The 57,671-nt window shown below is 40.5% G+C and carries 41 protein-coding genes (2 of these 41 only partly in view); 26 read left to right on the forward strand and 15 right to left on the reverse strand.

The features are described 5' to 3' along the window. From ACULLG_RS05240 to ACULLG_RS05250, 3 genes are all read left to right on the forward strand, one after another. Nucleotides 1–84, forward strand: the final stretch of a protein-coding gene (locus ACULLG_RS05240) for a DUF6958 family protein (RefSeq protein WP_452125712.1). The gene continues 204 nt to the left of window position 1, outside the view; 84 of the gene's 288 nt are visible here — the last part of the coding sequence; its start codon lies beyond the left edge, outside the window; its stop codon occupies nt 82–84. Nucleotides 85–152: 68 nt separating this feature from the next. Continuing rightward, a complete protein-coding gene (locus ACULLG_RS05245) occupies nt 153–752 on the forward strand; it encodes a DUF4202 domain-containing protein (RefSeq protein ID WP_452125713.1) in 600 nt (199 codons plus the stop codon). Then, a complete protein-coding gene (locus tag ACULLG_RS05250; RefSeq protein ID WP_452125714.1) occupies nt 739–1,320 on the forward strand; it encodes a precorrin-2 dehydrogenase/sirohydrochlorin ferrochelatase family protein in 582 nt (193 codons plus the stop codon). Before ACULLG_RS05245 ends, ACULLG_RS05250 begins: the two co-directional genes overlap by 14 nt. 9 nt (nt 1,321–1,329) lie before the next feature. Here the strand turns inward: ACULLG_RS05250 and ACULLG_RS05255 are convergent, their stop codons facing one another. From ACULLG_RS05255 to ACULLG_RS05320, 14 genes are all read right to left on the reverse strand, one after another. Beyond that, nucleotides 1,330–2,082 carry a LytR/AlgR family response regulator transcription factor gene (locus tag ACULLG_RS05255; RefSeq protein WP_452125715.1) on the reverse strand — a complete coding sequence of 251 codons (753 nt, stop codon included), beginning with the start codon at nt 2,080–2,082 and terminating at the stop codon, nt 1,330–1,332. Next, complete coding sequence (locus ACULLG_RS05260) at nt 2,057–2,701, reverse strand: hypothetical protein (RefSeq protein WP_452125716.1); 645 nt, start codon at nt 2,699–2,701, stop codon at nt 2,057–2,059. The genes ACULLG_RS05255 and ACULLG_RS05260 overlap by 26 nt, the downstream gene beginning before the upstream one ends. A 599-nt stretch (nt 2,702–3,300) precedes the next feature. Continuing rightward, entirely contained in the window at nt 3,301–4,239 is a 939-nt protein-coding gene (locus ACULLG_RS05265; RefSeq protein ID WP_452125717.1) for an ROK family protein, read from the reverse strand. Nucleotides 4,240–4,303: 64 nt separating this feature from the next. Continuing rightward, nucleotides 4,304–7,648 carry a VCBS repeat-containing protein gene (locus tag ACULLG_RS05270; protein ID WP_452125718.1) on the reverse strand — a complete coding sequence of 1,115 codons (3,345 nt, stop codon included), beginning with the start codon at nt 7,646–7,648 and terminating at the stop codon, nt 4,304–4,306. A 118-nt stretch (nt 7,649–7,766) separates the two neighbouring features. After that, nucleotides 7,767–9,257: a SusD/RagB family nutrient-binding outer membrane lipoprotein gene (locus tag ACULLG_RS05275; protein ID WP_452125719.1), complete on the reverse strand. Its 1,491-nt coding sequence runs from the start codon at nt 9,255–9,257 to the stop codon at nt 7,767–7,769. A 10-nt stretch (nt 9,258–9,267) separates the two neighbouring features. Then, entirely contained in the window at nt 9,268–12,399 is a 3,132-nt protein-coding gene (locus ACULLG_RS05280) for a SusC/RagA family TonB-linked outer membrane protein (protein ID WP_452125720.1), read from the reverse strand. 229 nt (nt 12,400–12,628) lie between these two features. Continuing rightward, a complete protein-coding gene (locus ACULLG_RS05285; RefSeq protein WP_452125721.1) occupies nt 12,629–14,866 on the reverse strand; it encodes a GH92 family glycosyl hydrolase in 2,238 nt (745 codons plus the stop codon). Beyond that, nucleotides 14,863–16,293 (reverse strand): alpha-L-fucosidase, encoded by a 1,431-nt coding sequence (locus tag ACULLG_RS05290; protein WP_452125722.1) that lies wholly within the window; start codon nt 16,291–16,293, stop codon nt 14,863–14,865. The genes ACULLG_RS05285 and ACULLG_RS05290 overlap by 4 nt, the downstream gene beginning before the upstream one ends. A 13-nt stretch (nt 16,294–16,306) precedes the next feature. Further along, complete coding sequence (locus ACULLG_RS05295) at nt 16,307–18,634, reverse strand: GH92 family glycosyl hydrolase (protein ID WP_452125723.1); 2,328 nt, start codon at nt 18,632–18,634, stop codon at nt 16,307–16,309. Nucleotides 18,635–18,646: 12 nt separating this feature from the next. After that, entirely contained in the window at nt 18,647–20,896 is a 2,250-nt protein-coding gene (locus ACULLG_RS05300; RefSeq protein WP_452125724.1) for a GH92 family glycosyl hydrolase, read from the reverse strand. Nucleotides 20,897–20,968: 72 nt separating this feature from the next. After that, nucleotides 20,969–22,057 (reverse strand): carbohydrate-binding family 9-like protein, encoded by a 1,089-nt coding sequence (locus tag ACULLG_RS05305; protein ID WP_452125725.1) that lies wholly within the window; start codon nt 22,055–22,057, stop codon nt 20,969–20,971. 8 nt (nt 22,058–22,065) lie between these two features. Next, complete coding sequence (locus ACULLG_RS05310; RefSeq protein WP_452125727.1) at nt 22,066–23,055, reverse strand: glycoside hydrolase family 130 protein; 990 nt, start codon at nt 23,053–23,055, stop codon at nt 22,066–22,068. Between the two features lie 24 nt (nt 23,056–23,079). Further along, nucleotides 23,080–24,957: a sodium:solute symporter family protein gene (locus ACULLG_RS05315; protein ID WP_452125729.1), complete on the reverse strand. Its 1,878-nt coding sequence runs from the start codon at nt 24,955–24,957 to the stop codon at nt 23,080–23,082. A gap of 19 nt (nt 24,958–24,976) precedes the next feature. Continuing rightward, nucleotides 24,977–27,223: a GH92 family glycosyl hydrolase gene (locus ACULLG_RS05320; RefSeq protein WP_452125730.1), complete on the reverse strand. Its 2,247-nt coding sequence runs from the start codon at nt 27,221–27,223 to the stop codon at nt 24,977–24,979. Nucleotides 27,224–27,442: 219 nt separating this feature from the next. On the opposite strand from ACULLG_RS05320, the gene ACULLG_RS05325 reads away from it, so the two are divergent. The 7 genes from ACULLG_RS05325 to ACULLG_RS05355 all read left to right on the forward strand — a co-directional run bounded on the left by ACULLG_RS05325 (nt 27,443) and on the right by ACULLG_RS05355 (nt 37,179). Then, nucleotides 27,443–28,528, forward strand: coding sequence for a sensor histidine kinase (locus ACULLG_RS05325; RefSeq protein WP_452125731.1), 1,086 nt, complete (start codon nt 27,443–27,445; stop codon nt 28,526–28,528). Then, a complete protein-coding gene (locus ACULLG_RS05330; protein WP_452125732.1) occupies nt 28,528–29,241 on the forward strand; it encodes a LytR/AlgR family response regulator transcription factor in 714 nt (237 codons plus the stop codon). Before ACULLG_RS05325 ends, ACULLG_RS05330 begins: the two co-directional genes overlap by 1 nt. Nucleotides 29,242–29,375: 134 nt before the next feature. Beyond that, complete coding sequence (locus ACULLG_RS05335; protein WP_452125733.1) at nt 29,376–31,754, forward strand: PSD1 and planctomycete cytochrome C domain-containing protein; 2,379 nt, start codon at nt 29,376–29,378, stop codon at nt 31,752–31,754. 1 nt (nt 31,755) lies between these two features. Beyond that, a complete protein-coding gene (locus ACULLG_RS05340) occupies nt 31,756–33,246 on the forward strand; it encodes a DUF1501 domain-containing protein (protein ID WP_452125734.1) in 1,491 nt (496 codons plus the stop codon). Then, nucleotides 33,243–34,280: a 6-bladed beta-propeller gene (locus tag ACULLG_RS05345; protein WP_452125735.1), complete on the forward strand. Its 1,038-nt coding sequence runs from the start codon at nt 33,243–33,245 to the stop codon at nt 34,278–34,280. Before ACULLG_RS05340 ends, ACULLG_RS05345 begins: the two co-directional genes overlap by 4 nt. Continuing rightward, on the forward strand, nt 34,277–35,119 hold the full coding sequence (locus ACULLG_RS05350; protein ID WP_452125736.1) for a chitobiase/beta-hexosaminidase C-terminal domain-containing protein: 843 nt from the start codon (nt 34,277–34,279) through the stop codon (nt 35,117–35,119). The genes ACULLG_RS05345 and ACULLG_RS05350 overlap by 4 nt, the downstream gene beginning before the upstream one ends. Before the next feature lie 14 nt (nt 35,120–35,133). Then, nucleotides 35,134–37,179, forward strand: coding sequence for a DUF2231 domain-containing protein (locus ACULLG_RS05355; RefSeq protein WP_452125737.1), 2,046 nt, complete (start codon nt 35,134–35,136; stop codon nt 37,177–37,179). Between the two features lie 3 nt (nt 37,180–37,182). Here the strand turns inward: ACULLG_RS05355 and ACULLG_RS05360 are convergent, their stop codons facing one another. Further along, nucleotides 37,183–38,250 carry a substrate-binding domain-containing protein gene (locus ACULLG_RS05360; protein WP_452125738.1) on the reverse strand — a complete coding sequence of 356 codons (1,068 nt, stop codon included), beginning with the start codon at nt 38,248–38,250 and terminating at the stop codon, nt 37,183–37,185. A 132-nt stretch (nt 38,251–38,382) separates the two neighbouring features. On the opposite strand from ACULLG_RS05360, the gene ACULLG_RS05365 reads away from it, so the two are divergent. The 16 genes from ACULLG_RS05365 to ACULLG_RS05440 form a co-directional block, all read left to right on the forward strand. After that, nucleotides 38,383–39,198, forward strand: a complete 816-nt coding sequence (locus tag ACULLG_RS05365) for an SDR family oxidoreductase (protein WP_452125739.1) — start codon at nt 38,383–38,385, stop codon at nt 39,196–39,198. An 11-nt stretch (nt 39,199–39,209) separates the two neighbouring features. Further along, nucleotides 39,210–40,397 carry a mannonate dehydratase gene (uxuA, locus tag ACULLG_RS05370; protein ID WP_452126532.1) on the forward strand — a complete coding sequence of 396 codons (1,188 nt, stop codon included), beginning with the start codon at nt 39,210–39,212 and terminating at the stop codon, nt 40,395–40,397. A gap of 19 nt (nt 40,398–40,416) precedes the next feature. Further along, the gene (locus ACULLG_RS05375; RefSeq protein WP_452125740.1) at nt 40,417–41,286 is read left to right on the forward strand and encodes an inositol oxygenase family protein; all 870 of its coding nucleotides are present in this window, start codon (nt 40,417–40,419) and stop codon (nt 41,284–41,286) included. Between the two features lie 26 nt (nt 41,287–41,312). Further along, on the forward strand, nt 41,313–42,878 hold the full coding sequence (locus ACULLG_RS05380) for a solute:sodium symporter family transporter (RefSeq protein ID WP_452125741.1): 1,566 nt from the start codon (nt 41,313–41,315) through the stop codon (nt 42,876–42,878). A gap of 41 nt (nt 42,879–42,919) precedes the next feature. Beyond that, nucleotides 42,920–44,326: a glucuronate isomerase gene (gene uxaC, locus ACULLG_RS05385; protein ID WP_452125742.1), complete on the forward strand. Its 1,407-nt coding sequence runs from the start codon at nt 42,920–42,922 to the stop codon at nt 44,324–44,326. Between the two features lie 8 nt (nt 44,327–44,334). Then, entirely contained in the window at nt 44,335–45,375 is a 1,041-nt protein-coding gene (locus ACULLG_RS05390; RefSeq protein ID WP_452125743.1) for a PfkB family carbohydrate kinase, read from the forward strand. Between the two features lie 11 nt (nt 45,376–45,386). Then, nucleotides 45,387–46,055 (forward strand): bifunctional 4-hydroxy-2-oxoglutarate aldolase/2-dehydro-3-deoxy-phosphogluconate aldolase, encoded by a 669-nt coding sequence (locus ACULLG_RS05395; RefSeq protein WP_452125744.1) that lies wholly within the window; start codon nt 45,387–45,389, stop codon nt 46,053–46,055. Nucleotides 46,056–46,060: 5 nt separating this feature from the next. Further along, the gene (locus tag ACULLG_RS05400; RefSeq protein ID WP_452125745.1) at nt 46,061–47,041 is read left to right on the forward strand and encodes a TRAP transporter substrate-binding protein; all 981 of its coding nucleotides are present in this window, start codon (nt 46,061–46,063) and stop codon (nt 47,039–47,041) included. Between the two features lie 2 nt (nt 47,042–47,043). Continuing rightward, a complete protein-coding gene (locus ACULLG_RS05405; protein ID WP_452125746.1) occupies nt 47,044–47,508 on the forward strand; it encodes a TRAP transporter small permease in 465 nt (154 codons plus the stop codon). Then, the gene (locus ACULLG_RS05410) at nt 47,508–48,812 is read left to right on the forward strand and encodes a TRAP transporter large permease (RefSeq protein ID WP_452125747.1); all 1,305 of its coding nucleotides are present in this window, start codon (nt 47,508–47,510) and stop codon (nt 48,810–48,812) included. Before ACULLG_RS05405 ends, ACULLG_RS05410 begins: the two co-directional genes overlap by 1 nt. 91 nt (nt 48,813–48,903) lie before the next feature. Further along, nucleotides 48,904–50,223, forward strand: coding sequence for a 3-keto-disaccharide hydrolase (locus ACULLG_RS05415; protein ID WP_452126533.1), 1,320 nt, complete (start codon nt 48,904–48,906; stop codon nt 50,221–50,223). A gap of 10 nt (nt 50,224–50,233) precedes the next feature. After that, nucleotides 50,234–51,565 (forward strand): Gfo/Idh/MocA family protein, encoded by a 1,332-nt coding sequence (locus tag ACULLG_RS05420; RefSeq protein ID WP_452125748.1) that lies wholly within the window; start codon nt 50,234–50,236, stop codon nt 51,563–51,565. A 3-nt stretch (nt 51,566–51,568) separates the two neighbouring features. Next, nucleotides 51,569–52,747 carry a Gfo/Idh/MocA family protein gene (locus ACULLG_RS05425; RefSeq protein ID WP_452125749.1) on the forward strand — a complete coding sequence of 393 codons (1,179 nt, stop codon included), beginning with the start codon at nt 51,569–51,571 and terminating at the stop codon, nt 52,745–52,747. Between the two features lie 192 nt (nt 52,748–52,939). Beyond that, a complete protein-coding gene (locus tag ACULLG_RS05430; protein ID WP_452125750.1) occupies nt 52,940–53,578 on the forward strand; it encodes an RNA polymerase sigma factor in 639 nt (212 codons plus the stop codon). A 250-nt stretch (nt 53,579–53,828) separates the two neighbouring features. Next, the gene (locus tag ACULLG_RS05435) at nt 53,829–54,860 is read left to right on the forward strand and encodes a FecR family protein (RefSeq protein ID WP_452125752.1); all 1,032 of its coding nucleotides are present in this window, start codon (nt 53,829–53,831) and stop codon (nt 54,858–54,860) included. A gap of 247 nt (nt 54,861–55,107) precedes the next feature. Next, nucleotides 55,108–57,671, forward strand: partial view of a SusC/RagA family TonB-linked outer membrane protein gene (locus ACULLG_RS05440; RefSeq protein ID WP_452125753.1) — the 5' portion only. It continues 700 nt past the right edge of the window; the window shows 2,564 of its 3,264 coding nt (coding positions 1–2,564); it begins with the start codon at nt 55,108–55,110; the stop codon falls past the right edge of the window.

Below are 57,671 nucleotides of genomic sequence, written 5' to 3' on the forward strand. Positions count from 1 at the left end.
ACGGTAAAACTAGATTTGGAGGCCCGGGGAACTATCGAAAGAATTCCGAAAACCAGTCCTCATCAATTAAGAATGAAGAAATAGGATGTCATCTTGGCAAGCTGCCTTTGTGTAACTGCGGTATTCTGAATACTTTTAATAAAAAAAAGTCTATGCCGGTATCTCCAAAGCTGTCCAGGGCGCTTCATCTTTTTGATGAAGCCAATAGCAAGGATCCCAATATGGAAGTTTATGGCGGAGAGGAATTTCCAAAAGAATTGTTGTATGCAATGCGTATGACGAAAACTTTGAAGGATTTTGCTCCCAACGCATCCGAAGCATTACAGTTGGCGGCAAGGGCGCAGCATATTTGTCGATGGCAAATCCCTAGGGATGATTATGAAATGAATCGTGTTGGATATTTGAAATGGCGCGAGGATTTAAAGAAATTTCACATGGGCAAAGCATCCGAAGTTCTTGAACAAGTGGGCTATGAGTCCAGTATTATCGATCAGGTGGAGTTTCTTTTACTTAAAAAACGACTAAAGAAAAATGAAGAGACCCAAACTTTGGAAGACGTTGTTTGTTTGGTGTTTCTACAATATTATTTTGAGCCATTTGCCAATAAACATTCAGACGATAAAGTAGTGGACATACTTCAAAAAACCTGGAGGAAAATGTCTCCGAAAGGACAAAATGCCGCGACTAAGCTCTCAGTTTCTAACAAGGCATTGGAGTTAATAAAAAAAGCCATTGAGCATGGAGCGGAATGAGCTATATCCTATTTTTTTAAAAGCATCCAAAATAAATATACTTATTGTTGGAGGAGGTAATGTGGGCCTAGAAAAACTTAGTTTTTTACTAAAGTCCAGTCCAAATGCTCAAATTCAAATGGTAGCACCTGTATTTTTGAAAGATACCCTGGTGCTGGCGAACAAGCACAATGTTGAAATAATAAAAGAAGAGTACCACAAAAAATATTTGAGCAAAAAGCATATGGTTGTAGCATGTACGGATAAAACTGAAGTTAATGAGCAAGTATACCATGATTGCAGAACGCAAAATATTTTGGTGAATGTAGCCGATAATCCACCTTTCTGTGATTTTTATATGGGAGGTATCGTGACAAAAGGAAATGTGAAAATTGCAATTTCCACTAATGGCAAATCACCCACCATTGCTAAAAGACTCCGTCAGTTTTTTGAAGAAGTTATTCCGGAAAATATAGATGACCTAGTTCAGAATTTGAATGAATATCGCAAAACCATCAAAGGAGATTTTGATGAAAAAGTGGAGGCCTTGAATGAGTTTACCAAAAGCTTGGTCGACAAAAAGAAATAAAATTCGATCCTATAACCTTTTCATCGCATCAATAAGATCATCCTTTTTTCTAGGTGAAAGACTAACATGCATATCATTGCTCATAATAATATATCCACCATCAGATTTTATGTATTTTTTTACTTCTCTTAAATTAATCAAATAACTATTGTGCACCCGCATAAATAATTGATCGGACAATAAGTTTTCACACTCTTTAAGATGTTTGCTCACTAAAAGAGAGGTCTTATTTTTAAGAACAAATGAGGTGTAAGATCCATCCGCTTTGCACAGAACAATATCGTCTATTGCAATAAACTCCATTCCTGCCGTTGTGGCCAAACAAATTTTCTCTTGTTTATTTGATTCTCGAGATAGACTTTGCATAAGCGTATCAATTTGCTGACGGTAAACGTTGGTGTCCATGCGTGTTCTCGCTTTTTCAACAGCTTGTTGTAACTCATCCAAATCAATTGGTTTTAGCAGATAGTCCAAAGAACTGAACTTTATTGCTTTTACCGCATATTTTTCAAAAGCTGTGGTAAAGATGACCTCAAAACTGGGCTCTTTAATTTGGTTTAAGACATCAAAACCTACTCCTGATTGCAGTTCAATGTCAAGAAAAACAACATCTGGACTATAGACCGATAGTACTTTTACGGCTTCCTGAACGGAACTTGCCATTGCTATTACCTGTACATCTTTGCAAAATTCCTCCAATAGTGATTTTAAAGTTTCTCTACTGTGTTTTTCATCTTCAACGATTACTACTTTCAATATCATAAGGTTGTTTTTTGGTTGTGAATGAAAAGTAATGGCCTGCACTTTGAAGATATTTTAAGGAAAGTCCACCTTTAATAAAGTGCTCGTTATTGTCCAATAAAACCCTGGCATAGGTAAGGCCAATTTCACCCCATACATTTGTAGCACCCGAAATCACCCCTTCGCTGATGCTAAAATCTTGTGTTTCGTCGAATCCACCTTCTTTTTCCAACAATGAACCATCCACATCATTGACATTAAAAAAGGCACGACCCCGTGTAAAAATGGCCAATGAGGATTTTTTATTGATATTGAACATGACCGAAGGTCCTAGAACATCCACATTCCAACCCATGGAGTTGTTTGCTGATGGAAAGGTGCGCGCTTCATCAAAAACCTTGCTATAATCTGCAAAGGCATCTTTGAGCTTGAAGCCGATATAATCGTTTCCAAAGAAAGCACTAACACCGACCAGATTGATATCCAACTTGAGTCTGGAATCTGCAATATTTGCAGGGTTTGACAAGATGCCATGGACACCATTGTAATTGTCGGTTAAAAATCCTGAGTAGGATTGGGCCCGCAGTTGGCCCAAAGAGCATATAAATAATAGGCTCAATAAAAATCTTCTAAAATACATGGAATTGGGGTTTAAAAGGTTGATATATAATTTTTGTCCAAAACTTTTTTGGGTACTATTATTTGATGACAAAGAGAATTCAATTGAATGATATGTGCTGCGGCCAATGAATGGAAGTGTCTTTTCAATTGACCAATGGGCAAGTTGAATTTATACTCCTGCCAATGCTAAGATGGATTTAACTATATAATTGTAAGTCAAGCAATTAATGTTAAAAAAAAAGAGCCACATTTTTCGGCGGCTCTTTAAGCATAATAGATTAAATAAATGGAGTACGTACTTTTTTTGTTTATCCATTACAACCAAGGAATTAGGGCGCAATTCCTTGGTGCAATGGAAACCTCAACTAAACTAAACACTTTAAGGACCAAATGCCTAAAAAAGTGCATTGCTATATGTAGATTCGCGCTAAACCAGTTTGTAATGATTGATCCTAATATAAAACCAGGATTGTTTAAACGCTATCTGAAACAAACGTACTATGAAACCGGGTTATCTAATGCACCCGTTTTATGAATGACCCATTTCATTTCATGAATGAGTGATTTGGACTAGCCGATGATTTTAGGCAGCGCCGAAAAAAGTGGATTTGGAGATGCCTAAATATTGGGCAAATTGTTTTTGATGGATTCCCAAAAGAAATCTTCAAATAATCGGGTACAACCTATTATTGCACCTTTTTCCATATGTTCGGATATTCGGATTGCAATTGAGAGGCCGTTGGAATTAAAAACCTGTTGGAGTGTATTTCCAAAACAGGGGTAAGCTTTGGAAATATTACCGCCAAGAACTAATGCATCGGCATTGAACTTTTTGAGCCACGGAGAAAGAAAGTCGCCCAAATCACGTCCAAAGGTCTCTAATACCTGTCTGGCACCAGGGTCGCCATCAAAAGCGGAGGCAAGTTCTTTTACACCTTTTACGGTTTTGCCGCTGATCGCTGCATAGGCATTGACACAGCCCCTTGTTGAAAAGTAGTCATCTGCTATACCATCTTTGTGTGGAAGATTCCAAAGAATTCCATTTGGAGGAACCATGTTTCCTGAAGTGATTGGAATGCCACTGGCTATAAAACCAGCGCCTAAACCCGTTCCTAGGGTGACGCACAACTGCTTTTTATGGCCTTCACTTTCCGCCAACCAAGCTTCTCCTACGGCAAAAGATGTAGCATCGTTCAAAAAACGAATGGGCAAAACCCTTTCGTAATCCAAAAAAGAATTCAAACTTTTTTCAATATTGGTGCCATATAGTCCGCCGTATTTAAAACCTTCCGGATATTTTGCAATGCCTTTGGCATAATCAAACGGTCCTGGCATGGCAAAAGCGATTCCGGTTAATGGAAGTCCTTTTGCAGCGGTCAAGGTTTTGTTCAAGCAGTTGGCCCAAGTTTGCAAAATATGGTTCTTGGGTTCCATATTGGCAACATGGCTGGTGGCATATGAGTCGTTCAACAATTTTTTCTGGTGCAAAGCAACAACAGCTGAGGAAATATGGGTTCCGCCAACATCCACACCGACAATATATATTTCTTTTTTCATGTGGTGTGTTGTTGTGGTTGGTTTGATGAGAGCTAAGTTGTGGTTGGTGAATTGTAGCCTGGAATTAAGGGTTTTGATTTATTGAAAATGATTTTAGCGCATCATTATTTTGGGCTACCAAAACCATTTTGCTGTCATTTCGGGTGAAAGGGACCAACTTTTTAGCGTCTCCATTTACAAAAAAGCCGCTGTGACGACTAGTTTGGGGTTTAAAGGATCCTTTTCCATTTCCTAGAAGCAAAAGGCCAGTTCCGGCATCATTACGGGGGGTCTCCACTTCAGAAACAAATAGATTACCGACGCTCAATACATCTAACCAACCATCTCCATTATAATCATCAACCAACATGTCATTAATATTGGTTAACTGAGCAAATCGGGGTAATTCCGAAACTTTGAAATTACCATCACCTAAATTTTCAATATAGGATGAAGCGAAGGTATTCGTTTCATAGTGAAGTGAATTTTCCAGGCTCTTGGTATCGTAGACAGATTCTAGTTCCAAAGAGGCAAAAACATCATATTTCTTTATTTTTTGCTTTAAACCTGGAACCTGCTCAGCCGAACATGAGAAACCACGTAATGGAAAATGCTTGTTATCGTTGTAGTAACCCAAAACAATGTCATTGGATCCGTTTCCGTCAAAATCATTATAATAGACATCAAACGGCTCATTTTCGGAAGTTTTGTACTTGTAGTTTAAGCCAAGATTACCAGCGATGAAATCGTCGTCACCATCATTGTCAAAATCCCCTTTGGCAATACTAAACCACCAGCCCGAAGTATTTGATAAACTTGGAATCTCTTTTTTGACCAATCTCCCATTGTCATTGTCCAAAATTGTGATTATCATCCATTCACCAACTAGAATAAGATCTAAATCACCATCTTTATCATGATCAGACCATTCCGCATCAGTTACCATACCAATATTTAATAATTCTGGTGCTAGTTCTTCGGTTACATTGACCAGTTGACCGTTGTTATTCTTCAGTAAATAGCTTGTTGCCGGTTTTGGATATTGATGAGGAACATGTCTTCCTCCTATAAATAAGTCCGTGTCCCCATCATTGTCATAATCCGCTGCGAGTACTCTGGAGCCACTAGTTCTGTATGCATTCAGCAATGCTCCTTTGTTAAAATTACCTTGGCCATCATTGAAGTATATCCTATCTGAATAATGGAAATCGTTCGCGGGAAACTCATTCCCCCCGCTTAGCACAAACAAATCTTTAAAACCGTCGGAGTTCACATCCACAAAAACTGCATCCACATCTTCGTAAGGGGCTTCACGTAGCCAGAGTTCTTCATTGGTTGTTATAAAATCGCCCGTTTCGGTTTGCTGGTATAAGCTTGCACTGTGTCCGGTTGCTCCTCCAATGTATATGTCTTCCAAACCATCCCCATTAATATCCGCTACTGTCATTGCCGGTCCAAATTGCGACATTTTGTGAGGCAGCAACACTTGCTTGTCATAATCGTCAAAGCTGTTTTCTATATGTTGATGTGAGATAGGGAATATGGATTCTGCATTTGTGAACAGCTTTTTGTGCGGTTCGTTTGTTCTCATGCCGGACAATACCTCGTCCTTCATGTTCAAACTCATAGTGCTGTTGGCTTCAATATTTTTTTTGAAACTGGTCTCTCCGTTTGGCCAGATCACATATAAACTATCAATTTCGGTGGCATTACCTATACCAAAATGTACATAAGATTCACTAGTGGAGTAGATGCCACGGACGTTGGTTGTTTCGATGGTTTGTTTTTCATTTTTTGAAAATATGGTTGCCCTAGCTCCAAAAACAGGTCTATTTTGTCCATTTTCCAAGCGCAACCTAAAATAATTTGAATTGGATTTTTTGTCAGAATTATTTCGATATAAAAAAGCCTCTGCATTGATGTTGTTAACAACTAGATCCAAATCACCGTCATTGTCTAGATCGGCATAAGCGGCGCCATTTGAAAAAGATTCTTCATTCATGCCCCATTCATCCATTACTTTTTCAAAATCCAAATTTTTCTTATTTCTAAAAACATAGTTTTTTAAGGGTTGGGAGGGAAGTGGGGCAAGAGCTTTTTTTAAATCTATTATATCAAAAACAGACTTTATATTTCCACCATCAGGATGTTTTTTAATCCATTCCAGACGACTGTTGTTGATAATTTCGGCCACTTTTTTGTCTGCGTCAGTGTTTCTAATATCTCTGAGCAAACCGTTGGTGATGTATATATCTTTAAACCCATCATTGTCAAAGTCTGCAATTAAGTTGGACCAGCTCCAGTCCGTCGCAGCGGTACCTGTTAATTGTGCAATATCGCTAAAGGTGGTATTGCCGTTATTCAGCTGAAGCGTATTGTACATGTATTGATAATGGCCTCCATTGTTTAGAACTTCCCAAAAGGAATTTCGGTCCATTCCACTCATGTTTGATTTGAGCCTGAAGTTGTCTTCTGCAACCATATCCAATACGGAAATATCCAAGAGGCCGTCATTATTTATATCTGCAACATCGACCCCCATGCTGTAGTAGGAAATATGATTAAGTGCATTATCTATCTTGTTTGTGAAGGTTCCATCTTGATTGTTGATGAAAAGAAAGTCTGGGGCATAAAAATCGTTGGCGACATAAAGATCTGTCCAACCGTCATCATTTAAGTCACTTGCAGAAACCCCATTCGGAAAACCAACGTGGTCCAAACCAGCTTCTTTGGTGACATCATGAAATTTTGTACCATCACCTTTATAAAATTTTAAACCGTACTCTGGTTTTGACAAATCTGCACCTTTAAAATCTGATAGACTTCCAGGATTTGGGGGTTGTATAAGTAAAAAGAGATCCAAAAACCCATCTTTATTATAGTCTAGAAATGTAGCGTGTCGGGTGCGGTCACTATTGGCGACACCATACTCTTGGGCAGATTCTTTAAAAGTGTTGTTTCCGTTGTTGATATACAGCAGGTTGGTACGCCATTCTGGTCTGTCATCATACAGCTCCCGACTAATATAGATATCGTCTAGACCATCATTGTTTACATCTGCAATGGTAACTCCGGTGGACCATCCACCATCGTCCAAGATCCCTGCTTCTTGGGTAATATCCTTGAACTTTAAGTCACCCAAGTTCAAATAGAGTTTGTCAGATACTTGATTTCCTGCAAAATAGAGGTCTTGTAGTCCGTCGTTATTGAAGTCTCCGACACCTACACCTGCTCCTCCATAAAAATTGGCATATCTAAGGATATTGTGTTTTGCTTGATCTTTTAGATCATTCGAAAAGTTGATGTTGGTATGTTTGGATGATAGTAGTGTGAAACGCGACTGTTTATCTTCTTGTGAACAGGCAAACCAAATTGGGGCTGCCGATAGAAGAAGCAAGAAAGATTTAATATACAGTCTTTTTATCATCATTTAAATTGGTTTAAGACAGTAGCAGCAAAAATAAAGGAGAGTTTCCTCTCCTTTACTTGAACTACTAACTCTACTTAAAATTAAAAAAACTCAAATGAATTATTGTTAAAACGGTATATTAATTTACATCCCACCAAACTCGAGTGGTTAACTCGTCTGGACCTTGTCTTGAAATGGCCTCGGCATAGTTGTCGGGATTGTTCGTCTGCTCACTTTCTGAATAAGACATTCTTCTTGGTATGGTTCCATTTGTAACATTACCTGGGTAAACAACCGGAACCAATGCAGGGAAACCGGTTCTTCTCCAGTTGGAGAAACTTTCGTACTCATTCAAGAATGTAGCTGCCCAATATTGGGTGTTTATTTGCTCAAGTGCATTACCTGCATCATAAGGATTGTTGGTCAAATAGGTGTCAATATCGGCTGAATCAATAGCACCACCATCACCATATAGGGACAACATTTCCATTGCGGCTCTTACACCATTATTGTAATGAGTCTCGGCGTCACCTGCCAATCCCCATCTCACATTGGCTTCAGCAAGCATAAACTCAACTTCAGCATAGGTTTGGAAGAACATAGGTGCATCTAAACCGGTGATTACGCTTCTATTGGGTTCGGCAAACGGATCTAGGTCCGCCTCTCCTGTAGCTCCCTCTAACGTGCTATTGTCTAGCCCATTAGGAAGGCCCTTTAAATCGGCAAAAGCCGTGCTTCCATCGCTTCTTCTTGAAGCCAAGACAGGTAACCTTGGGTCGTTGGCATTTTTCATAAAGTCAATAAAAGTTTCACTCATTCTCATGTTACCATCAGCTTGGAAAACCTCGCCGTTACCGTTTCGATTTTCACCAGCTGGACCGTCGGTATGAGGTACATAGAAAATATCATCATTGGATTGCATTACCCCACCATTAATGGCTTGGGTCACCCATTGTTGAGACGCTGTTGGATCTACTTTAATCAAGCGGAAGCCAAGTCGAAGCATCAACGAATTTGCAAGTCTTTGCCATTTCGCTTGATCTCCATTATAAATGATATCCGCACTACCAAAACCTGAAGTACCGGACCCAAGAGCAGCTGCAGCTTCACTAAGTTCATTAAGCATATCAGCATAAATCTCACTTTGAGGGTCATATTTTGGAGTAAGAATTCCTTCCAATACTGCTTTTCCTGCTTCACTGTAAGGTACATCTCCATAAAGATCTGTCAATCTTGAGAATACAAATACTCTCATGATTCGCGTAATGGCCTTCATTTCATCTGGAGCCTCCTCATTGTTCAATTGCGCCAACATGTCTTCCAGCGTCTTAACGGCATTTTCATAATACCTGTCCATTAAAGAAGACGCATATCCTCTGTTCCAAGTATATTTATCGCCGTTCCAATAACCTGCGGTTGCAGAGAAATGCTGCATCATGGTAGACTGATAAATCAAATTGGCACGCCAGTTGTCATAACGCTGACTGGATGCGAACAACTGCGCTGCCGTCAGTTTATTTGCCACGTTCACCTGTACCGGTTTGGTGGGATTAACATTTAGATCTTCAAACCCCTTGTCGCATGCGCCAAGAATGAACACAAACAACAATGTATAGATATATCTTTTCATAATTTTTTTTTTAAAACTTAACGTTAACACTTAAACCATAACTTCTTGTGGAAGGAACACCAAAATACTCCAATCCTTGAGAATTTCCTGTGTTGTAGGCACTTTCGGGATCTACATTGTCAATAGTTCTGCTAAGATAGAACAGATTTTGAGCCAGCAGGTTGACCGTAACGCTTTGTAAAAACGTCTTGTCTAGAAGCTGTGATGGGAATGTGTATCCTAAGCTCAATTGTCTAAACTTGATATAATCGGAATCTTCAACAAATTCTTCAGCTATATCGTTAACCCTTCCCCAGTAGGTTGAAAGGTTCTCTGGGGCAACTGTAGCCGTAAATGAAGTTCCAGTTCCAGTATCCGCATTAAATGTGGAACCATCTATTCCGGTAACGGAAAGACCACTTTCTCTACCTTCCAGGGTTGCCTTATGCAAGCCTGTACCAATTGCGGTTGTGTTGGTTCCTGAGAATAACTGACCTCCAAACTTTCCATCAATCAAGAAATTCAAATTAAAGTTCTTGTATCGAATGGAATTTGTGAAACCAAGTGTCCATGGTGGAACTCCGTCACCCAAAATCTTTCGCTCACCTTGGCGAGCAATAGGTGTTCCATCACTATCTATGTCATAAACAATATTGCCGTCATTGTCCCTCACATAGGAAGTACCAAAAATTACACCGTAACGTTCTCCTGGAATTTGCATAATCCTAACGTTTCTCGTTCTGGGTTCTTCCAGACCTATAGGTGCATCTTCTTCGTTTGTTGCTGTTACCACTCCTTCATTAAATGCAGCGTTTATGGAAGTTGTCCATTCAAAGTTTGTATTTCGAATAGGCGTTGCTGTTAACAATAATTCAACCCCTTTGTTCTCTATTTTTCCAAGGTTGGCAGATGCATTGCCAAAACCTGAGGTCAATGAAGTGGTTACGTTAACGATGTCATTTGTCGTTTCGTTCGTGTAATACGCAAAATCGATTGACAGTCTATTGCCAAAAAGTCTTGCATCAAAACCGGCCTCAACTTCGCTCTTGTTCCATGGGACCAAATTAGCATTGGGAACAGTGCCTCCAGAAATCCTTCCTAAGGGCTGTCCTAAATGTCCTTGGCCAAAAATTTCATAGGTCAAAGCCAATTGATACGCTTGGTCAGCTCCACCGGCAGTTTGTGCATATCCACCACGAAGTTTAAGGAAATCTACAAAAGTTGGTAATTCGAACATGTCCGAAAGAATGAAACTACCGTTGATGGATGAATAGAAGTCATTGTTCGGAGTTGTTTTGTCAGGGAATGATAAGGTTGAGAACCAGTCATTTCTACCTGTAAAGGTCAAATAAGCATAGTCATTAAATGAAAGTTCAATGGAGCCGTATAGGGAACCAATTTCTCTTTCACTAAAACTTCTACTTCTGTTTTGGTTTTCCAAGTTGGCAATATCTTCCAATCCAGGTACAATAAAGTTACCGCCTCCAAGATTTAGTTGCTCAAACGTAATCTTGTTATTGTTTGCACCAAAAAATGCCGAAACAGCAAATTGATCGTTAATATCCTTGTCAATACCTAAGATAAGATCAGAATCTACCTGAGTATAACGTCTTTCTTGTTCTGACATACTTCCCAATGGTTGGTATGCCGTTCCAAAAGGAGTTACCGATGTGGATTTTCTTGTATAGTGGTCAACACCAACTCTTCCGGTAATGTAAAGCCAATCAAGAATGTCATAACGTAATGATGTGGAAGCGATTATCCTATTCCTTGTGTCTTCGTTTCTGAAATTGAACGCTGCAAAATATGGGTTTTGTGAAAAGGTATTGTTTGAATACATTCTTTCAGTCCCATCTTCGTTTACACCTGGGTTCATGAACCTAACGTCCACGTTGGGAGAAAGTAGTCCAACCGTAAAGTTTGCATTACCAGGAGCATCTGACAATCTTGGTCGGTTCATTACATCTTCAAGAATGTACTTTGCATTGACCTGAGCGGTCAATTTCTTATTCAACACGGCTCCGGCATTCAATGAGAATGTTTTCCTGTTCAATCCTGAATTTGGAGTAATGTCATCGTTTGTTAGATCCGATGCAGAAAATCTAAAGTTGGAGTTTTCTGACCCATTTGAGAGTGCAACTGTATTGATGAACGTTGTTCCTGTTCTGTAAAAATGATCTTGGTTATTGCCAACATAAGAATAAGGTCTTTCAACCCCATCCCATTGTACCACTGGAGACCCATCCAATCTGGCTCCCCACGAACTTAAACCTGCATCAAGGGCCTCAGCTTGGTTAGCGGGCTTTCTTCCTTGAATTCCATGTCCGTATTCGGTTTGGAAATCTTGTAGTGAAGTATTTACCTTATCAAAATTTACGGTAGAACTGTACTCCACACCAAAACCTTCTTGCTCACGACCACTTTTAGTTGTAATCAATATAACACCGTTACCACCTCTAGATCCGTAAAGTGCAGTAGCTGATCCACCTTTTAAGACAGAAACAGATTCTATATCGTCTGCGGTGATACTGGATATACCATCACCTCCATCGTTTCCACCCCATAAACTTGCGGCTCCGTTGTTGTCGTTTCCAATTGGGATACCATCTACAACATATAAAGGTTGGTTGTTACCTGTCAACGTACTGTTACCACGAATGATAACCCTACTTGAACCTGCTGCACCGGTGGAGTTCTGCGTAATATTTACACCGGCGATTTTACCCTGGAGGGCATTAATTGCGTTAGGTGTTTTAATCGTAGAAATTTCCTCTCCGCCTACTTCGGTCAGTGAGTAACCAAGCGCCTTGGTTTCTTTTCTGATACCCAAAGCGGTAACTACTACTTCACCTAAAGCCTCAAGGCTTTCCTCTAAGGTGGTATTTACCGTATTTTGTCCGGCAACGGACATTTCTTTGGTAGAATATCCAATTGCGGAAAATACCAAAATTGACGCATCATTGGATACAGAGATGGTGTAATTACCATCAAAATCGGTCGACGTACCATTTGAGGTACCTTTCTCGACAACGTTAATACCTGGAAGTGGTGTTCCGGTACTCGCATCAGTAACCGTTCCTGAAACGGTTTTTCCTTGTGCCGATACGCCTTGGAGGCATAAAAGCGACACAATCATTAAAAAGTAATGAAGTCTTTTGATCATACTGTTAGAGTTAGGTTATTGTTAATAAGCCTTAAGTTAGCTTAAAATGTTTGATTTATAAAAGTTTGAATTCCTTGAGGATATAGGAAATTATTTCGACTAATAACAAAACTGAAAAGCTAAAGGACATGGAAACTATAACGTTTGAAATCACAAGTTATAGTGGAAAATGGTTTCGATTCCCTAGAAAACTAAGGCTTTCAGCATTTCTTATACGTCCAGCAACGGGCTATTTTTTGTTCGTTATGAAGCGCAAACGACCTGCATTCGTCAATTTTTGATGGGAGATGAAAGGGATATTTATTTTTTTCCCATCCAACACCATATTTGATAGCATTTCGTCATCGCCATCTTTGGTTATTTGAATTGATTTATTGGGATAATATTTTGGGTTTAAATGGATGGTAATCTTATCGAAGGTTGGAATGGTAAGCGCATACATTGGGTCAGCCGGACTTACCGGATATATCCCCATCATGGAAAAGACTGCCCATGCACTCATGGTTCCGGTATCATCATTTCCTGGAAGGCCATCTGGGGCATTCTTAAAATAGGTGGAAAGTAATTCGGAAACTGTTTTTTGGGTACGCCATTCTTCTCCTTTCACATAGTTAAAAAGATACGGATAGGCAATGTCGGGTTCGTTGGCCATATCAAACTGTTTCTTGTCAAACACTTCTTGCAATTTGTATGCAAAAGGTTTAGGGCCTCCCATTAACTTGATAAGTCCCTTTATATCGTGTGAAACCATAAAAGTATATTGCCAAGCATTTCCCTCGATAAAACCTAGATTCTTTACAAAGTTTGCTCCAGTTTCTGGATTATAAGGTGTCAACCAACTTCCATCATCGTTTTTGGGACGCAACAAATTGAATTCTTTATCAAAAAGGTTTCTATAAGAAATGGAACGTTTGGAAAACCGTTTATAGCCATCTTTTTTATTCAAAGCTTTGGCCAATTGCGCAATGGCAAAATCCGATATGTTATATTCTTGCGTGGTGGAAACAGAACCGCTGTTGGTTGTTTTGGTGGTCAGATATCCTTTCGTGATATAATCGTTGATTCCAGGGCGCAATGGGTTTCCTTCCAACTGGTCGGCACTTTTGATCATGGCCCCGTACGCTTTTTCCACATCAAAATCTTGAATGCCCTTTAAGTAAGTGTCAGCGATAACAATTCCGGCAGGATCCCCAACCATGGTGGTGGTTTCGGTTGCATTCAATTCCCATTTAGGCAACCAACCGGATTCGTCATAAATCTGCAACATACTTTTTACCATGTTGGATTGCTGTTCCGGGTAGACCAAACTCATCAACTGATGTAAATTTCTATAGGTGTCCCAAAGTGAAAACACCGTGTACCGGGTTCCGGTAGTTTTAAGAGTTTCCCGGGTTCTCATTTTTGGGTATTCCCCGTTAATATCATTTAAGGTGCTGGGATGAATCAACGTATGGTACAAAGCTGTATAAAAAATGGTTTTGTCGTCATCGGATCCATCTTCAACTTCAATTCGGGATAAGTGATCATTCCATTCTTTTCTAGTTGCTTTCAGAATTTGATCAAAGGACTTATTCGCTGTCTCCTTTTCAAGATTTTCTCTTGCATTTTCAATGCTTACATATGAAATGCCCACTTTCATTTCAATCTGTGTGGGCTCTTTAAAATCGTAACGCATGTATGCACCTATGCTGTCCCCGACAACTTCTTTGGTATAACCTTTCATCAAACGGGTCTTTCCATTGTAACCCATCCACTGGGCCTCTTCACCTTTATAGGTGGTTGGTTTTTTCCAGACACCAAATTCGTCAGCAGGTTCGGAAAACTGGGCCACAAAATAAACAGGATAGGCTTCCTCAGGTTTATAATAACAGAAAGAGCCCACACTACGGATGCCTTCTATTTCTGTTGGGGAAACCACTTTGATTTGAGCTCCTTGTTCATTGGTAAGTCCCAATCCTAAATTCAACAAAATGTTGGCTTTCCCTTCAGGAAAAGTATACTTGCTTATTCCGGTCCGGGTTGTTGCAGTTGCCTCGACTTTGATATTGTATTTATCCAACGTGTTGGAATAGTAACCCGCTTTGGCAATCTCATCAGAATAGGTAGAACCATATTCTTTATGATCTGCAATCACATCCCCAGTGGTGGGCATGGCTAAAATGACCCCCAATTCAGGGCAGCCCACTCCGCTGAGGTTGACATGGCTGAATCCGGTCAAAAATGTGTTGTCCGACGAATATGGTGTGGACCACCACCGACTATCTTTTTCGAAAGGGAGGTTCTTCGGGCCGGCTACGTTGAATGGAGAGACATTGGCCATTCCCCTCACTGCAATAGGGCCTGGATTGGTAGTTCCAAAGTTGGAAGTGCCGATAAATGGATTCACAAAGTCGACGGACTTTTTCTGTGCTGTACACAACAAGGTTGCACAGAAAAAAACGAATAAGAAGTTAAGCTTTATGCTCATTTGGACTTGTTTGCAAGTTTTTCAAGATTTAAATGACTGCCCATGTAAACCAAATTGTCATATTTTGACTTCAAGTCTTCATCCATTCGGAATACATGGCCCTGGCCACGATATAATTCCAGTTCATTTTCCAGGGAAACTTCGATGACGGTCACGTACTTGTCCAGATTCTTTTCTTTAGGAACGGAAATACGTAAAATCCCAGGAATATTTTTCCAAGAAGCGCCTCCATTTCTTTCAAATGAAAGTTCTTCATCTGTTCCCAAGACTTTAATGGATGTGACTTTGTTTTGGAGTCCTTTAAATGAAATATAGTTTTTTGGGTTATCAAAAAGACATAAATACACCTTCTTCTTATCCTTCGATATCAAAGAAGGGCCGTAGAAATGTCCATAAGGCAATCCTGCCGTTGAGTCAAAAACGGCATCGTGGTGTTTATTGATCCAAGAGCCTAGGCTTTCCAAGCGTTCCAATTGTTCTTTTGCAATCGTGCCATCAGGCTTCGGACCAATGTTCAATAGTAAGTTACCTCCATTGGAAATGACTTCCACAAAAGTTCTGACTATCTGTGAAATAGGCTTATAATTTTTATCCGAAGGATAATATCCCCAATTGTCGTTCATAGTCATACAAAATTCCCACGGGCCGTCCGGTCTTACAACTGGAATGCCTTGCTCTGGGGTTCTATAATCTCCATATTGATTCAATCTTGAATTGACAATGAGATTCGGATTCCAGGAAAGCAGGGAGTCTTTCAAAGCTTTAGAGCGCCATTGTTCAGCTGATTTTTCCCAATCTCCATCAAACCAATAGAGGTCCGGGTTGAATTGTGAACTCAATTCTTTCAATTGACCTTGGTAAAATTGGACAAAGCGTTCCCAAGAATCCATTTCTTTCTGACCTTTTTGGGGATAGTCCTTTTTGGTGTTTGGTCTGGGGAAAACTACCTCGTAATCGGGATGTGACCAATCGCAAAGCGAATAATAAAGTCCCACTTTAAGATTTTTATCTCTTAGTGCATTGACATAGGGAGTAACCAAATCTCTTTTTGCAGGCGTTTTGTCCACTACATTTAAATGACTCAATTTAGTATCCCAAAGAGCAACCCCATCATGATGTTTGGTGGTCATGATTACATATTGAGCCCCGATCTTTTTGAAAAGTTCGGCCCATGCCTCAGGGTCATAATTCGCTGCCGTGAACTTTTTCCCTTGTAACATATAGTCCACGTAAGATATTTTTTTATGGTAGAGCGACCAAGATTCGGTGATGCCGTTTACGCCATAATAGCCCCAATGGATAAACACCCCTAGTTTGGCATCTTTAAACCAGTCCAAACGGGAATCTGTTTCAACTTCTTTGTCCTGGGCATTCATTGCTAATGCAAAAAGAATACTTAGAGGGATGATCAGTTTTTTGATTTTCATTTTGAACGCAATTTTAATGGTGAGATAGTGAATAGGGGGCAGAGGCTTCGGAAACACCCCAATTTTTATTGGGCTCTGGGCCCATGTTAAACTCAAGATTACCTCCATTTTGCACTGTTTCTGTCGAAATCCAAGTGTTGTTAAACGACTTCCCATTCAAACTGGCATTTTGTATAAAGGGATTTCTTTTTCCATTTCCTTCTGCAGAAATAGTAAAGGTATTTCCGTTTTCAAGATGCAATACCGCCTTGTCAAACAATGGACTTCCGAGTACATATTGGTTTGTGGCTGGAGCTACGGGATAGAAACCCAATGAACTGAAAACATACCAAGCAGAGGTCTGGCCATTATCCTCATCCCCACAATAACCATCCGGAGCAGGAGTGTACAATTTGGTCAAAACTTCCCTCACCTTGTTTTGGGCTTTCCAAGGTTGTTTGGCATAATTGTACAGATAGATCATGTGTTGAATGGGTTGGTTGCCATGGGCATAATTTCCCATATTCATAATCTGCATTTCTCGAATTTCGTGGATGGTAAAACCGTAGTAGGAATCGTCAAAATCCGGAGGCATGTTGAAAACGCCATCTAACATCCCAATAAATTCATTATCCCCACCCATTAAATCAATAAGTCCCTGAACATCATGAAAAACGGACCAGGTATAATGCAAACTGTTACCTTCGGTAAAGGCGTCACCCCATTTCAACGGATTGAACGGCGATTGAAATTCCCCATTTTTGTTCTTCCCTCGCATTAGTTTTGTTGTTGGGTCAAACAGTTTTTTATAGTTGAGGGATTTTTGATAATAGGTTTCGGCCAGTTCATCATCGCCCAATGATTTGGCCATTTGGGCTATGGTAAAATCAGCATAGGCATACTCTAAAGTTCTGGCGGCGTTTTCATGAATGCCAACATCGTAGGGGACGTACCCTAACTCGTTATAATAATCCAAGCCAGCCCTACCAACGCTGTTTACCGGCCTACCATCGGGGACGGTTGCGTTTTTCAGCATTGCCTGCAGAAGAGTTTCTTTATCAAATCCTTCAACACCCATAAGGTGGGCATCGGCAATAATGGGGGCGGAATTGGAACCGATCATACAATCACGATGTCCAGGACTGGCCCATTCGGGCAACCATCCTGATTCATTGTAGGTATTGACAAGTCCCTCCATAATGTGTCCGTTCAGTTCGGGATACATCATATTGAAAAAGGGAAAGACGGCCCGGAAGGTGTCCCAAAAGCCATTGTCCGTAAACATATAGCCCGGCAAAACCTGTCCATTGTAGGGGCTGTAATGTACAATTTCGTTATCCGCATTATACTCATAAAACTTCCTTGGAAAAAGCAACACCCGATACAAGCAGGAGTAAAAAGTGCGTAAATGGTCTATGTTTTTTGTGCTGACCTGTATTCTTCCCAATTCTTTTTCCCATGCTTCGGTTGCCTTGGTACTGGTTTCTTCAAAACTTTGGTTTCCGATTTCTCGATTTAGGTTCAATTGAGCCTGTTCATGGCTGATGAAGGAGGATGCTACCCGTACATTCACTTTTTCACCTCTTTTTGTTTTGAAACCAATGATGGCACCCACATGTTCTCCTCTGTTTTCAGTTGAGTTTTGATGTAATTCCCAATCGTCTCCCCAAGTATGGTTAAGTTCAAAGTCTTTGTCAAATTCAGCAACAAAATAATTATGGAAATTTTCAGGAACACCTCCGCTGTTGTTTCTACAATAGCCGATTATTTTGCGTTCTTCGGGTAAAATTTTAACCATGGAGCCCTTAAAAAAGGCATCGAGCATGATGTATGCCTGGTCAGTTTCTGGAAATGTAAAACGAAAATGGGCGGCACGTTCCGTCGGAGTCACTTCGGCAAGAACATCATAGTCCGCCAAATAAACCCCATAATAATCTGGTTTTACAGTTTCCGCTTTATGCGAAAAATGCGAAGCCCGTTCATCTTCCTTATATTTTAAATCTCCTGTTACGGCCATTAACGAAAATGCAGCATAATCGTTGATCCAAGGACTGGGTTGGTGCGTCTGTTTTATTCCACGGATAGTTTTTTCATCGTATTTGTAGGTCCAGCCATCTCCCATTTTAGAAGTCATGGGAGTCCAAAAGTTCATGCCCCACGGAGTAGCTATTGCGGGATACGTGTTTCCGTTGGACAAGCTGAAATCCGAATCGGTTCCCATCAACGGATTTACATATTGAACCAAGGAACTTTCTTCTTGATCTTGTTCCATGGCCGCGGTCTTGTCCTTTGTTTTTTGACATGAAAGCAAAATCGTAGTCGCTGTCAAAACCAAGAGCATTCTTAAGTAAAATATTTTCATCGCTTTCAAGATTTAGTAGATTTTGTTTATCTCAGGTGATTTTGTTTGATTGTTGTCGGCCAGATCAACATCCGAAGTCATGGTAAAAACCAATTCCCCGCCAGATGCTATTTCTTTATGGGTAATATAACTTCTATCCAATTTTTTCCCATTTAAGTAAACCGCCTCAACAAATGTGCCGTCAGTATTTCCATTCTTTTTTATTGTAAATGTTTTTTTGTTTCCCACTTGGACTTCTGCTTTGTCAAATAACGGGATGCCGATATCGTAGACACCTTGCGCGGGATTTACAGGATAAAATCCGAGGGAACTCAAAATATACCATGACGACATTTGTCCGCAGTCTTCATTACCACAATGTCCATCAGGCTCATTTTTATATTGGTTTTCCAAAATGGTACGGACCAATTTCTGTGCTTTGGAAGGCTGGCCCACATAGTTATATAGATATGCAACATGATGGCTGGGCTCGTTTCCATGGGCATATTGACCGATCATTCCAGTGCTAAACAGCGGTAACTTGTCATTGGGTTCGGGATAATAACTGAACATGGAATCCAACTTTTGGGTAAAACGCTCTTTTCCTCCAGTTTTGGAAATGAGTCCGTTCACATCTTGCGGAACAAACCAATAGTAATGCCATGCATTGCTTTCACAGAAATAAGGGGTGTATTCCTTCGGAATAAAGGGTTCAATAAAATTACCATCCGGGTCTTTGGGCTGCAACCAGGTTCGTTTGGTATTGTACAGGTTTTTCCAGCTTTCGGAACGTTTTAAAAAGTAATTGTAGTCTTCCATTTTGCCCAAATCCTTGGCGAACATCGCAATACACCAGTCGTCATAAGCGTATTCCATGGTCTTGGAAACCGACCAGTTTTCATGACCTTCATCAACCGGGATATAGCCTTTTTCTTTATAAATATCAATTTGACGGTCGTTGACCATTGCACTTTCCTTGCAGGCTTTGTAAGCCAGTTCAGCATCGAAAGCAAACCCTTTAAAGTAAGCGTCAACAATAACCGGAACAGCATGGTAACCGATCATCATGTTAGTTTCACTTCCTTGCATGGACCAGACGGGAAGAACTCCGGTTTCATTATAATGTGCCAGCAATGATTTTACCATGTCGGGCACTTTTTCAGGTTGAATTATGGTGTACAAGGGATGCGCTGCCCTAAAAGTATCCCAAAGCGAAAAAGTGTCATAACGATCAAAACCGTTGGCTCTAGCTATGGAATCAGTTCCGTCTTTAAGTTTTCCATGTGCATCATTGGCGGCTTTGTATTCACCATTGCTATCACTGTACAGGGTTGGGGCCAACATGGACTGATAGAGCATGGTATAAAAAATGGTCTTCTTATCTAAATCAGTGGTTTCTATTTTGATTTTTTGCAATTCTTTTTCCCAAATACCTTCGGTATGTTCTTTGATTGCTTCAAAATCTTTTTGGGCCTCAGTTTGAATGGCTTTGCCCGCAGTTTTTGAACTTACGGAGGACAGGCCGGTCTTGATTAGGATTTGTTCGCCTTCCACTGTGCTGTAATCCAAAATGATTTTTGAAGAGTTCCCATCCGGAGTTAAAATAATCTCATTGGACTCAAACGGTTTGGAAAACCGCATTTTGAAAAAGAGCCGTTGGTTTCTGGCCCATCCGGTTGACATGCGATAACCCTGCAAGGTAGAATCGTTAATTACTTCGATGAAAGTGTCCGTTGGTTTGTCCCAGTTGAGGGAATATCCCAAATCTATATGGATTTGCGTGTTTTTATCCTCCGGGAAAGTATATCTGTGGACACCGACCCGACTGGTGGCCGTCATTTCAGCTTTAATTCCATAATCCAACAGATTTACCCAATAATATCCGGGCGATGAACCTTCATTTTGATGGTCAAACTTTGAATACGGTTTGAAATTATTTTCTGGAATGCTATCAGAAAACCTGCTGTTGGTCGGCATGACCAAAATATCATATAGATCACCCGCTCCCGTACCGGTAAGATGCGTGTGCGAAAACCCCGTAATAATAGAATCTTGATAGTAATACCCGGCAATGCGATCCCAACCCGGAATGCCAATGTCGGGACTTAGTTGAACCATCCCGAAGGGGGCGGTGGCACCAGGGTAGGTATTGCCAGGTCCATCAGTACCAATAAATGGATTTACAAAGTCAATTAGTCTTTCAACAGAAACGTCCTTTGGAGGTTGTGGAGAACAACCAAATGCTAAAATCAACAATCCTATATATGCAAAATCCAACTTCATTTTTAATCTTCCTACATCCGTTTTATCATATTGATTCACTACGCCTGATGGCGAATTACCGAGTTAAGAGGACTAGTTTTCATAACTCTCAAATTTGCCTTCTTTAGTTACGGTCAAGAGCTTGTTGGTAAATGGACTTTTAGCCGAAAGAATGAATCCTTTGGTATACTTTTCCAGAACAGGCGCTATGTTTTTTCCGAAAAGTTGTTTTGAAGGGCCATTTAACTGGCCTTCAACCTTGCTCCACGTTATTTTTTGTTGATTTTCAGAAATTAAATCCCGGTACAGTTCATAGAGATACCATTTGATATGCTCATCCTTTGGGATTTCAAAATTGAAAGAAGGGCCACCCACTTCGTTTTCGGAAAAATACACATAGCCCCATTTTTCGGGCTCGTGCATATTGATCACATATTGTGGAGACCACACCCAATTGTTCTCATGCAAAAATTCTCCAGTTTTTGGATCCTTCTTTCTCGAATATTTGCCATCAGACACATCAAAATCCCAGTTGACCCTGGAAAATCCAACCCTCCAAAATTGGTTTTTTGGCACATTGTTTTGATAGTAGCCTGTGCGAAGGTCTTTAAAGGGAATAGCTATTTCAATCGTCCAACCTTGGTCAATATCAGATGGGTCGTTAAGCGTGCCTTGCACCGATACGGCCGATTGAAGTCCTAAAGCTTCCCATCCGTTGATGGTTTCGTTACCAGTTCGATATGGAGCGGTAATATATTGGTCCCAAACCGTATTCAATACATTCCATTCCAATTCATAATATCCGTGCACATCTGCTTCTGGGTCGAGAAAAATTTCGAAATCGTTGTTATGGAAGATAACCGCATCGTGTTCAGTAATGTCTCCCCATACATGTGGTTCGTCCAGTCTTGCAAAAAAATAGACATGGTTTTCGTCCCAAAGCATTTTCATTCGGGTATCGTAAGTGGGTTTTTTAATTCCTTCGATATCAATAAATAAATCGGACCAAGGCGCCTTTGCCCAAGAAGATTCGTTTGCTTTTCCATCTATAGTGATGGAATCAATAGCCTTGTAGGCCACATAACTTCTTGGTTTTTCTTGTGCGTAGAGCAATACACAGCCCACATAGACCAAGAAAAGAACCAAGCTGATGAGTTTTTTATGTTTTCCCACATTGTCCATCGTATTGTTTATAAACTGTTTTCTTTGGTGAATTTTACAATTTCGGAGATATGTCCGAAAGCTAATCCAACCACGGTGTCTGCCGCACCGTAGTAGATGGCGATCTTATCTTCTACAATGGAGTGCAAAGTGGCGCATGGGAAAACCACATTGGGCACATCGCCCACACATTCATAGGAAGTCTGCGGGGACAAAAGATAAGGTTGGGTTCTGTATTTAACCTGATCCGGATTGTCCTTTTCCAAAATGGCCGCCCCCATGGAGTATCTAAAACCATTGCAGGTGTTTATTACACCATGATAAATCATCAACCAGCCTTCATCCGTTAAAATAGGAACTGATCCGGCGCCAATTTTGGTGCACTGCCAAGCACTGTCCTCAAAAGGAGAAGCTTTCATTACGCATCTGTGCTCGCCCCAATATTTCATATCGGGACTGTAGCTGATATAAATGTCACCGAAAGGCGTATGTCCATTATCGCTCGGTCTGCTGAGCATGGCATATTTACCGTTGATTTTTTCAGGAAAGAGCACTCCGTTTCTATTGAATGGGAGAAATGCATTTTCACATTGAAAGAATTCCTTAAAATCGAAAGTGTACCCAATTCCAATAGTTGGGCCGTGATATCCGTTGCACCAAGTGATCCAATAACGATCTTCAATAAAGGTGACCCTAGGGTCATACTTGTAATCGGATTCGATCATTTGGGTATTTCCAGCTTCGAATGCTATGGGGTTATGGTTGATGTCCCAATGGATTCCATCTTTACTGAAACCAGCAAAAATGTTCATCTGTACGGCCTTATTGTCACATCTAAAAACCCCGGCATAGCCATCTTTAAAGGGAACTACCGCGCTGTTGAAAACACTGTTGGAAGTTGGGATGGCATCTCTTTGAATAATGGGATTTTCGGAATACCGCCAAACAACATCTGAAATGTTCGAAGGTCTATCCTGCCAAGGAATTGCGTTTGTTTTTATTGAAACTTGACTGTTCATAGTATATAAACGGTGGTTTGGAACTTAATTCGGAATTTTTTGAACCTTGTTCAACCAAGTGTACTTTAAAATTATGGAAGTTATTATAAATACGATCAATGCAATTAGGGTTTTTGGGTAATCCCGAATCACCAAATAAATGGGGAGAAGGATCATGCTGGATTGCCAGATGATGCCAATAACGCAGTTCATCATATCCATCCAGAAATCATTGTTCTTTTCAAAGCTGGAATCTTCAGTTTTTATTTGATTGACTACGGGTTTCCACAATCCCCAGGGTTTAACCTCTTTATAAAATGATTTGAGCACAGAAATGTCTGTAGGTTTGGTAAAATAAGTGCCCAAATAGGATCCCAACAATGAAAACCCAAATATGATGGGAAAAAGATAAATGGCGTGCATATGGGCAATGTTATACAGCAAATCCCCTTCCATAATATGGGTTTTGTTTTGATCTAAAATAAATTGAAGGGTAGCTACTACCAAGCCAGCAACCATACCCCAGAAATATCCCCATCCATTAAATCGCCACCATACCCATTTTAAGAAATTGGCTGCTACGTATCCACCATAAAGGGCACTGGTGATCCACAGTGTGAGTGAGTTGATGGATTCTGCAAAGAATCCCATGCATACACCTAAGGCCACTACGACAAAAGAGGCAATATGACTTGCCTTAATATAATGTTTGCTGGTAGCGTCAGGTTTAAAGTATTTTTTATAAATATCATTTACAATATAGGCTGGTCCTGAGTTAACAAAGGCTGAAAAGGTTGACATAAAAGCCGCCAAAAGTCCTGCCAATAACAAGCCTTTTATGCCCACAGGCACGTGAAAATTGATGACTTTAGGAAGGATAACTTCCAAATCACCGCCAACAAGGCCTGGATTCGCACTCATGCTTGGGGCGAGAACCACCAGGGCAATGACGACAATTCCGGCAATCAATAAATAGCGCGGAATGTATAGCACCAAATTGGTGAAACCACTCATGTAGGCTGCTTCCTTCACAGTTCTTGTAGAAAGAATCCGTTGAAAATCATAGCTTGGAACAGGTCCCGCTATGCTTGCAAAAAAGCCCTTAAATAGGGTCATCCCGATGAAGGCTCCGAACATTTTGTAGCCTTCAGAATCGATGAGGTCGTTAAATGCCTGGAATTTATCGCTCCATATCATCCCCAATTCGTTTCCAAAGAAAACACTTCGCCATTCTTCAGAGATTATCGCGTTGATTTCAACATCGGTAATGGCAAAAAAGGTATACCCTGCAACCAAAATTCCCGCAATGACCATAATAATGTACTGAAGTACTTCTGTGGCCACCACCGAGAACATGCCCCCCTTTATGGTATAAATCGTGGTCAGAAAAATAATGATCAGCGCATACGACTGCTCCGAGGTGAGCAATAATAGATCACCAATTTCCAAGGGAATGTTCCATGGCAAAATGATGGTCAAAAATTTACCGATACCTTCAAAGAAATAGGCAATGAAACCGACAACTGAAACAATGGCAAATACGGCAACGATACTATGCGAAGCCCTACCTGCTTTTCCATCCCCAAAGCGGGTAAGAATCCATTCAGAACCTGTCATAATGTTGGAGCGTCTTATCCATACCGCCAAGAACATCATCACAAAAATCTGGTTCCAAACGGGCCAGAGCCACATGAACATAAAGCTTTTTACCCCATAAAGAAATAGGATGCCCACCATCCAGGCTGTACCTGAAATATCGAACATACCTGACCCATTGCTAAGACCGAGATAATACCATTTGATATTGTTTCCGCCCAGAAAATAGGATTCCAGCCCTTTTGACGCCTTTTTGGAAACCCAAATCCCGATAAAAAGCGTTAGCAATACATAGACAACTATGATTGAAATGTCAATTACATCCATATGATCGTACCGGCCTTAGCTAAAGGCCCCAATTTTTATTCGGGTCTGCACCCATTTTAAATTCCAACGTACCACCAGCCATAATTTCATCATGGGTGATGTAGGTACGCTGCAATGACTTTCCATTTAATTTTACTGATTGAATGTATTTGTTGATTGATGAAGTATTTTCTGCCAAAACCACAAAATTCTTTTCTGCGGACAAAGCTATAGTTGCCTTTTTAAAAAGGGGGCTTCCCAATTCATATTGCCCGGAAGCCGGATTCATGGGATAAAATCCCAATGAGCTAAAAACATACCAGGCCGACATTTGACCGCAATCCTCGTTCCCGCTCAACCCGTCTGGTTGGGTGCTGTATTGGGTGTCCAAAATTTCACGAACCCAATATTGGGTCCGCCATGGCTGTTTGGCCTTATTGAACAAATAAGCAATATGGTGACTTGGTTCATTACCATGCGCATATTGCCCAATCAAGCCTGAAATATCTGCCGACACATTATCTCCTGAAATCTCGGAAGATTCGGTAAAAAGCTGCTCCAGTTTTTGGGTGAAAGGTTCATTTCCGCCATGCAGTTCAATAAAACCAGGAACATCATGGAGAACAAACCAGCTATGCTGCCATGCATTTCCCTCGGTATAATCGGTATGAAATCTATGGTTGGAATATTTTGGGTCGAAAGGTTCTCTCCAGCTTTTTTTATCCGCAGAACGTCCTCTCATAAATCCGGTTTCGGCATTGAATAAATGTTTGAACGCTCCGGAACGATTCAAAAAGTAGGTATGGTCATCATCTTTTCCCAGTACTTTCGCCATTTGGGCCACACACCAATCGTTGTAAGCAAACTCTAGGCTTATAGTAACCGATTCATCCAATTCGATATATGGGATAAATCCAAATTCCTTGTAAGGTTTCAAACCACGGATATCATCCATCATGGTTGTGCGAACTGCCTCGTAGGCTTTGTCAACATCATAGTTTCTGATTCCCTTTAAAAAAGCCTCCGCAATCATGGAAACTCCGTGGTTTCCAGTCATGGTATTGGTTTCATTGGCGTAAAGCGTCCACACAGGGAGTCGACCTTGTTCCTCGTAATAGATCAACATGGATTGGATGATACTGTTGACTTTTTCGGTTTGAAGAATGTTCAATAATGGATTTTCAGCACGAAACGTATCCCATAAAGATAAAGTAGAGTATGCTTGCCAGTCACCGGCTTTTGCAATGCTGTCGTTTTGAAGTCGGAATTCCCCATTGGTATCGCTAAAAAGGACAGGAGCGATTTGAGTGTGATACAGTGCAGTGTAAAAAATGGTTTTTAATGAATCTTGTGGGGTCTCAATCTCTATTTTGGAGAGCAGATTTTCCCATTGCTTACTTGTATTCTTTTTGGTTTGGTCAAAAGAATGGGGAGTTCCGTGTTGATTCAAATTTTCTTTGGCATTGGCAATACTGACAGAAGAGACCGCAATTTTTAATTCAATAGTTTTTGAGGCGCCTTCCTTGAAAAAGAACTGTCCTCCGGTTTTGATCGCTGAAACTTCGTTTGATCCATCCAAAACTTCTCCGTCCGCTATCAAATTTACAGTTGCGATGGGTTGGGAAGATGCAATTGCGAAGAACACTTTTTGGTTTTTGGCCCATCCGGTGCTATGACGATATCCGGTGACGAGAGTTTCATTTTCCAAACGTATTGAGCTTTCAGTGGGTTTGTCCCAGTTGACAGCATATCCCAAATCAAGAATAAAAGAGGGGGAACCTTTTGTTTGATAACTGTATTTGTGAAATGCCACATAAGAATTCGCGGTCAACTCGACCTCAATGTTGGGTTCATCCAAGGTTACTTTGTAATAACCTGGTGAGGCTACTTCTGTTTCATGAGAGAAGTTGGACGTATATGGAAGACTGTCCTTTGACGTGCCGAAAAGTGATAGATTCACAGACTTGTTCGTGGGCATAAGCAAGATGTCGGCCAAATCCCCAATGCCCGTTCCACTTAAGTGGAGCTGCCCAAAACCGGAGATTATGGAATCTGTTATGTGGTATCCAGAACACCAATCCCAACCCCCTGTGCCGTTATCAGGACTGGGCTGTACCATTCCAAAAGGGGCTGTTGGACCTGGAAATGTATGTCCATGACCTCCAGTTCCAATAAAGGGATCCACGTAGGAAGTTAAAGGTTTTGAACGTTCGGATTGTTTTTGTTGTTCGCAGGAAGAGCCCACAACTAATACGGATAACACAAGGATGTAAAAGAATTTATCCATTGGCTATCAGTATTGGTATTTTTTATACTTTTCCAAAAAGCGTTTGATTTGATTGAATTAGCTAAGTAATCAGGAACAGTCTTTATCCGTAAAAACGGCTAAATCTATTGTATTCCTAAATATTTATAATTTTATCCCATAGAAGAATAAAATTAGACCAATAACCAGCCCTAAAAGCTAAACAACAGAAAAACCGCACAAAAAAACACCCAGAATTCCATGTATATAAATGACAAGCTGGAGGGGCTCTTAAATGGTGAAGCACCTCGACGATATCGCATTACGTATAAGCATCATATTGTCTTTTGGTTCATCTATTTTGCTATCAATACATTGCGTTGGGGGAGTGTGCACGACGATTTTTCCCTATCCTTGAGAACAAACCTGATAGGTTTTCCCATTCATATTGCATTGTCCTATTTCAACATCTATTTTTTGATGCCCAAATACGTATATACAAGAAAATATGTGACTTACGCCGCCATGGTGATCATTTCCCTTTTTATAATGCTTTTAGTGAAATTTAATCTCACTTATTATTTGGTCAGTACTAATGTTATGCCCGAAGGTTCGGGCATTACGGATAGCATAACGTTTAACTATGCCATGACAACCATGATTGGAGAGCTTTATGTGGTAGCTTTTGCAACAGCGATAAAAGTTACCGTGGATTGGCTTAGGGAAAACAGCAAGCTACATGATTTGGAAAAGAGACAGTTGTTGACAGAGTTGAAGTTTTTAAGATCACAGGTGTCACCACATTTTTTCTTCAATACGTTGAACAATATTTATTCTCTTACCCTTGAAAAATCCAATAAGGCGCCGGAGGTAATTCTTAAACTTTCTGAAATGATGCGTTATTTGTTATATGCAACCAGAAAAAGAAAACAAGATTTGAGAAGTGAGATCGATTGCATTCAAAATTACGTGGATCTTGAGCGTATTCGCTTTGACGATACCCTTCAAATAGATATAGGGATATCGGGAGATATGGATAACAAGGTGATAGCTCCGATGTTGCTTGTCCCATTGATTGAAAACTGTTTTAAACATGGTGCAAGTAAAAATATAGGGGATATGCACATCTCTGTAGATGTTGATGTAACGGACGAGTTCTTGTATTTCAAAGTGTCCAATACAATTCCCAAAAAAGATAGCAGAAGCAAAGTGGAAACCAGTAGTGGAGGTATAGGTCTTTCCAACGTAAAAAAAAGATTGGAATTGGGTTACAACCCAGAGGATTATGAACTTTCTATCTTTGAAAAAGACAGAATGTTCCATGTAGATTTAAAACTTAAAGTGTGATGGAGTTACGGGTAATTATTGTAGACGATGAACCTTTGGCAATTAATGTGCTAAAAAATTATGTAGAACAGGTAAAACAGCTTCAGCTGGTGCAAACCTTTTCAAATGCCATCGATGCTACCTCTTTTCTGCAGGAAAATGAGGTGGATATCATTTTTTTGGACATCAACATGCCTATTTTGGATGGGATGGAATTCTTAAAATCGCTTCATGTGGTTCCCATGGTGGTAATCACAACTGCGCATGAAGAATATGCTTTGAAGAGTTTTGAACTGGAGGCAATTGATTATTTGGTAAAACCGATTCCATTTCCGCGCTTCCTTAAAGCCGTAAATCGTATCATCAGCCTAAAACAGGACACCATAAAATCTGGCGGATCAACCAATGAGCACCCCAGCATATTTGTTAAGGTTGACAAGAAAAAACTGCAAAAAATCTTTATCGATGAAATTGTGGTTGTCGAAAGTCTCAAGGACTATATCAGAATTAAAACAACCTCGGCAAAATACATTATTCATAGAACGTTGGGGAGCTTCACTGATGAACTGCCATCAGATAAATTTATACGGATTCATAGGTCTTACACCATTGCTATTGACAAGGTAGAGGCCATAGAGGGCAACAGCTTGGAAATTGATGGCATCAGGTACATTATCGGAAGAAGCTATTTGAACGAAGCAAAAAGTCGTATTCTAAACGACAGCGCAAATTAAGTCCAGTTCGTTCTGGAGTCAAATTGATAATACATAACTATATAGTTATCAATTCCTTCGTTTGTCTTTGCTGCTCCGTTATTGGTCGAAAACTTTTAACTTGTAGAAGTTTATGTGGGTAGTTTAATGGACGAATGCGCTTAATATATCTTGACATGTTTGCCAATCCGTTATCAAGAAAAAAAAGATTTAACCTTGTTTTTCTAATCATTCTTATTGCAACGCTTGTAGGTTGTCAAAATGATAAGGGGAAATATGTGGCCATGTCTGGGGCCGATTCACCCGGCCAACTTCCAGATAGTGTCGATTTTTCTTTTCATATTAAGCCAATTCTTTCGGATCGATGTTTTACCTGTCATGGTCCGGACAAAAATGCCATTGAAGCAGGTCTTTCACTAAACAAGGCTGAAGATGCCTACGCTGCTATCGGAGAAAATAAAGATAGATATGCCATTGTTCCTGGAGATTTGGAAAAAAGTGAATTGGTCAAACGAATTTTTGAAGAAGACCCCAATCTGGTTATGCCTCCTCCGGAATCCAACCTAAGCTTATCAGAATATGAAAAAGAACTATTGAAAAAGTGGGTGGCCCAAGGAGCGGTTTTTAAAAAACATTGGGCATTTGATCCTCCGGTTGAACCTATAATGCCAGAGATTGAAGCAGATAACTGGAGTCAAAATGAGATTGACAAATTTATTCTCGACAAGTTAAAACTGAAAGGATTTGAGCCTTCAAAAAAGGCAGAGAAAGAGCATTTGATCAGACGAGCTTTTTTCAGCATTACAGGACTACCACCTTCGGTGGAACAAGTCAATTCTTTTGTAGAAAGCGATTCAGAAGACGCTTTCGAAAAAATCATAGATTCCCTATTGAATACCAAAGCTTACGGCGAGAATATGGCTGCGGATTGGATGGAAGTGGCGCGATATGCGGATACACATGGGTATCAAGATGATTTTGAACGGATTATGTGGCCTTGGCGTGATTGGGTTATTCATGCATTCGATAAAAACATGCCCTATGATGAGTTTGTCACATATCAACTTGCTGGCGACATGCTTCCCAATGCCACTAAAGAATCCATATTGGCAACGGGCTTTAACCGAAACCATAAAATCACGGCAGAAGGCGGGGTCATTCCCGAGGAATATCGCATAGAATATGTAGAAGACCGTACCAATACCTTTGGAACGGCATTCTTGGGAATGACCTTGGAATGTGCACGATGCCATGATCATAAATATGATCCAGTAAGTCAAAAAGATCATTTCCAATTGTTCGGATTCTTCAATAATTTGGATGAAGATGGGCTTATGCCCAGTGCCCAGGCCATACCAAAACCATATATGGCCGTTACCAAACAAGATGCCGAAGGCGTTCTGGATTTTGTGAACATGACGAACGTGGCAGAACCCAAAATTGAGGTTATGGTCATGCAGGATATGGCTACCCCAAGAGAGACGTTTGTTCTAAATCGAGGTGTTTATGATCAACCTACAGATCAGGTGTTTCCTGGAACGCCAGAAGATATTATGCCCTTCCCGGAAGAACTTCCAAGGAACAGATTAGGGCTTTCAAAATGGCTTTTCCATGAAAAAAACCCTTTGACTGCCCGAGTGGCTGTAAACCGTATTTGGCAACGCATGTTTGGAAAGGGTTTGGTGGAAAGTTCTTATGATTTTGGTAATCAGGGCGCGTTACCTTCCCACCCTGAGTTATTGGATTTTTTGGCGATAAAGTTCCGGACTGAAGGATGGGACATAAAGAAGATGATGAAGTACATGGCCTTGTCTGCGACCTATCAACAAAGCACAGAAATTTCCAAGGAAATGAATGAGAAAGACCCGGAGAACACCTATTTGGCACGAGCCCCTCGCCTTAGATTAAGCGCGGAAATGATTCGGGATCAAGCCTTAAAAATCAGTGGCCTTTTAAATGCAGAAGTGGGAGGTCCAAGTGTTAAACCCTACCAACCCGAGGGCATTTGGGAAGAGACCACCGGAGGAGGAGGAGGAAGTACCGCAACCTATGTACAGAGTTCCGGTAAAGACCTATATCGAAAGAGTTTGTACACCTTCTGGAAAAGAACAGTGCCCCCACCAAGCATGATGACGTTTGATACCTCATCTAGAGATTTATGCACCGTGCAACGGCAAGAGACTAATACGCCGCTTCAAGCTTTGGTACTCTTAAACGACCCACAACTAATTGAAGCAGCAAGAGCCTTGGCCAATAAAACGATGGATGCTGCAGGTAAAAACATAAATGATCAAATAAAGTATATTTTCCAAAGTGCCACATCGAGACAACCTAAAAAAGAAGAACTTACAATTCTTAATGATTTGTACCTGGCTTCACTTGAAAGAATTAAAACGGGAGAAGTGATTCCTGAAGAATATCTTTCCATTGGAGAGTTTGCGAATTCCGATAATGTTCCAGCCGATCAATTGACGGCTTTGGCTTTGACTGCACATACCATTTTAAATTTGGACGAAACCATATCAAGAGGATAACATGGGAGAAAAGAAAATATTGGCCGACAATGCCCTCAACCTAAACCGGCGTGCGTTTCTAGGAAAATCTGCCCTTGGAATCGGGGGAGCCGCTTTGGGAACGCTGCTTGGTTGTAATTTTTATCGAAAAGAGGGAGAATTGCTTGTAAAGGCTGATAATCCAATGGGAATTAAAGGAATCTTGCATTCCCCACACCACCCTGCCAAAATCAAAAGAGTCATCTACCTATTTCAGAGCGGTGGTCCCTCACAGCTCGAATTATTCGATTATAAACCCCTATTGAACGAAAGGCGCGGAGAAGATCTTCCAGAATCGATTCGAAATGGGCAGCGATTAACGGGAATGACCTCTGGTCAGGACAAATTTCCACTGGTAGGATCCAATTTCGGATTCAAACAATATGGAAAAAATGGCTCATGGATAAGCGATTTGTTGCCATACACCGCAAAAATGGCAGATGACATTTGTATTGTGAAATCTATGTTTACAGAGGCTATCAATCATGATCCTGCGGTGACATTTTTTCAAACAGGATCGCAACAACCCGGACGTCCAAGTATAGGGTCATGGTTGAGTTACGGTTTGGGTAGCGAAAATGAAAATCTCCCCTCTTTTACCGTACTGCTTTCAAGAGGAACTGGAAGACCCAATGGACAACCGCTGTACACTCGACTTTGGGGGAATGGATTTTTACATTCCTTGCACCAGGGAGTTCAATTCAGGGCGGCAAAAGACCCTGTACTCTATTTGAATGATCCAAAAGGCATTTCCAAAGAAACCAAAAGAAGTATTCTGGATAATCTTGCCGAGCTCAATGAAAAACAATACCAAGAATTTGGTGATGAAGAGATTCAGAGCCGAATTGCTCAATACGAAATGGCCTATCGCATGCAAACTTCTGTTCCAGAGGTGATGAATACCGATGGTGAGCCCGATTACATTTATAAAATGTACGGCGCAGAGGCTAAGATTCCAGGAACCTACGCTGCGAATTGTCTTTTGGCAAGAAGACTGGCAGAACAAGATGTACGTTTTATCCAACTATATCATATGGGTTGGGATCAGCACGATAATTTACCCGGCGCCATCGAAAAACAAGCAAAAGATACCGATCAAGCGTCCGCGGCATTAGTGGCCGACTTGAAACAGCGAGGCATGTTGGAAGATACCCTGGTGATTTGGGGTGGGGAATTCGGTAGAACCAACTACTCGCAGGGAGTATTAACTGACGAAAGCTATGGAAGAGATCACCATCCAAGGTGCTTTTCCATGTGGTTGGCAGGTGGAGGTATAAAACCGGGAATTGTTTATGGTGAAACCGATGATTTTGGCTATAACATCACTGAAAACCCGGTCCACGTTCACGATTTCCAAGCCACCTTGTTGCACTTGCTTGGAATTGATCATGAAAGACTTACCTACAAATATCAAGGCCGAAGGTTTAGGCTTACCGATGTGGAAGGACATGTGGTTAAAGATATTTTGGCATGATGAAGCGCAGAAAATTTATTGAAAAAAGTAGTTTGGCGGGAGTTGGGCTGGCTTCGTTGGGATCCATGTCTTTTTCTAAGGGATTTCTAAAAGATGCGGTAATAGGTCATGGGGATTATAAATACAAAGTTGACCTGGACTGGGGAAAACTGAACAGTGAACGTTTTCCTGTGCAAGATTGCCATGAAATGGTTCAGGATGCGAAGGGGCGAATCATTTTATTGACCAATCATACCCGAAATAATGTCCTTATTTATGACAAGTCAGGAAAACTTTTGGATTCATGGGGAACAGATTATCCAGGTGCCCATGGGCTCACATTGCATGACGAAAATGGAACGGAGTTTTTGTATATCTGCGATAACAATCGACACGAAGTTATAAAGACCACATTGGATGGAAAAGTAATGCAGATATTGCCATTTCCAAAGGAAACTGGAAAATATCAAAAGAAAGAGGAATACATTCCTACGGAAACCGCCATTGCGGATAATGGCGATATCTATGTGGCTGATGGATATGGCGCGCAGTACATTACCCACTACGATGCCAAGGGGAATGTCAAAAATGTATTTGGAGGGCCTGGTGATGAAGAACATTTGTTTAACAATGCACATGGTATCTGCATAGACAACAGGGACGCCGATAACTCAACACTTTTGATTACGGCTCGGCAGCAAAACAAACTAAAACGATTTTCCTTGGCGGGAGAATATTTGGAAACCATCGATTTGCCCGGAGCCTATATCTGTAGACCTGTCATACATAACAAACAGGTGTATTTGGCAACAATTTGGTCTGGTGACGGTTCCGAAGGAACAGGGTTCATCTCTATTCTTGATGAGAACAACAAGCTGATTTCAGCACCTGGTGGAAGTACACCTACTTATCAAAATGGAAATTTAGACCCCATGCACCAAGCTTTAAAAATATTCAGACACCCGCATGATGTGTGTATTGATGAGGATGATAATATCTATGTGGCCCAATGGAATTCCTATAACACCTATCCCATAAAATTATATCGGGTATGATTAAAAAATGGGTTGGATTTAGTTTTTGGGGATTACAAATCCGCAGCTTTCTTTTGGCAGGTTCCTTATTGATTTTGATTAGTTCCTGTCAATCAAAAAAGGTTGAATTTTTAAAGACCGGAGCCATACAACTGGCACCTCCAAAGATTGAAGTGGACTCCTTGCTATTTATTGAAACGGCCCATGTCAAATTATACAGTGGAAGCGATGAAGTTGATATAAGATATACCTTGGATGGCAGTGAGGTCACTTCGAATTCACTTAGCTATACCGAACCAGTAACAGTTTCTTCAACAACTAATTTGAAAGTAAAAGCATTTCACCCAGATTTTAACGCCAGCGAAGTGGTAGATCGAACCATAATCAAAATGGCAAAAGACATTTCTGGGGCCACCATTTCCATTCAGCCTGAAGCGCATGCAAGTTATAAAGCCTTAGGACCCAATACGCTTATTGATAGAAGGAAAGGGGAGTTCAATTTTAGAAGTGGGAATCGATGGCTAGGGTTTCAAACCAATGAAACGGTAGTAAATCTTGAATTTTCAGAAGCCATATTTATGGAAAAAGCATTGGTCGGACTTTTACAAGATCATGGGTCATGGATTTTTCTTCCTGAAGCAATAGAGATCCAAGCATCTGACAAAACTATTGGGCAATTAAAGCTTAAGCCTGCCGAAAATGGTGATCGTAAAAAAATGGGTTTCATGGAAATAACTGTGGAAAAAGGAGAATACAACCAAATAACCATAATCATCCACGCATTACAAGGAATCCCAGAATGGCATCCCGGCAAGGGAACCATGCCTTGGACATTTGTGGATGAAATATTGATTGAATAACTGAAAAACGAAACATGCAATTAGGCAATTTACATCCCTTATTTGTCCATTTACCAATTGGTATTTTGATTCTAGCGTTTTTTATGGAGCTCTTTTACAAAAACAAACCGGCTCCAAAGGATAACGGGACCGTTTTGTTTGCGTTGGGAATAGGTGCTCTAAGCGCCGTATTTTCGGTTGCATCTGGATGGTTTTTGGGTGATGGCGGAGGATATGATGAAACCTTGCTGTTTAACCACAGATGGATTGCTGTAGCCTTTGCAGTTGGAAGTTTGCTACTCTTTTTTCTAAAGAGATCGAATGGAAAACAAGCTCAACGCGCTTATTTTCCAGTCTTCATAGTGGTTTTGGTGCTTTTGACCTTGACAGGGCACTATGGAGGTAGCCTAACCCATGGCGAAGATTTTTTATTTCAAGAGGAATATGAAAAGCCTGTAATTGAAGATGTGGACAAGGCCGTGGTTTTTTCAGACATCGTGCAGCCTGTGCTGCAACAAAAGTGTGTCAGTTGTCATAATCAAGGGAAATCCAAAGGAGAGCTACTGCTAACTTCCCAAAAGGAGTTGCTGGCTGGAGGAGAATCCGGGTCGTTATTTGATTCATTGGAAGTGGAACAAACTACCCGTTTTATGCATCACCTTAAACTTCCTATAGAAGACGAGGCCCATATGCCACCTAAAGGAAAGGTGCAGTTGACTTCGGATGAAATACAGTTGATGGAGTGGTGGGTGCAAAATCAGAATTGTTTTGATTGTGTTACCAAGGATTTACCACGAACGGATAAATTGAATGCCATTTTAGCGGGTTTGGAAAAAGATACTTCCACAAGAGCATTGATTGCCGAAAATGTTGATGAGGTTCCGCTGGAATTTATTGCCACTCTTGCCCAAAACAAGATTTCAGCGCAACGTATTTCAGAGGACATGCCCCTCATATCAGTGAATTTCATGAAACGCAACAATGTTTCTGAAGCTGACTTTGAACTCTTGGAAGAATATAAAAAGAATATTGTGGGGATGAATTTGGGCTATACCAATTTCAATGACACACTGGTAAAACAACTTAAACCGTTTAAAAACCTTACCAAGATTCAATTGCAGCATACCGATATAAGCAACGAAACCGTAAAACAACTCGCTAAGTTTGATTATTTGGAATCCGTAAACCTTTTTGGAACCGCACTTGATGATGGGGCATTGCAAACGCTATTAAAATTCCCAAATTTGAAAACACTCTTCATTTGGAGGACAAAAATGTCAGATGAAGGGATTTTAGCCTTCAAGGACCAAAGCAATCAAGTAAGGGTTCAAGGACAAATTGCGGATAGCGTTTTTGCCGCTAGTTCGCTTTCACCACCGACAATATTAGCAGACAACGAAATATTCAAAGACTCAGTTGAGGTATCCATTGAACAGTTTTTTGAAGGCGCCAAGGTGTACTATGTGGCGGAAAACGCTAAAAATGATACCCTGCCAAGGGAATATAAGGGACCATTTTATGTTAAGGAGACAACCACTTTAAAAGCATATGCGACTTTGGAAGACTGGGAGCCTAGCGAAGCCAGTTTTGCCAACTTCTTAAAGAGCAAGGCACTAATTAGCGAGGTGTCATTAGCGCGGGCACCCCATCCAAAGTATGCGGCAAAGGGAGGGAAAACTTTGATGGATTTAAGACGCGGCACCACAAATTTTGTAGATGGAAACTGGGTTGGTTTTGAAGCCCAACATATGACAGCTACTATAGAATTTAAGGAGCCGACCGTAGTATCCAATGTTTCGGTGGGTAGCCTTTCCATTCCCAATAATTGGATATTCTTCCCCGTAGGTTATACCGTTTGGGGCTCAACTGATGGAAATACTTTTAGTAAGCTCAAAACAGTTAAAATTGGTATTCAAGAACCCTCAGTTATTATAGAGCGAAAAGCATATAATATTGACTTTGATCCCATAGCCTTAAAAAAAGTACGCCTTTTAGTGGAAAGTCCAATAAAGAACCCAGACTGGCATGCGGTGCCTGGGGGAAACAGCTTTATCTTTTTGGACGAGGTGGTTTTTAATTAAATCTTACGGAAAGATAGCATACTCCTTTTGCTGTCCGTTCGGCAAGTTCTCCTTAGTAATAATCTCAATAGGAGATAAAATTTCGGCTTGAGGTGGAGTTTTATAAAGTAGGAATTTGGAAAGACTACTCACAGATCGGTACCCTTGTTGAAATGGCTTTTGCGAGATCAAAAAAGTGATTTTGCCATCTACAAGTGCAGTCGAATTGTGTTCCGTAATATCAAATCCAATAAGATAAGGAATCTGGGCCCTAAAACCTTGAATATGTTTTGCTATAATATGGGCTCTACTATTGGGAACAAAAATTCCCTTGATTTTGGGATGTTCCTTTAACAACAAAGCAATTTTATCCGGAAACTTTTTGGTGTCCCAAAAATCCTCCACTTCAATTTTATGGTTGACATTGTTCAGCTCCAGTTCCTTGAAGTAATGGTCAAAGCCTTCAATCCGCTGTGATATATTGTTGACATTGGAAAGATTAGGTCTTGAGTGGATCGTCAGGATATGGTCATTCTTATTGAGACAAAGTTGCATAAGTTTGGCAGCCAGATAACCACTTTTAAATGAATCCTGTCCAACAAAACAAAGATTTTCATGGCCATTCAATGCAATATTCAGAAAGATGAACGGAATTTCTCTATCCAACAATATCTGGGTTAGTTCTTTGGTCTCCTTTTTAAAGGTCGGAACAAGAACAACCCCTTGAGGATTGGTTTTTAGTAGCAAATCAAAAGAATCTATATACGACTTGGGGCTTTTTTGGTCAAAAGCAAACGTTTTGACATCCACTCCAAAACTCATCACCTCTTCTTGAGCTTTTTGAATGCCTTCCAGAGGAGACCTCCAGAATTGATTTTCCTGATCATGATCTGGCAATAGAACAGCAATGGTATATTTCTTTTTCATGGCCAAGGATTGGGCAATCCGATTGACTTTGAAATTATGTTCCTTTAAAATTTGCCGAATCCGTTGGGCAGTTTTTTCGGAAACCCCCTTTCTATTATGTATGACCCGGTCTACTGTTCCTGGGGATACATTGGCTAGTTTGGCAATTTCCTTAATGGTGATCATAGGTCGAATAAAGCCGTTAATATACAACCTTCAATAATTTTTTGCCCTCTGAATTTGTATTATGTGCAATGAATTTATATTTTTATCGTGTGCGCACACGAAATGAATCAAAATGTACCAAAAAACAGGCTTTTGAAATCAATTTTTGACTTAACAAATAAGGTTGCCGTGATAACCGGAGGGACTGGAGTGTTGGGAAGCTCGGCAGCGCTGAGTTTGTCAGGAGCCGGGGTTAAGTTGGCCGTATTGACAACAAACAGGCGGAACGGTATGGAATTGGAGAAAACGATTCGTGATAATGGTGGTGACATATTGTTGTTGGAAGGAAATGTTTTGTCCAAGGATTCTATGGAAGAAGTGCGGGATGCTGTTTTGGAAAAGTTTGGACGGTTGGATATTCTTCTCAATGTTGCTGGAGGCAATATGCCTGGTGCGACCATTGGCCCGGACCAATCCATTTTTGATTTGGAACTGGACGATTTCGACAAGGTGACACAATTGAATTTAAATGGTACTGTGATTCCTTCCTTGGTATTTGGTAAGGTGATGGCCGATCAAGGGTCGGGAACCATCATCAATTATTCATCCATGGCGGTGCCGAGAGTACTTACCAGGGTGGCCGGTTATTCCGCTTCCAAAGCGGCTATGGAAAATTTCACTAAATGGATGGCTGTTGAAATGGCGACGAAGTTCAGCGAAAAAATAAGGGTCAATGCCCTTGCTCCCGGTTTTTTCATTGGAAACCAAAATAGAAACTTACTCTTAAATGAAGATGGTTCGTTTACAGAGCGTGGTGCAGATATCATCAGAAATACGCCGATGGGCAGGTTTGGTGAACCCGATGAGCTTAACGGTGCATTGCATTTTCTGTGCAGTGATGCATCAAAATTTATGACCGGAGCAGTCATTCCCATAGATGGTGGGTTCAACATTTTTAGCGGTGTATGATGGAGTTGAGGATGAAACAAACTTGGAGGTGGTACGGTCCTGATGACCCTGTTTCTTTGCAGGATGTCAAACAAACGGGAGCTAATGGGATTGTTACCGCATTGCACCATATGGCCAATGGGGAAGTGTGGCCAATGGATGAAATCAAAAAACGAAAGTACATTATCGAAGTTCAGGGATTGGAATGGACGGTTGTTGAATCAGTGCCGGTCCATGAAGACATCAAAACTCAAAAGGGAAGCTTTCAACAATACATCGAAAATTACAAGCAGAGCATTCGAAACTTGGCCGGGTGCGGAATCAAAATTATCTGCTATAATTTCATGCCCGTTTTGGATTGGACCCGCACTTCGTTAGATTATGAAATGCCCGATGGTTCCAAGGCGCTTCTCTTCGAGAAAAATGCATTTACGGCTTTTGATCTTCATATATTAAAAAGACCCGGAGCTGAAAAAGAATATTCCCCGAAAGAACAGGTAAGCGCAAAATCTACCTCCGAACTTATGACTCCAAAAGAGATAGCCAAATTGACCAAAAACATTCTGGCCGGTTTGCCTGGGGCAGAAGAAGAATATTCTTTGGAAAGTTTTAAAGCCGTATTGGATGCCTATAAGGGAATCTCAAAATCCAAACTGCAGGAGCATTTGGTGTATTTTCTTTCGGAAATTGTTCCAGTGGCCGAAGAAGTTGGTGTGCTTCTTTGCGCTCATCCAGACGACCCACCTTTTTCAATTCTTGGCTTACCTCGAATTTTGAGTACCGAAGAAGACTATCAACATATATTCGATAAAATTCCATCCATACATAACGGGATAACCTTTTGTACGGGATCCTTGGGGGTTAGGGAAGACAATAATTTGTCAGAAATCTTTAAAAAGTTTGCGTATCGCGTTCATTTTCTGCATTTTAGAAATACTAAACGCACGGAAAAGGGAGATTTTTACGAAGCCGATCATTTGGATGGTGATACGGATATGTACGAAATGATAAAATTGGTGCTTTTGGAGCAGCAAAGACGCTTTGATGAAGGTCGCAAGGACATTGAAATACCAATGAGACCGGACCATGGGCACCAAATGATAGATGACCTCAAGAAGAAAACAAACCCTGGATATTCCTGTATTGGAAGATTAAGAGGATTGGCGGAGTTAAGAGGATTGGAAATGGGAATTGCTAAATCCCTTATGAATCAACTATAATTCAAAAAAACTGGCTGAAATGAAAAAAATTGATAAAAACAACCCTTTGGAGTCTTTGGAACATTGGGAAGATGATGTGTTGAAACGTTACCCCGATCCTGACGCACCAAAAAAGGAAAAAGAAGAATTCAGGGATTATCAGAATTCGGATAGGGTGGATACCGTTCGGGAATTTTATAAGCTCAATCATCAATATCAGACCTATGATTTTGTCTGCGAAAAGGAAAAGGAGTTTTTAAAGTTCGATAAAAGGGAAATGTCATTGTGGGAGGCCGTGGACTTTCTGAACACTTTGGTGGACGATAGTGACCCCGATATTGACTTGGACCAATTGCAGCATTTGTTGCAGACCAGTGAGGCTATTCGCGCTGATGGTCACCCTGATTGGTTTGTATTAACAGGTTTTCTTCACGATGTGGGCAAGGTGCTATGCTTGTTTGGAGAACCGCAATGGGCAGTAGTCGGGGATACCTTTCCTGTTGGATGTAAATTCTCCGATAAAATTGTATATCCAGAATATTTTGAAACCAACACGGACTCAAAAGATGAACGATACAATAATAAATATGGGGTCTATGAAGAAAATTGTGGTCTGGACAACGTCAAAATGAGTTGGGGTCACGATGAATACCTCTACCAAATCATGAAGGATTATTTGCCTGAACCTGCTTTGTACATGATTCGATATCATTCGTTCTATGCACAACATCGTGAAAATGCATATGACCATCTGATGAGTGAACATGACCATAAGATGTTCGAATGGGTGAAAAAATTCAACCCATATGATTTATATTCAAAGGCACCGGTGCCACCTGATGCCAAAGCACTGAAACCTTATTACGAAGATTTAGTGGCAAAATATCTACCAGAAAAATTGAAATTTTAATCCTTCTAACCTAACCACCAAAACCAATGCTGGCCACTTATTTAGGCTTTTTTGGATTTACGCTCTTCGTAATCATCTATACTACGTATCGATTACGAAAAGACAACTTTAAATCCGCCAAGGGATACTTCTTGGCTGGCAAGAGTCTTACCGGCCCCATTATCGCAGGATCTATGATTCTGACCAACATCTCTACCGAACATTTGATTGGGATGAACGGCAGTTCGTACAAAAATGGAATAATTGTAATTGCTTGGGAAGTCACATCGGCCATTGCTTTGGTAATTGCAGCCATATTTTTTATTCCCAAGTTCATTAAAATGGGACTGGCCACCATTCCCCAATTTTTAGAAGAAAGGTATGATGGGCTTACACGTTCCATAGTTGCATTCCTCTTGATGCTGTCCTTTGTGATAACACTTTTACCCATTGTTTTATATTCGGGTGCCATTAACATTGAAAGTGTTTTTGACTTTTCCACCATGTTCGGAATTGGTAAGGAAAGGGCTATGCTTTTCACGGTATTTGTGATAGGACTTATCGGTTCAATGTATGCCATTTTTGGGGGATTAAAAGCAGTGGCTTATTCAGATAGTTTAAATGGAATAGGACTTTTGCTTGGGGGATTATTGATTCCTGCCATTGCATTGTATCAAATTGGCGATGGAAATATTCTTAGCGGGTTAGGAACGGTATATGACTTTGCACCGGATAAATTTGATATTGTCGGAAGTGAGGATTCTGTGATGCCATTTTCCGTGCTTTTTACTGGTTTAATGATCAACCAGTTGTATTTCTGGGGAATGAACCAATCCATTATTCAAAGAGCTTTCGGCGCGAAAAATTTAGTGGAGGCCCAAAAAGGACTGATTTATACTGGAATACTCAAATTATTTGTTCCCTTGATTATCGTATTACCAGGGCTCATTGCATATTATTACTTCCAAGACCAATATATTGATACACCTGACCTGATTTATCCGCTCTTGGTTAAAAAGGTGTTACCGACCTATCTCTTTGGATTCTTTGCTGCGGTGGTTTTGGGAGCTGTGCTGAGCACATTTAATAGCGTGTTGAATTCCGCCAGCACCATTTTTTGCTATGATATCTATAAAAAACTGATCAATAAAGAAGTTTCCGATTCTAGATTGGTGCATTACGGGAAAATTTCCTCAGTTGTGCTTGCTGTCTTGGCCATTGGTATTGCTCCGTTGGTTGCCTATGCCCCGGACGGATTGTACTTTTTGCTGCAGGAGCTTAACGGCATCTTTTTTATTCCCATTTCATCGGTGATCATAGCGGGAATATTCTTTAAGAATATAAATAAAACAGGAGCAAAGGCTGGACTGTTCTTTGGCTTCGCTTTTTACATTTTGACCACCTTTATATTGGATGTTGATATTCATTTTGTTCACCTCTGGGGAATTGAATTTGTATTGAATTTTGTCATTATGTTCTTGGTGTCAAGAATGTATCCCGAAGCTGCATATGTTGAAGCAAAAGGAAGAGACGAGAAACCCTGGCGTTTTGTGAATGCCTTTGGGATTGCACTAACTGCAGCTACCATTTTAATTTATGTGTTATTGGCATGATGGACAGAAGAGCTAGAAAAATAAGAGTCGAGAAGAGATAGATGGGAAAATCATTTATACATAAAGATTTTTTGTTGCAAAGCAGTTTTGCGGAGGAACTCTATCATAACCATGCAAAAGAACTACCCATAATAGATTATCACTGCCATCTTTCGCCAAAAGACATCGCAACCAATCGTGTTTTCAATAATATTACTGAAGCATGGATTCAAGGAGACCATTATAAATGGAGAGCGATGCGAACCGTTGGTGTCCAAGAGAAATTTATTACAGGAAACGTTTCAGACGAAGAAAAATTCAAGGCTTGGGCCAAAACGGTTCCACAAGCTATCAGAAATCCATTGTACCACTGGACACATTTGGAACTAGCTCGGTATTTCGAGGTGTTTGATTTATTAAATGAAAACAATGCACAGACCATTTACAGATCAACTAGTGAGCAGTTGAGTTCGAGTAATTTTTCTTGCAGGTCCTTGCTTTCCAAAATGAAGGTTGAGGTGGTCTGTACCACCGAAGACCCCACAGATTCTTTGGAGCATCATCAAAACATGACAGAAGAAAACCCAAGCTTGTTTATGGGAACTTCCTTTAGGCCAGATAAGGCCATATTAATTGGATCTGAAAGTTACAATGAATATGTTGATAAGTTGGCAGAAGTGTCAGAAATTGAAATAAGCTCTTATGGTGATTTATGCGAAGCCTTGGCTGCACGAATTGCATATTTCGCTGCTAACGGATGTATCTTGTCCGATCATGGATTGGAAAACATACCCTTCGAACCGGCAACAGCAACTGAGGTATCCAATATTTTCTCCAAAAAGAGAAATGGACAGCAACTTCAAGAAAAAGAAATCAAACAATTTGGAACGGCTTTGTTACTATTTCTTTCCGAAATGTACAATGACAATGGGTGGGTCCAGCAATTTCATCTAGGGCCTTTACGAAACAACAACTCCAGAATGTTAACGACTTTGGGGCCCGACACAGGGTGGGATTCCATCGGGGATTTTTCACAGGCCAGAAACCTATCCCGTTTTTTGGATGCTCTGGATTCCAAAAACAAATTGACCAAGACCATTTTATACAATTCCAACCCGGCAGATAACGAGGTGTTTGCTGCTATGGCAGGGAATTTCAATGATGGCGCAGTAAAAGGCAAGGTACAGTATGGTTCTGGATGGTGGTTTTTGGATCAGAAAGATGGCATCACCAAACAGTTAAATGCCCTTTCCAATGTAGGACTAATTAGTTGTTTTGTTGGAATGTTGACCGACTCTAGAAGTTTTCTTTCATTCCCAAGGCACGAATATTTTAGAAGGGTACTGTGCAATCTTTTTGGAGAGGAAATACAGAACGGAGAATTGCCAAATGACATGGAACTGATTGGGAAGACCATTCGAGATATTTGTTACTTTAACGCAAAAGAATATTTCGATTTTAAAAACTGATGAAAACGATGAAAAAAGTAGTCACCTTTGGTGAAATTATGTTGCGGTTGTCTCCTCCTGGATTCTTGAGGTTCTCACAGACCAATCAATTCGATGTAGTGTATGGCGGTGGAGAATCTAATGTAGCCGTTTCCTTGGCCAATTATGGAATTCCTGTTGATTTCGTAACCCGTTTACCTAAAAACGATTTGGGGGAATGCGCAAAAATGGAAATGCGCAAACGTGGGGTCAATACGGACAATATTATTTATGGTGGGGATAGATTGGGTATCTATTTCTTAGAAACAGGGGCGGTTAGCCGAGGGAGCAAAGTGGTGTACGACCGAGCGCATTCTGCAATTGCTGAAATACAACCAGGAATGATCCATTGGGAGAAGGTTTTCGATGGAGCTCAATGGTTCCACTGGACCGGAATTACTCCGGCCATCTCTCAAGGAGCGGCCGACTCTTGTCTGGAAGCCGTAAAGGCAGCAAAAAAAATGGGAATTACCATTTCCACCGACCTGAATTATCGAAAAAAATTATGGAAATATGGCGGGGATAGGGAGAAAATAATGACAGAGCTCACATCCTACTGCGATATCATTTTGGGCAATGAGGAAGATGCCGAGATGCACTTCGGCATCAAACCAAAAGGATTGGATATCACTACCCAAGGACATGAGGTAAAAGCCGAGGCATTTTTGTCGGTCTGCAAGCAAATGATGGAAAAATTTCCAGAAGCGAAAAAAGTAATCACAACACTGAGAGGTTCTATTTCCGCTTCGCACAACACATGGGCTGGAGTATTATATGATGGTAAGAAAATGTATGATACCCGCCAGTATCAGATTACCCACATTGTGGACCGCGTAGGAGGCGGTGACTCCTTTATGGGAGGGTTGATTTATGGGTTGTTGACCTATCCGGAGGATGATCAAAACGCATTGGATTTTGCAGTAGCTGCGTCCTGCTTAAAACATACCATAATGGGCGATGCAAATCTGGTAACGGTTGAAGAAGTTGAAAAATTAATGGGAGGAGATGCCTCGGGCAGGGTCTCCAGATAAACAAGATAAAAATGGCACAGTATTCACGATTGGAAGTAGCTGCGGTAATGAAAGAAACAGGAATGGTTCCATTATTCTATCATTCCGATGTTTCCGTAGCAAAGAAAGTCCTAAAGGCATGTTATGACGGAGGAGCTAGATTGATGGAATTTACGGCACGAGGCGATTTTGCCTTCGAGATATTCGGACAACTGGTGAAATATGTACAGAGCGAATTGCCGGGAATGATTTTGGGGGTGGGTTCCATCACCGATGCGGGAGCAGCTTCACTATATATGCAATTGGGCGCCAACTTTGTAGTAACACCTGTATTTAGAGGAGACATAGCGAAGGTTTGTAATCGGAGGAAAGTACTATGGTCTCCTGGTTGTGGTTCCCTTACGGAGATTGCCCAGGCTGAAGAATGGGGGTGTGAGATTGTCAAACTTTTTCCTGGTTCAACCTATGGACCTGGATTTGTAAAGGCAATAAAAGGCCCGCAACCATGGACTAATATTATGCCAACCGGAGGAGTAAGTACTGATGAAGATAATTTGAAAGCTTGGTTTGATGCAGGAGTGACCTGTGTGGGAATGGGTTCTAAATTAATTTCCAAAGAAATTATTGCCAACAAAGACTATAAAGGTCTCCAGGAAAAGGTCTCGGAAACATTGGAGCTTATAAAAAAATTGAGAGTATAAAGCCGATGGCGAAGAAGACCAAATATCTCTTTCTTTTTGCTTTTACATTCCTGCTTTGGGGATGCAATACGGATGGCTCTTCAAAGACCATCAAACTTGCACATGGTCTGGATATAAATCATTCCGTTCACAAGGCCTTGGTAAAAATGGGGGAGGATTTGGCTCAACTTTCTGATGGTCGACTTTCGGTTGAAATATACCCCAACCAACAATTGGGCACGGAAAGGCAGATTATGGAATTACTGCAAATCGGTAGCTTGGATATGACCAAGGTCTCGGCAGCCACGCTTGAGAATTTTGCCCCAAAGACCAAGGTTTTGGGACTTCCCTATCTCTTTAGAGATAGAGAACATTCCTTCAAGGTATTTGATGGCCCAATAGGACAGGAATTACTGAATGATGGCAAAAAATATTGGCTGAAAGGGCTTGGATTTTATGATGCGGGCAGCCGGAGTTTCTACACCAAAGAAAAAGTGGTCCGGCATCCCGATGATTTGAAAGGACAGAAGATTCGGGTAATGCCCAGTGTGACCGCTATGGAGATGGTTCGTGGTTTTGGCGGTTCGCCAACGCCAATTTCCTGGGGCGAATTGTATACCTCATTACAGCAGGGTGTAGTGGATGGAGCCGAGAACAACCCTCCAAGTTTTTACTTGTCCAAACACTACGAAATCTGTAAATACTATTCCCTCAACGAACATACCTTTTCTCCAGATGTGGTGATTGTTGGAACCCATTTTTGGGATGGGCTTACTGAGGAGGAACAAAATTGGCTTCAACAAGCGGTGGATGCATCGATAACGTACCAAAGGGAGTTATGGGCAAAGGCAGAGGAAGAAGCATTGGAGGCCATTCAAAAATCTGGCGTTCAAATTATAAGGCCCGACAAGATTCCTTTTTCTGAAAGGACCAATAAGCTATATGAAAAATACCAAAATGATAAGGCCCTCTTTACGCTAATTCAACAAATAAAAGCTGTAAACTGATCATGGAGTTAAGAAAAAAGATTGATAGCGTATTGGGGGTGGCATTGATTATTATTATGTCCGCTATGGTCTTGAATGTGTTGTGGCAGGTATTCACGCGCTTTGTTATTGGTACACCTAGCTCGTTCACAGATGAACTGGCCCGTTATTTAATGATTTGGGTTGGAATCCTTGGGGCAGCATATGCCTCTGGCAAGGACATGCACGTAGCTATTGATGTGTTACCACAGAAATTCAGCAAGAAAACCCAGCGAAAATTATCTATCACGGTCAAATTGGTTGTGATATTGTTTGCTTTAGCAGCAATGATTGTAGGAGGGAGTAGATTGGTCTATGTCACCTATGTTTTGGAACAGCTATCACCGGCTTTACAAATACCCTTGGCTTACGTTTACCTAGTCATTCCGATAAGTGGGCTATTGATAGTGTATTACAAAATTTCGGATATTTTAAAACCAATGGCCTAATGGAGTACATTCCAGTTTTAGTGTTGATCATAAGTTTTTTGGGTCTGTTGGCCATCGGCACTCCTGTGGCTTGGAGTATTTCAATTTCAGCTTTGCTGACGATGCTTGTGAGTATCCCCTTTATGCCAGCAACAACTACAATTGCACAAAGAATGGGAGCTGGCCTGGACAGTTTTGCGCTCTTGGCCATTCCCTTTTTCATATTGGCGGGAAATCTAATGAACAAAGGCGGAATGGCGCATCGACTTATTGCTTTTGCCAAGACTTTGGTAGGGGCACTTCCAGGCGGTCTTGCCCTGATAAATATTGTTGCAGCTATGCTGATGGGAGCAATTGCTGGATCAGCAATGGCATCGGCATCGGCCATGGGGAGCATCTTGGGGCCAGAAATGGAAAAAGAAGGATATTCAAAAGAATTTGGTGCAGCTGTAAATATTACATCTGCGACCACAGGTTTGGTTATTCCACCGAGCAATATCCTAATTGTCTATTCATTGGCAAGTGGAGGTGTTTCCATTGCAGCATTATTCTTGGCTGGTTATGTTCCTGGCATTCTAACAGGGCTATTTTTAATGATTGTAGCACTGGTATGGGCCAAAAGAAAAGGTTACGCCAGCAAAACGGAAAAGGGAAGCATTGGCATTTCCGAGATTGCCAAGACTTTTGTTGACGCGTTTCCGAGTCTATTATTGCTTTTTATCGTTATTGGAGGAATAGTAGCGGGTGTATTTACCGCCACAGAAGCTTCGGCCATTGCCGTATTGTATTCCCTGCTTTTAGGCTTTGTGTATAGAGAAATTTCATTTAAAAACTTGCCCAACATTCTGTTGGAATCATCGCTTACAACAGCTATTGTTATGTTGTTGATAGCAGCATCCATAAGTATGTCCTGGGCCATGTCTTACGAAAATATCCCTCAAGCCACTAGCGATGTTTTATTGGGTATTAGCGACAACAAATTTGTGGTTCTTTTGATCATCAATGCCATTTTGCTCTTTGTTGGGATTTTTATGGATATAACACCCGCAGTGCTCATTTTTACCCCAATTTTCCTTCCTGTGGTTACCAAATTGGGAATAGATCCAGTCCATTTTGGAATCATAATGATTTTAAATCTCTGTATCGGACTATGTACCCCACCAGTGGGATCGGTGCTTTTCGTAGGCGTGGGTGTGGCAAAAACCTCAATTCAAAAAGTGATAAGACCATTGTTGCCACTGTTTCTGGCGATGATCATAGCCCTATTTTTAATAACATATATCCCACAATTGACAATGTGGTTGCCCAATTTATTTGATTTATAACGAGTTGAACATGAATAATTTAAACGATAGAAAAGTGAAGAACAAACAAAAAACCCTTTATAAGGTGTCCTTGATTTTGGTTCTGGCAATTATGACCGGTTGCGAGCAAAAACCAAAGGATGATACCCCTTGGGCATCCATTTTTGATGGAAAAACCCTTAACGGATGGACCGTAAAAGGTGGAACGGCCGAATATAAGGTAGATGACGAAGCTATTGTAGGTATAACAAAGCACAATACACCCAACACTTTTCTTACTTCGGACAAAATGTTTGGTGATTTTATTTTGGATTTGGAGTATTTGGTGGATTCTACGATGAATTCTGGGATTCAAATTCGAAGCAATAGTATTCCTGGCTATCATAACGGGCGCGTACACGGTTATCAAGTAGAGATTGATCCATCAGACCGCGCTTGGAGCGCTGGAATTTATGATGAAGGCCGAAGAGGTTGGTTAAATCCATTGTCAAAAAACGAACCGGCCCAAAAAGCATTCAAACAAAACGAATGGAACCACTATCGTATCGAAGCAATTGGAGATACCATAAAAACTTGGATTAATGAAGTGCCCGCAGCCCATCTTATTGATGATGCTACAGCTTCTGGTTTTATCGGATTACAGGTGCATAGCATTGGCGAAAAGCAAAAAGCAGGAACGGAGATACGTTGGAAGAATGTTCGAATTTTGACAGAGGATTTGGAAAAGTACAGTACAGAATCTCCTTTACAACCGGTAATTACGAAAAACCAATTGACTCAACATGAGGAAAATGACGGATGGGTCATGCTTTGGGATGGCAAAACCACAAAAGGATGGCGAGGTGCAAAATTGGATCATTTCCCTGAGAACGGATGGATGATTGAAAATGGAGAGTTGACGGTTTTGGCTTCTGGTGGAGGAGAATCTGAAGCAGGCGGAGATATCGTTACGGAAAATCAATATGACAATTTTGAAGTGAAATTGGAATTCAAGATTACCGAAGGAGCCAATAGCGGAATCAAGTATTATGTGAATACAGATTTGAATAAAGGAGCTGGGTCATCCATAGGACTGGAATTTCAGATTCTGGACGATGAACGTCACCCAGATGCCAAGCTTGGAAACCATGAAGGGAGCAGAACTGTGGCTTCACTTTATGATCTGATTCAAGCCGATACCACTAAATATGTAAGGCCCATTGGAGAATGGAATACAGCCCACATCATCTCAAACAACAATCATGTTGAACATTGGTTGAATGGAATCAAGGTGTTGGAATATGAACGCAAAAGCGATGCGTATCGAAAATTGGTCTCTGAGAGTAAATATGTAACATGGCCGCAATTTGGAGAGGCAGATAAAGGAAATATCCTATTACAGGACCATGGGGATCGTGTGTCTTTTAGAAATATTAAAATCAAACAACTATAAACCTAAAGTCATGGGTACGAGAAGAAATTTTATCAAAAAATCTACGGCAGGAGCAGCTGGATTGACGGTTGGCGGAATATTATTACCAAACACTGGGTTTTCCAGTATCCTAGGCGCCAATGACCGCCTTGGTGTTGCAGTTATAGGAGTTAGAAGTCGTGCAAAGGCGCATTGCATTGCAATCCATCAAGACTTGAATGCCAAAATCCTGTATAACTGTGATGTGGACGATATCATTATTGAAGAACACAATGCTTGGTGTCAAGAAAATTTGGGATATGTTCCAAAAGTTGAAAAAGATTTCCGAAAAATTTTGGAGGATAAAGATGTGGATGCGGTTTTTATAGCTACCCCCGAACACTGGCATGCACCAATGTCCATCATGGCCATGCAAGCTGGAAAACATGTTTACGTGGAAAAACCATGTAGTCATAATCCGTATGAAAATGACTTATTGGTCGCGGCCCAAAACAAGTATGGAAAAAAAGTGCAGATGGGAAATCAACAACGCTCCGCAAGGTCCTCTATGCAGGCGATTAAGGACATTCGAAGCGGTATTATTGGAGAAGTTTATAAAGGAGAGGCCTATTATTCCAATAATAGAGGCTCCATTGGTAAAGGAAATAAAATAAGCATTCCAAAGACTTTGGATTGGGACCTTTGGCAAGGCCCGGCACCTAGTGAAGAGTATCGTGACAATGTTCATCCTTATAACTGGCATTGGTTCCGAACTTGGGGGACAGGGGAAATCCATAATAACGGTACCCATGAAATTGACATCTGTCGCTGGGCTCTTGGAGTGGATTTGCCATCAACGGTAACTTCTTTTGGCGGAAAATATACCTATGATGATGATTGGGAATTTGTGGACAATCAACAAGTAACCTATGCTTTCCCAGGAGACAAATTTATCACTTGGACAGGGCATAGCAGAGGTATCATGAAACCAGAGCGCCCAGGAAGAGGAATTACCATTTATGGAAGCAAGGGTAGTATTGAACTCAGCAGAAATTTTTATAAATTATATGACCTAGCTGGCAATCCGATTAAATTGGAGTTTGAACCTACCCAAAGTGCAACCACAAATACCCAGGGCATTGGTGGATTGGATGTAGATCATGTGGGTAACTTTTTCAATGCCATAAGAAAGGGTGAATCGTTGAATTCGGACATCAACGATGCCAGTATTTCTACAATGTTATGTCACTTGGGTAATATGGCCCAGGATGCTGGACATTCGTTGGAAGTAGATACAAAAACCGGGAAAGTGCTGAATGATGATGCCATTATGAAGAAGCGTTGGAAAAGGGAATATGCAAAAGGATGGGAGCCTAAACTATAAAAAATGAAGAGAAGAGATTTTGTGGCAAGTACTGGAATGGCAGTTGTGGGAATATCCGCGATAAAAGCGGGAGCGTTTTATCCATCAAAAAATGAGGTAATCAATATTGGAGTTATTGGTGCCGGTGATCGGGGTGGAGGACTTATTCCCATCATCAATAAAATTGAAGGTTTGAAAGTGACAGCCTGCTGTGATGTACTTCCTTTCAGATTGCAAAATGCAATGGAAAAGGTAGGGGGTAAGGCGAAGGCGTATTCAGAATATAAAGCGCTTTTGGACGATAAAAAAGTGGATGCTGTTTTGATTGCCACTCCCTTTAGTGAGCATTCCCATATAGCCCTAGATGCCTTGGATGCAGGGAAGCATGTCTACTGTGAGAAAACCATGGTAAAAGGATACGATGCCATAAAAAATCTAGTTGCTAAAGCTTCGTCGTCGAAAAACATTTTCCAAACCGGACACCAATATCATAGCTCTAGACTATATACACATGTGGTGGATTTAATAAAGAATGGTAAAATAGGAAAGATAACAGCTGTTGAATGCCAATGGAACCGAAATGGAAATTGGAGAAGGCCCGTTCCGAGCCCAGAACTGGAAAAGGCCATTAACTGGCGCATGTACAAGGAATTTTCTGGAGGATTATTGGCCGAACTTTGCTCACATCAATTGGATTTTTGCAATTGGGTGCTGGATGCAGTTCCTCTAAAGGTGGTTGGAGATGGTGGTATCGATTACTGGAAAGATGGTCGAGAAACTTTTGATAATGTCCATATGATCTATACCTACCCCAATGGAGTCCGGGCCAAATTCACTTGTTTGACAAGCAACTCAAAAGACGATTATCAGATTAAGGTACTTGGAGATAAGGGAACTATAACCGTTGATTATACAAAAGCTTGGTTCTATCCAGAGAAAAAAGAAAAATCCAAAGAAGTGGGAGAGGTCGACGGAGTTTCAGGAGCCACCATAAAATGGAATCAAGACAAAGGAGTTCCAATCGAGGTGGAACATTTGGACCCAAGTAAACAAGCCCTTCTTGATTTTAAGGACAGCATTTTAACCAACATAGAACCAAAATCCAATGTAATTAGTGGGGCAAAAGCAGCGGTCTGCGTACAAATGGGTCTTGATGCGCTTTACACTGGAAAAATTATTAATTGGAAAGCAGGTTTGATCTAGCTAAAAAGGGGTTAACTAAATGAAAGGATAGACAAAAAACCTCGACCTAAATCGAGGTTTTTTATTGCTTGGAAGTGATAATATTTGGAATAATGAGCAGGAAAAAACACCTGCTCATGAAATTGAGAAAAATACGATCACAAGATATTTTTTATATATTGTGTCGAACTAACTAAACTAATCTTTGAGATAATGTCATCATTTACTGAGCTTTTATCAGATAATAATAAAGATGACGAGAGGGGCGATTCAGGAAAAATTACGAAATCGTTTGAGTTCGACCCCAGCTCGGAATGGAAGTTGTTTTGCGACGGGAGCGAATCTGCGTTCGTCAAAATCTACAACCATTATTTTCAAATGCTCTATAATCTTGGAAGACAATTTTCAGGTGATCAAGACTTATTGAAAGACACGCTTCAAGAAACTTTTATAAACATTAGGAAGAAGCGGCATAAGTTGCACAAAGTAATTTCTGTTAAGGCTTTTCTTATAAAATGCTACAGAAATAAAATTATTACAGAGCAAAAAAAACAAAAGAAGAATATGAGATTGAATTATACTTCAAACTCTTATGGATTTCTTTTGACACCCTCCCATGAAAGTGTTTTAATTAGCAGGCAATTTAGAGAGGATCAGGTACAGTTGATGCAAGAATCTTTGAACAAGTTGACAAGAAGACAAAGGGAGGCAATTTACTATTTCTACTATAATGGCCTTTCCTATGCTCAAATTAAAGATGTAATGGGATTCTCAAGTGTGCGGGCCGCAAGAAATCTAATCTATAGATCGCTAACAGAGTTAAAAAAGAGGGCGCAGGTTTCCGAAAAGTAATTGCAACCAGATTTCTCCAAACCCTCAAGGGTTAAGTTTTTAGATCCAATTTAGTTTCCACTGATTTTTCTTTACATAACTGCTTCAAAAAAAGGAACGAAACTCATGTCAATGAATTATTAATTATTCCGATTTTTGCAGCAATTCTAACAGATACATCAATAGAGGTTTCACTTTTTTAGAAGAAAAGCATTTTTTTTTGATGTCATTTAACAAGTTTTAATGTCTTATGTATAACAGAGGCCGACGTATGGATTACCACGAATATGAAATGGAAGATTTTTTGGCAGACCCAGAATTTAGAAACTGGGTTCTGAAACCAAATCCAGCTTCCCATTTTTTTTGGAAAAAATGGTTATCCGCAAATCCTTCAAAAAGAAATACCGTTTCCGCAGCAAAAGAAATAATCCTTTCTTTAAAATTTCACACTAATAATGAGATTGATGAGAAAGACCAAGGAGAGCTGTTAAAGGCCATTCTTGGAAAAAGAAGACAAAATCCAGAAGTTAAAAAGGGTGGATGGCAAGTGGTTGCATTTCAGGCCGCGGCCTGTGCTCTTGTGATGATTGCACTATCATTTGGACACCGGGCAGCTACTTCAACTCAATTGGAACCTGTTTTAAGTTCGGTCAGATATATTGTAAAAGAGAACTTCAAAGGACAAAAATCAAGAATTACCTTACCGGACGGATCTACCGTATTTTTAAATAACAACAGTAAGGTGTCTTACGCTTCGCTGTTTGGCGATGAAAGAGAAATCTTCTTAGAGGGAGAGGCATTTTTTGAAGTCAAAAAGGATCCTGCCAAACCATTCCTTGTAAATTCCAATGGGTTGGTGACCAAAGCGCTGGGAACTGCTTTTAATGTAAAGGCATATCAAGGGGAAAAGGTAGAGGTGGGTTTGGTCGAAGGTAAAATTTCGGTAGCCTCTGTTTCGGAAGATAAGGATATCAAAATAATTGGCGATCAGGGGGGCAAGGCAGTTTTCAATGCAACGGATGGACAACTGGATATTTCCGAGTATGAGGATATGGATTTTTACAAATGGACCAAAAGAATATTGGTTTTCAAGGCTGCCGGTTTCGATGAGATAGAGGATGCTTTGGAAAATTGGTATGATGTGGATATCACGGTAAAGAATCTAAACAGAACCATAACTTACACTGGTGAATTTCCTAGTGAAAGTTTGGAAAGTGTTTTGGCAAGAATAGCATTTGTGGAAAAATTCTCTTTTGAAATCGATGAAGAAAATGAAAGAGCAGTAACTATAACTTTTAAATAAGAACAACTAACACTTAAGCTTATGAGAATAAAAAACTACCCGTAAAAAATAAGTTTGCTCCAAAGAAAATGGCACTTTCGATGGAGGCAAACTTATCATCAAAAGTTCAATTAAAGAATATCAACTAAACCGATGTAAAAGTATGAAATTTAAACTATCTAAAACAATCGCTATGCTCTCTAGGATATTTATTTTGCAAGTAATATTCTGCTACTTTGCCATGGCAAATGAAGGGTATACGCAAAGTATGAAAGACATCTACCTTGAGTGGAACTCCGTTCGTCAAGTAAAAGTATTGGATGTCTTTGAGGAAATCGAGAACCAATCCGCTTTCAAATTCAATTATGATGAGAAAGATGTGAACAGGAGAACAAAATTCCTTATCGCTACTGGATCGCATTCTGTGTATGATCTATTGGAGCAAATAAGTAAAGAAGCTTCACTGAGCTTCAGAAGAATAAACAGTACAATTGCTGTTTCTCCAAGACCGGAAAAAGAAACTCCGGCAATTGTAGAAAAAGAAGCTGTACAAAAAACAGTTACCGGTACCGTGACCGCCGCCTCGGATGGTGGACCACTACCAGGAGTAAGTATCTTAGAACAAGGTACTAGCAATGGTACACAAACAGATTTTGATGGCAACTATACCATTGAAGTTTCCGAAGGCTCCGTTTTAGTATTCTCATATTTGGGGATGTTATCACAAAGTGTAACGGTTGGAGCATCAAATTCTATTAACATTGTTTTGCAAGAAGATGCAAGTCAATTAGATGAAGTTGTTGTAACGGCATTGGGTATTAAGCGAGAGAAAAAATCCCTTACCTATGCCACCCAAACTGTAGAAACTGATGGTATTGATGAAGCAAGACCACAACAGAACTTGGTAAACAGTTTATCTGGTCGTGTTGCAGGACTTTCCATTCAAACATCTGGTAACGGTGTAAGTGGAGCCTCAAAAGTAGTGCTAAGAGGTAACCGTTCCATTGCAGGAAGTAGCCAGCCCTTGTATGTTGTTGATGGTGTACCATTAGGTGGGGATATCGCAGATATTAGCCCTGATGATGTTGCTTCCATTAACGTACTGAAAGGTGCGAATGCAGCCGCGATTTATGGAGCTCGTGCAAATAATGGTGCTATCATTATTACGACCAAGTCAGGTACTGCCGGAGGTTTTTCAATAGACTTCAGTGCAACAACTACCGCTGAAACTGCAAACATTTTATTTGATTACCAAAACCAATTTGGTCAAGGTAGTGGAGGAACATATAATCCTGCTTCTTTGCTTTCATTTGGTCCAGCACTAGGTGGTGGATCCGTAGCCAACTGGTCGCCAAGTCCAGATATAACAGGACAACTTCCATTTAATGCACAGCCGGACAATGTGAAAGATTTCTTTGAGACTGGATTTAGCCAAGCTTACAACATTTCTGTACGCTCAGGTAATGAACGAGTACAGACTTTCTTCGGTTATACATTTGATGACAGGAAAGGTATTGTAAGCGGAAATGAGTTGCAAAGACACAATGCCAACTTCAAGATTGATAATGAGATTATTGAAGGTAAGTTGGACCTAAGTGCTAGAATCAACTATATCCGATCTAATATCGACAATCAATTGGATACTGGGGAATCTTTCGCCAATCCGTTAAGACATGCCTATAGATTGCCTCGTAATATTAGAACGCAAGATATTCAAGTATTCGAATATACCGACGCAAGTGGAAATGTTAGACAGAACTATTGGGATCCAGGAAACAATGGTGGTGCTAACCCATATTGGACTATCAACAGGAACCTAAATGAAATTATTACTAATAGAGTATTAGGTTACTTGTCTCTAACATATCATTTTAATGATAACTTGGATTTGTTGGTAAGAACTGCAGTTGATCAAAGCAATAGCTCTAGAGAAGATAGAGATTTTAACGACTCTTATATTATTGCTGATAATGGTCAATATCTAACCAGAAGTGATAACTCATTGGAATGGAATACAGATTTCCTTTTAAGTTACAACAAGCAAATCAATGATGATTTTGCATTTAACTTAAATGTTGGTGGTAACAACAGGCAAGCCAATTCCAAATTTGTTGAAACCAATAATGGAGGACTGAATGCTGCAAACATTTTTGCCATAAGTAACGCCATGAACCTGACTGCTAGACAGGATTTACTAAGAAGAGAGGTAAATTCTCTTTACACTTTTGGTCAAGGTTCTTATAAAGATGCCATATTCTTGGATTTGACATATAGAAGTGATTGGAGTTCAACACTGCCAGAAGATAACAATAGATTTGACTATTACTCTGCTGGTGTAAGTGCAGTACTTTCTGATTTGATAGAGCTACCAGAAGCTTTCTCATTCTTAAAGTTGAAAGCTAACTATGCTGAGGTAGGTAATGATACCGATCCTTTTAGTTTGCTAAGAACTGCGAATTTGGTACCAGGTGGTTTCATTCAATTGGATACTGAATTGCCAAATGCGGATCTTAAGCCAGAGCGTACTCGTTCTATTGAGTTTGGATTTGATGCACGTTTCTTGGATAGCCGTTTGGGAATTGACTTTAACTATTACAAATCAAATAGTGAGGATCAGTTATTTGGTCAACAAGTTCCACAAGGTTCTGGTATAGCAACTCGTTTTATCAACGGTGCGGACATCCAAAATAAAGGGGTTGAAATTATCCTTACAGCTAACCCAATTCGTACAGCGGATTTCAATTGGAACGTCACAGCTAACTTTACCAAGAATGATAGTGAAGTTATCGAACTTGCAGAAGGTTTGGAAACTTTGAATTTTGGTGGTGACTT

It is taken from the genome of Flagellimonas sp. 2504JD1-5 (genome assembly GCF_053618295.1).

What these genes read in the sequence shown, in the direction of transcription:
- ACULLG_RS05245 (WP_452125713.1), top strand. Translation starts at nt 153, where the DNA reads ATGCCGGTATCTCCAAAGCTGTCCAGGGCGCTTCATCTTTTTGATGAA.
- ACULLG_RS05250 (WP_452125714.1), top strand. Translation starts at nt 739, where the DNA reads ATGGAGCGGAATGAGCTATATCCTATTTTTTTAAAAGCATCCAAAATA.
- ACULLG_RS05255 (WP_452125715.1), bottom strand. Translation starts at nt 2,082, where the DNA reads ATGATATTGAAAGTAGTAATCGTTGAAGATGAAAAACACAGTAGAGAA.
- ACULLG_RS05260 (WP_452125716.1), bottom strand. Translation starts at nt 2,701, where the DNA reads ATGTATTTTAGAAGATTTTTATTGAGCCTATTATTTATATGCTCTTTG.
- ACULLG_RS05265 (WP_452125717.1), bottom strand. Translation starts at nt 4,239, where the DNA reads ATGAAAAAAGAAATATATATTGTCGGTGTGGATGTTGGCGGAACCCAT.
- ACULLG_RS05270 (WP_452125718.1), bottom strand. Translation starts at nt 7,648, where the DNA reads ATGATGATAAAAAGACTGTATATTAAATCTTTCTTGCTTCTTCTATCG.
- ACULLG_RS05275 (WP_452125719.1), bottom strand. Translation starts at nt 9,257, where the DNA reads ATGAAAAGATATATCTATACATTGTTGTTTGTGTTCATTCTTGGCGCA.
- ACULLG_RS05280 (WP_452125720.1), bottom strand. Translation starts at nt 12,399, where the DNA reads ATGATCAAAAGACTTCATTACTTTTTAATGATTGTGTCGCTTTTATGC.
- ACULLG_RS05285 (WP_452125721.1), bottom strand. Translation starts at nt 14,866, where the DNA reads ATGAGCATAAAGCTTAACTTCTTATTCGTTTTTTTCTGTGCAACCTTG.
- ACULLG_RS05290 (WP_452125722.1), bottom strand. Translation starts at nt 16,293, where the DNA reads ATGAAAATCAAAAAACTGATCATCCCTCTAAGTATTCTTTTTGCATTA.
- ACULLG_RS05295 (WP_452125723.1), bottom strand. Translation starts at nt 18,634, where the DNA reads ATGAAAATATTTTACTTAAGAATGCTCTTGGTTTTGACAGCGACTACG.
- ACULLG_RS05300 (WP_452125724.1), bottom strand. Translation starts at nt 20,896, where the DNA reads ATGAAGTTGGATTTTGCATATATAGGATTGTTGATTTTAGCATTTGGT.
- ACULLG_RS05305 (WP_452125725.1), bottom strand. Translation starts at nt 22,057, where the DNA reads ATGGACAATGTGGGAAAACATAAAAAACTCATCAGCTTGGTTCTTTTC.
- ACULLG_RS05310 (WP_452125727.1), bottom strand. Translation starts at nt 23,055, where the DNA reads ATGAACAGTCAAGTTTCAATAAAAACAAACGCAATTCCTTGGCAGGAT.
- ACULLG_RS05315 (WP_452125729.1), bottom strand. Translation starts at nt 24,957, where the DNA reads ATGGATGTAATTGACATTTCAATCATAGTTGTCTATGTATTGCTAACG.
- ACULLG_RS05320 (WP_452125730.1), bottom strand. Translation starts at nt 27,223, where the DNA reads ATGGATAAATTCTTTTACATCCTTGTGTTATCCGTATTAGTTGTGGGC.
- ACULLG_RS05325 (WP_452125731.1), top strand. Translation starts at nt 27,443, where the DNA reads ATGTATATAAATGACAAGCTGGAGGGGCTCTTAAATGGTGAAGCACCT.
- ACULLG_RS05330 (WP_452125732.1), top strand. Translation starts at nt 28,528, where the DNA reads ATGGAGTTACGGGTAATTATTGTAGACGATGAACCTTTGGCAATTAAT.
- ACULLG_RS05335 (WP_452125733.1), top strand. Translation starts at nt 29,376, where the DNA reads ATGCGCTTAATATATCTTGACATGTTTGCCAATCCGTTATCAAGAAAA.
- ACULLG_RS05340 (WP_452125734.1), top strand. Translation starts at nt 31,756, where the DNA reads ATGGGAGAAAAGAAAATATTGGCCGACAATGCCCTCAACCTAAACCGG.
- ACULLG_RS05345 (WP_452125735.1), top strand. Translation starts at nt 33,243, where the DNA reads ATGATGAAGCGCAGAAAATTTATTGAAAAAAGTAGTTTGGCGGGAGTT.
- ACULLG_RS05350 (WP_452125736.1), top strand. Translation starts at nt 34,277, where the DNA reads ATGATTAAAAAATGGGTTGGATTTAGTTTTTGGGGATTACAAATCCGC.
- ACULLG_RS05355 (WP_452125737.1), top strand. Translation starts at nt 35,134, where the DNA reads ATGCAATTAGGCAATTTACATCCCTTATTTGTCCATTTACCAATTGGT.
- ACULLG_RS05360 (WP_452125738.1), bottom strand. Translation starts at nt 38,250, where the DNA reads ATGATCACCATTAAGGAAATTGCCAAACTAGCCAATGTATCCCCAGGA.
- uxuA (WP_452126532.1), top strand. Translation starts at nt 39,210, where the DNA reads ATGAAACAAACTTGGAGGTGGTACGGTCCTGATGACCCTGTTTCTTTG.
- ACULLG_RS05375 (WP_452125740.1), top strand. Translation starts at nt 40,417, where the DNA reads ATGAAAAAAATTGATAAAAACAACCCTTTGGAGTCTTTGGAACATTGG.
- ACULLG_RS05380 (WP_452125741.1), top strand. Translation starts at nt 41,313, where the DNA reads ATGCTGGCCACTTATTTAGGCTTTTTTGGATTTACGCTCTTCGTAATC.
- uxaC (WP_452125742.1), top strand. Translation starts at nt 42,920, where the DNA reads ATGGGAAAATCATTTATACATAAAGATTTTTTGTTGCAAAGCAGTTTT.
- ACULLG_RS05390 (WP_452125743.1), top strand. Translation starts at nt 44,335, where the DNA reads ATGAAAAAAGTAGTCACCTTTGGTGAAATTATGTTGCGGTTGTCTCCT.
- ACULLG_RS05395 (WP_452125744.1), top strand. Translation starts at nt 45,387, where the DNA reads ATGGCACAGTATTCACGATTGGAAGTAGCTGCGGTAATGAAAGAAACA.
- ACULLG_RS05400 (WP_452125745.1), top strand. Translation starts at nt 46,061, where the DNA reads ATGGCGAAGAAGACCAAATATCTCTTTCTTTTTGCTTTTACATTCCTG.
- ACULLG_RS05405 (WP_452125746.1), top strand. Translation starts at nt 47,044, where the DNA reads ATGGAGTTAAGAAAAAAGATTGATAGCGTATTGGGGGTGGCATTGATT.
- ACULLG_RS05410 (WP_452125747.1), top strand. Translation starts at nt 47,508, where the DNA reads ATGGAGTACATTCCAGTTTTAGTGTTGATCATAAGTTTTTTGGGTCTG.
- ACULLG_RS05415 (WP_452126533.1), top strand. Translation starts at nt 48,904, where the DNA reads ATGACCGGTTGCGAGCAAAAACCAAAGGATGATACCCCTTGGGCATCC.
- ACULLG_RS05420 (WP_452125748.1), top strand. Translation starts at nt 50,234, where the DNA reads ATGGGTACGAGAAGAAATTTTATCAAAAAATCTACGGCAGGAGCAGCT.
- ACULLG_RS05425 (WP_452125749.1), top strand. Translation starts at nt 51,569, where the DNA reads ATGAAGAGAAGAGATTTTGTGGCAAGTACTGGAATGGCAGTTGTGGGA.
- ACULLG_RS05430 (WP_452125750.1), top strand. Translation starts at nt 52,940, where the DNA reads ATGTCATCATTTACTGAGCTTTTATCAGATAATAATAAAGATGACGAG.
- ACULLG_RS05435 (WP_452125752.1), top strand. Translation starts at nt 53,829, where the DNA reads ATGGATTACCACGAATATGAAATGGAAGATTTTTTGGCAGACCCAGAA.